General features: G+C 40.9%; 48 protein-coding genes (1 of these 48 running past the window's edge). 34 read left to right on the top strand and 14 right to left on the bottom strand.

What is annotated here, in order from left to right; all coding sequences use genetic code 11:
* The 3 genes from DXD68_RS19435 to DXD68_RS19425 form a co-directional block, all read right to left on the bottom strand.
* Nucleotides 1-364, bottom strand: partial view of a SusC/RagA family TonB-linked outer membrane protein gene (locus DXD68_RS19435; protein ID WP_233577251.1) — the 5' end (the start) only. 2618 nt of this gene lie to the left of the window's left edge; only the first 364 of its 2982 coding nucleotides appear in the window; its start codon is at nucleotides 362-364; its stop codon lies off the left edge, out of view.
* A gap of 323 nt (nucleotides 365-687) precedes the next feature.
* The gene (locus DXD68_RS19430) at nucleotides 688-1692 is read right to left on the bottom strand and encodes a FecR family protein (RefSeq protein ID WP_122363154.1); all 1005 of its coding nucleotides are present in this window, start codon (nucleotides 1690-1692) and stop codon (nucleotides 688-690) included.
* 136 nt (nucleotides 1693-1828) lie between these two features.
* Nucleotides 1829-2440 (bottom strand): RNA polymerase sigma-70 factor, encoded by a 612-nt coding sequence (locus DXD68_RS19425; protein ID WP_122363153.1) that lies wholly within the window; start codon nucleotides 2438-2440, stop codon nucleotides 1829-1831.
* A 249-nt stretch (nucleotides 2441-2689) separates the two neighbouring features.
* Between DXD68_RS19425 and DXD68_RS19415 the strand changes: the two genes are divergently transcribed.
* On the top strand, nucleotides 2690-3715 hold the full coding sequence (locus DXD68_RS19415) for a 6-bladed beta-propeller (protein ID WP_122363151.1): 1026 nt from the start codon (nucleotides 2690-2692) through the stop codon (nucleotides 3713-3715).
* Nucleotides 3716-3815: 100 nt separating this feature from the next.
* Here the strand turns inward: DXD68_RS19415 and DXD68_RS24035 are convergent, their stop codons facing one another.
* The 10 genes from DXD68_RS24035 to DXD68_RS19365 form a co-directional block, all read right to left on the bottom strand.
* The gene (locus DXD68_RS24035; RefSeq protein ID WP_147383014.1) at nucleotides 3816-4349 is read right to left on the bottom strand and encodes a hypothetical protein; all 534 of its coding nucleotides are present in this window, start codon (nucleotides 4347-4349) and stop codon (nucleotides 3816-3818) included.
* Nucleotides 4333-4566 (bottom strand): hypothetical protein, encoded by a 234-nt coding sequence (locus tag DXD68_RS19405; RefSeq protein WP_233577242.1) that lies wholly within the window; start codon nucleotides 4564-4566, stop codon nucleotides 4333-4335. The genes DXD68_RS24035 and DXD68_RS19405 overlap by 17 nt, the downstream gene beginning before the upstream one ends.
* Nucleotides 4553-5002 carry an N-acetylmuramoyl-L-alanine amidase gene (locus DXD68_RS19400; RefSeq protein WP_122363148.1) on the bottom strand — a complete coding sequence of 150 codons (450 nt, stop codon included), beginning with the start codon at nucleotides 5000-5002 and terminating at the stop codon, nucleotides 4553-4555. Before DXD68_RS19400 ends, DXD68_RS19405 begins: the two co-directional genes overlap by 14 nt.
* Before the next feature lie 224 nt (nucleotides 5003-5226).
* Nucleotides 5227-5526 (bottom strand): type II toxin-antitoxin system RelE family toxin, encoded by a 300-nt coding sequence (locus DXD68_RS19395; protein WP_122363147.1) that lies wholly within the window; start codon nucleotides 5524-5526, stop codon nucleotides 5227-5229.
* Complete coding sequence (locus DXD68_RS19390) at nucleotides 5523-5789, bottom strand: hypothetical protein (protein ID WP_122363146.1); 267 nt, start codon at nucleotides 5787-5789, stop codon at nucleotides 5523-5525. Before DXD68_RS19390 ends, DXD68_RS19395 begins: the two co-directional genes overlap by 4 nt.
* A 208-nt stretch (nucleotides 5790-5997) precedes the next feature.
* A complete protein-coding gene (locus DXD68_RS19385) occupies nucleotides 5998-6228 on the bottom strand; it encodes a DUF4248 domain-containing protein (protein WP_122363145.1) in 231 nt (76 codons plus the stop codon).
* Nucleotides 6221-6847: a DUF6633 family protein gene (locus DXD68_RS19380; RefSeq protein WP_233577240.1), complete on the bottom strand. Its 627-nt coding sequence runs from the start codon at nucleotides 6845-6847 to the stop codon at nucleotides 6221-6223. The genes DXD68_RS19385 and DXD68_RS19380 overlap by 8 nt, the downstream gene beginning before the upstream one ends.
* A complete protein-coding gene (locus DXD68_RS19375) occupies nucleotides 6747-7370 on the bottom strand; it encodes a DUF4373 domain-containing protein (RefSeq protein ID WP_122363268.1) in 624 nt (207 codons plus the stop codon). The genes DXD68_RS19380 and DXD68_RS19375 overlap by 101 nt, the downstream gene beginning before the upstream one ends.
* A gap of 431 nt (nucleotides 7371-7801) precedes the next feature.
* Nucleotides 7802-8353: an NERD domain-containing protein gene (locus tag DXD68_RS19370; RefSeq protein ID WP_122363143.1), complete on the bottom strand. Its 552-nt coding sequence runs from the start codon at nucleotides 8351-8353 to the stop codon at nucleotides 7802-7804.
* On the bottom strand, nucleotides 8346-9383 hold the full coding sequence (locus tag DXD68_RS19365) for an AAA family ATPase (RefSeq protein WP_122363142.1): 1038 nt from the start codon (nucleotides 9381-9383) through the stop codon (nucleotides 8346-8348). Before DXD68_RS19365 ends, DXD68_RS19370 begins: the two co-directional genes overlap by 8 nt.
* A 147-nt stretch (nucleotides 9384-9530) precedes the next feature.
* On the opposite strand from DXD68_RS19365, the gene DXD68_RS19360 reads away from it, so the two are divergent.
* From DXD68_RS19360 to DXD68_RS19290, 14 genes are all read left to right on the top strand, one after another.
* Nucleotides 9531-11333: a hypothetical protein gene (locus DXD68_RS19360; RefSeq protein WP_147383013.1), complete on the top strand. Its 1803-nt coding sequence runs from the start codon at nucleotides 9531-9533 to the stop codon at nucleotides 11331-11333.
* Between the two features lie 117 nt (nucleotides 11334-11450).
* The gene (locus DXD68_RS19355) at nucleotides 11451-11795 is read left to right on the top strand and encodes a DUF3244 domain-containing protein (protein ID WP_122363140.1); all 345 of its coding nucleotides are present in this window, start codon (nucleotides 11451-11453) and stop codon (nucleotides 11793-11795) included.
* Nucleotides 11796-11836: 41 nt separating this feature from the next.
* Nucleotides 11837-13789, top strand: a complete 1953-nt coding sequence (locus DXD68_RS19350; RefSeq protein WP_122363139.1) for a transglutaminase domain-containing protein — start codon at nucleotides 11837-11839, stop codon at nucleotides 13787-13789.
* On the top strand, nucleotides 13780-15183 hold the full coding sequence (locus DXD68_RS19345) for a radical SAM/SPASM domain-containing protein (protein WP_147383012.1): 1404 nt from the start codon (nucleotides 13780-13782) through the stop codon (nucleotides 15181-15183). The genes DXD68_RS19350 and DXD68_RS19345 overlap by 10 nt, the downstream gene beginning before the upstream one ends.
* Before the next feature lie 31 nt (nucleotides 15184-15214).
* The gene (locus DXD68_RS19340; RefSeq protein WP_122363137.1) at nucleotides 15215-15415 is read left to right on the top strand and encodes a hypothetical protein; all 201 of its coding nucleotides are present in this window, start codon (nucleotides 15215-15217) and stop codon (nucleotides 15413-15415) included.
* A gap of 239 nt (nucleotides 15416-15654) precedes the next feature.
* Complete coding sequence (locus DXD68_RS19335; RefSeq protein WP_122363136.1) at nucleotides 15655-17973, top strand: outer membrane beta-barrel protein; 2319 nt, start codon at nucleotides 15655-15657, stop codon at nucleotides 17971-17973.
* Between the two features lie 7 nt (nucleotides 17974-17980).
* Nucleotides 17981-19177 (top strand): hypothetical protein, encoded by a 1197-nt coding sequence (locus DXD68_RS19330; protein WP_122363135.1) that lies wholly within the window; start codon nucleotides 17981-17983, stop codon nucleotides 19175-19177.
* Nucleotides 19164-21248, top strand: a complete 2085-nt coding sequence (locus DXD68_RS19325) for an O-antigen ligase family protein (protein WP_122363134.1) — start codon at nucleotides 19164-19166, stop codon at nucleotides 21246-21248. The genes DXD68_RS19330 and DXD68_RS19325 overlap by 14 nt, the downstream gene beginning before the upstream one ends.
* 109 nt (nucleotides 21249-21357) lie before the next feature.
* Nucleotides 21358-21618 (top strand): hypothetical protein, encoded by a 261-nt coding sequence (locus DXD68_RS19320; RefSeq protein WP_122363133.1) that lies wholly within the window; start codon nucleotides 21358-21360, stop codon nucleotides 21616-21618.
* Nucleotides 21615-21893, top strand: a complete 279-nt coding sequence (locus tag DXD68_RS19315; protein ID WP_122363132.1) for a Txe/YoeB family addiction module toxin — start codon at nucleotides 21615-21617, stop codon at nucleotides 21891-21893. Before DXD68_RS19320 ends, DXD68_RS19315 begins: the two co-directional genes overlap by 4 nt.
* Nucleotides 21894-22166: 273 nt before the next feature.
* On the top strand, nucleotides 22167-22607 hold the full coding sequence (locus DXD68_RS19310; RefSeq protein ID WP_122363131.1) for an HU family DNA-binding protein: 441 nt from the start codon (nucleotides 22167-22169) through the stop codon (nucleotides 22605-22607).
* 352 nt (nucleotides 22608-22959) lie between these two features.
* Nucleotides 22960-23178, top strand: coding sequence for a DUF234 domain-containing protein (locus DXD68_RS19305; RefSeq protein WP_122363130.1), 219 nt, complete (start codon nucleotides 22960-22962; stop codon nucleotides 23176-23178).
* A 357-nt stretch (nucleotides 23179-23535) separates the two neighbouring features.
* The gene (locus DXD68_RS19295) at nucleotides 23536-24705 is read left to right on the top strand and encodes an ATP-binding protein (RefSeq protein WP_122363129.1); all 1170 of its coding nucleotides are present in this window, start codon (nucleotides 23536-23538) and stop codon (nucleotides 24703-24705) included.
* 533 nt (nucleotides 24706-25238) lie between these two features.
* The gene (locus tag DXD68_RS19290; protein WP_122363128.1) at nucleotides 25239-27176 is read left to right on the top strand and encodes a discoidin domain-containing protein; all 1938 of its coding nucleotides are present in this window, start codon (nucleotides 25239-25241) and stop codon (nucleotides 27174-27176) included.
* A 4-nt stretch (nucleotides 27177-27180) separates the two neighbouring features.
* Here the strand turns inward: DXD68_RS19290 and DXD68_RS19285 are convergent, their stop codons facing one another.
* On the bottom strand, nucleotides 27181-28155 hold the full coding sequence (locus DXD68_RS19285; protein WP_158585911.1) for a transcriptional regulator: 975 nt from the start codon (nucleotides 28153-28155) through the stop codon (nucleotides 27181-27183).
* Between the two features lie 188 nt (nucleotides 28156-28343).
* Here DXD68_RS19285 and DXD68_RS19280 point away from each other — a divergent pair, with 188 nt between their 5' ends.
* The 19 genes from DXD68_RS19280 to DXD68_RS19195 all read left to right on the top strand — a co-directional run bounded on the left by DXD68_RS19280 (nucleotide 28344) and on the right by DXD68_RS19195 (nucleotide 57383).
* Entirely contained in the window at nucleotides 28344-28574 is a 231-nt protein-coding gene (locus DXD68_RS19280) for an NVEALA domain-containing protein (protein WP_122363126.1), read from the top strand.
* 5 nt (nucleotides 28575-28579) lie between these two features.
* Entirely contained in the window at nucleotides 28580-29644 is a 1065-nt protein-coding gene (locus DXD68_RS19275) for a BF3164 family lipoprotein (RefSeq protein ID WP_122363125.1), read from the top strand.
* Between the two features lie 8 nt (nucleotides 29645-29652).
* The gene (locus DXD68_RS19270; protein WP_122363124.1) at nucleotides 29653-30534 is read left to right on the top strand and encodes a DUF1573 domain-containing protein; all 882 of its coding nucleotides are present in this window, start codon (nucleotides 29653-29655) and stop codon (nucleotides 30532-30534) included.
* A 208-nt stretch (nucleotides 30535-30742) separates the two neighbouring features.
* Nucleotides 30743-30988, top strand: coding sequence for an NVEALA domain-containing protein (locus tag DXD68_RS19265; RefSeq protein ID WP_122363123.1), 246 nt, complete (start codon nucleotides 30743-30745; stop codon nucleotides 30986-30988).
* An 82-nt stretch (nucleotides 30989-31070) separates the two neighbouring features.
* Nucleotides 31071-31712 (top strand): hypothetical protein, encoded by a 642-nt coding sequence (locus DXD68_RS24030; protein ID WP_147383011.1) that lies wholly within the window; start codon nucleotides 31071-31073, stop codon nucleotides 31710-31712.
* 6 nt (nucleotides 31713-31718) lie between these two features.
* Nucleotides 31719-32780: a BF3164 family lipoprotein gene (locus DXD68_RS19255; protein ID WP_122363121.1), complete on the top strand. Its 1062-nt coding sequence runs from the start codon at nucleotides 31719-31721 to the stop codon at nucleotides 32778-32780.
* Nucleotides 32781-32812: 32 nt separating this feature from the next.
* Complete coding sequence (locus tag DXD68_RS19250) at nucleotides 32813-34312, top strand: transglutaminase domain-containing protein (protein ID WP_122363120.1); 1500 nt, start codon at nucleotides 32813-32815, stop codon at nucleotides 34310-34312.
* Nucleotides 34313-34316: 4 nt separating this feature from the next.
* Nucleotides 34317-35192 carry a signal peptidase I gene (lepB, locus tag DXD68_RS19245; protein WP_122363119.1) on the top strand — a complete coding sequence of 292 codons (876 nt, stop codon included), beginning with the start codon at nucleotides 34317-34319 and terminating at the stop codon, nucleotides 35190-35192.
* Between the two features lie 10 nt (nucleotides 35193-35202).
* The gene (locus tag DXD68_RS19240) at nucleotides 35203-37125 is read left to right on the top strand and encodes a discoidin domain-containing protein (RefSeq protein ID WP_122363118.1); all 1923 of its coding nucleotides are present in this window, start codon (nucleotides 35203-35205) and stop codon (nucleotides 37123-37125) included.
* Nucleotides 37122-38942 (top strand): O-antigen ligase family protein, encoded by a 1821-nt coding sequence (locus DXD68_RS19235; protein WP_122363117.1) that lies wholly within the window; start codon nucleotides 37122-37124, stop codon nucleotides 38940-38942. Before DXD68_RS19240 ends, DXD68_RS19235 begins: the two co-directional genes overlap by 4 nt.
* An 85-nt stretch (nucleotides 38943-39027) precedes the next feature.
* Nucleotides 39028-40116, top strand: a complete 1089-nt coding sequence (locus DXD68_RS19230) for an efflux RND transporter periplasmic adaptor subunit (RefSeq protein ID WP_122363267.1) — start codon at nucleotides 39028-39030, stop codon at nucleotides 40114-40116.
* 129 nt (nucleotides 40117-40245) lie between these two features.
* Complete coding sequence (locus DXD68_RS19225; RefSeq protein WP_122363116.1) at nucleotides 40246-43401, top strand: efflux RND transporter permease subunit; 3156 nt, start codon at nucleotides 40246-40248, stop codon at nucleotides 43399-43401.
* A gap of 21 nt (nucleotides 43402-43422) precedes the next feature.
* The gene (locus DXD68_RS19220; RefSeq protein ID WP_122363115.1) at nucleotides 43423-44901 is read left to right on the top strand and encodes a TolC family protein; all 1479 of its coding nucleotides are present in this window, start codon (nucleotides 43423-43425) and stop codon (nucleotides 44899-44901) included.
* Nucleotides 44902-44913: 12 nt separating this feature from the next.
* Nucleotides 44914-48147 (top strand): efflux RND transporter permease subunit, encoded by a 3234-nt coding sequence (locus tag DXD68_RS19215; protein ID WP_122363114.1) that lies wholly within the window; start codon nucleotides 44914-44916, stop codon nucleotides 48145-48147.
* 167 nt (nucleotides 48148-48314) lie between these two features.
* The gene (locus DXD68_RS24580; protein WP_233577238.1) at nucleotides 48315-48728 is read left to right on the top strand and encodes a hypothetical protein; all 414 of its coding nucleotides are present in this window, start codon (nucleotides 48315-48317) and stop codon (nucleotides 48726-48728) included.
* Nucleotides 48729-48731: 3 nt separating this feature from the next.
* Entirely contained in the window at nucleotides 48732-50135 is a 1404-nt protein-coding gene (locus tag DXD68_RS19210) for an O-antigen ligase family protein (protein WP_233577237.1), read from the top strand.
* A gap of 292 nt (nucleotides 50136-50427) precedes the next feature.
* Nucleotides 50428-53646 (top strand): carbamoyl-phosphate synthase (glutamine-hydrolyzing) large subunit, encoded by a 3219-nt coding sequence (gene carB, locus DXD68_RS19205; RefSeq protein ID WP_122363113.1) that lies wholly within the window; start codon nucleotides 50428-50430, stop codon nucleotides 53644-53646.
* A gap of 87 nt (nucleotides 53647-53733) precedes the next feature.
* Nucleotides 53734-55803: a transcriptional regulator gene (locus DXD68_RS19200; RefSeq protein ID WP_122363112.1), complete on the top strand. Its 2070-nt coding sequence runs from the start codon at nucleotides 53734-53736 to the stop codon at nucleotides 55801-55803.
* Nucleotides 55804-56006: 203 nt separating this feature from the next.
* Nucleotides 56007-57383: an NAD(P)/FAD-dependent oxidoreductase gene (locus DXD68_RS19195; RefSeq protein WP_122363111.1), complete on the top strand. Its 1377-nt coding sequence runs from the start codon at nucleotides 56007-56009 to the stop codon at nucleotides 57381-57383.
* The last annotated feature ends 288 nt before the right edge of the window (nucleotides 57384-57671 follow it).

Here is a 57671-nt window from a genome sequence, read left to right as displayed (position 1 = left end):
TTACAGTGCTGACAGCCCCCGTCAGGTTGACTTTTTTTTGTGTTCCGTAACCTACGACTACGACCTCACTCAGGTTTTGTGAATCATCGACCATGATCACATTAAAAGAGCTCTTGCCGCTCACGGAAAGTTCTTGTGTCAGATAACCGATATAAGACACCTGCAAAACGCCTTTATCCTGTACGTCCAGAGTGAATTTTCCATCCATATCGGTTACAGTTCCGTTTGTCGTCCCCTTTTCGACCACATTGGCACCGATGATCGGTTCACCTGCCGCATCTTTGATAACGCCTGATATCCTTTTCTGTTTCTGCTGTTGTACCTTCGTATTCTGACCGGTTTCTTTTTTAGAGATAACGATCATTTTCCCCTGAATAGACCAGGTCAGATCTTCCCCTAGAATAGAAGCCAACACTTCCTCGACAGGAGCATCCTCAAAATTCTTCGTGATCAACTTATCTTCATTAACCACATCTTTCTTATAAATAATAGAATACTGCAGTTGTTTTTCCACTTCCTTTAAAGCTGCCTTTAAAGAAGTCTCCTTAAATTGATAAGTTACTTTTTGTGCATCCATGGTCAATGAACCGGACAGTAATAACGCCATGATCAATGACCTTCCAACATGTTTCTTGTAAGTCATACAAATTCAATTTACGATTAGATTTAATAATATTAACAATTGCGCTATTGTTTTCGAATGTAAATATCCCTTCCTGAGCGTTCATACCGTATCGGTATGATCCTGGAGAGGGCTTGCAGGATATCGCCTATCGTCTCTTCATTCCTCAGGGAGACACGGAAAGCGACATCCTTATTCAGACTGTCATCCAGCGTAATGGAAACATCATATTTCCTCGACAAGCGGACAGCCAGTTCACTCAATGTGATTTTATCATATTCTACACGTCCTTCAATCCATGAAGTGTATTGAGCCGTCTGCCCTTTTTCCCTGGATAGTTCCCCGTTCTGCTTATTCAGCCTCACTAATTCCCCCGGGACAACCGGGAAGTGTTTGCCCTTGTACAATATATCGATGGAACCTTCTAAAAGAGCGGTTGTAGATAATTCATCCTCATTATAAGAGGAAACATTGAATTTGGTCCCTTTTACGACAATATTATACTGATCGGTCTTTACAGTGAAAGGGATATTACCCGGCTGCTGCGTCACTTCAAAATAGGCTTCTCCAAATAAGGTTACCTCCCTGTTTTTTGTATTAAAATTTCCGGAATATTGCAAAGACGAACCGGCATTCAGATAAACGGTTGTCCCGTCGGCAAGCACCAGGCGGCTTTTCTCTCCCATTCCGGTCTTCAATGCAAAAAGATTTTCAGACATTCTTGTATAGACATATTGTTGTACGCCATATATTCCGCTGCCCAACAATAATACGGCAATAACAGCTGCTGCAACATACCAGGATAAATGTCTGCGTCCGGAAACAGAGACCTGCCGGTCATCCGAAGTATAGCGGACAGACATTCTGCCCTGCAGCTTTCTCCATTCATTATCGACTTCGGGTATCAACCTGGTTGAAACAGTCCACTCCTGCTCCCACCAACGGAACAGTTTCTCATTTTCAGATGCAGCTTTGACAAACTGAAAAAGGAGTTCTTCCTCTGCCAATGAAATACAACCGTTGAAATAACGGATTGCCAATTCCCGATAATAAATGTCTGACTTGTCCATAAAATAGTTTCTAAAGGATATAACAACTCATTTTATTTTTACCCAACCCCGAGGAGTAAACTTTCTACAAAAAAAATCTTGTCCCCGTAAGTACTGTATAATACTTTGGGAGCAAGATTTATACCGAATATCATTTTTATTTTAAAATCCAGGCGAGGATCGCAATATATATGTCGAGCGAATATCTATCTTTGAAATAATCGGCAAATTGTTTCAAAGCCTTCGAAATATGTTTTTCCACTGCAGTTGTGGATATTTGTAAAGCTTCGGCTATTTCACGGTTTTTCATCCTTTTGAAACGACTCATGACAAACACTTCACGACAGCGTTCCGGTAAGTTGTTAATAACAGTGTCGACTTCCTGCTGGAGTTCTTTATAGAGCAGGGCATGTTCCGGGTCCAGTCCAAAGTCCCAGCAATAAAGTTCTTCTCTGCCCGGCATCTCCTGCAAATAATCCAAAGGCTGCTGTTCGACCAGTTGTATATGTTTCAGGTAATTCATGCACGCATTGCGCACCATAGCAAACAAGAGGGACGATAAAGAAATAGCTTCGATCAAATGCCGTCTCTCCCAGAATTTCAGAAAACTCTCCTGTATAATATCACGTACGGCTTCCTCATCATGCAAAAATCGTGAGGCATATCCTCTCAACCGGGGATAATAGCTTTTGAACAGGAACTCGAAAGCTTGATTGTCCCCGTTCTTAATAGCCTGCAACAATAATTTTTCGTCTGTAAATATCCCCATTATACCAAACTCTCCTCGCAACAAAGAAAAGTAAATTTAAATGACTTTACAAATAAATCCCGTTTTTTGTGATGAAGGAACCTTCAGCTACCAAAAAGACTGTTTTCAGATTGGTTATTATAAAACACATAAAATTGAACATTTACTCCAAATCATTTGGAAATATAAAATCATTTACGATACATTTGTCTACGACAAAATCGTAGACAAGAATAACCTTATATTTTTCAACATAAAACAAACTACAAGATGAAACACGGAAATATTCTACTTTGCGTTGTATGCCTATTCTCACTTTTGAGCTGCAAACAACATTCCGAATCAGTCAAGCATTACGATGCTTTGTCTAACATCAAAAATGTGAAAGAACATATCCACGAAATATCCACTGGAGATATTGCCATATCTGACTTTGGGAAACCTTTTATTTTAAATGATTATTTGATTATCAGCGACTATAAGTCTTTCGACAAACTCATCTATGTTTTCGATAAAAATACTTTTACCTACCTGGCCAATGTAGGCGATCGCGGACAAGGGCCGTCCGAAATTGCCAATATGGGCAGCATTATCCCGGATGAGAAAAATAATGCTTTCTATGTTTTCGACCATGGCCATCAACTGTTATACGACTGCCCCATGGACAGCGTGCTTTCCAATCCGAATTATCTTCCCAAGAAAAAAGCAGATATAGACCCTTCAGAATTTCCATTCAAAATGCAGTATGTCAACGATACACTCGCATACGCCCTTTATATGCACGTCTTAAACCCGGGCGACTATACCCCCATGGTCGGCAAATGGAACATGCAAACAGGAAAAACGGATTTCATGGAATATACAGGCCATCCGGAAATCGAAAGGAAACGTGTCAGTTTCGCAGCTTCCACAGAGCATAATTTGTATGCGGAAGTATATTGGTACCATGATTTAATAACCTTGTGCACTTTAGACGGGAAACTGAAATATACACTATACGGAACGAAATGGGATAACCGAAAATCAAGCGACAATGGCTATTCTACGGAAGTAGCCTTTTGCAAGGATAAACTGATTGCCGACTATTTAGGAGGTCCCAGATTCGTAAAAAGCAATCAAATAACCGAAGATCCGACCCGACTAATCGTCTTCGACCTGGAAGGAAATTATTTAACAACATTAGAAATCGGATATGCCATCCTCTCTTTCTGTTACGACAAAGACAATAACCGCCTTATTTTCGTCTTTAACGATGAAATCCAATTCGGTTATTTAGATCTTGATGGTATTGTATAGATTTTCCATTCTAAAGATAGTAAAACTCAAATTCATCAATCATAATGGATAAAAATACTACAATTGCAAAAAGTATCCATTATGATTGACAAAAATAGCTTTATCCGAAATATGTAGTCAGCATGGACAATTTCAATATTGGAACCAATGAAAAAGGGATCAAACAGCTACATATACGTGATTTTTTACAAATGAATATATAAAAAATAGCAACAAATCCCCCGATCACCCACCACCAACGCTTCTTGTTAACAGGAACAGGAAGCGTTGTCTCCCGCTCCGTGGTATGAAACCGACGGGAACGGGTACCGATCTCCTTACTCTGCATACTACAGGTATCTTTTTGTGTCAGGGCATAGCGGTTTCCGACAACAGCCGTCCGGACACTGGAAATATGCTGCCGACCGTTACTGTCAGGAACGGACAAGGTTATTTCCTTCCAGGATATCTGCGTTTCGCCATCCCACTTCCACTGCCGCCCCATCTGTAAACTGTCGATCCGTTCGACCGACAAAGAATCTCTCCCCGTCAACCTTCGCTCAGACTCTGTTTTTTTCCGTACCCCACAACCGTAAAAAAACAGACAAATGCTCAATAAACCAACCGGTAACGCGATATTATTCCTGCTTCCCATCTTTCCCGTATTTATATTTATAACTATAATCCACCCCGAACAACGCCCCGGAAAAAGTAGAAACCTCCCCGAAACCCACCAGCACCGAATTATGGATCTCCCCGGTCGGACTGCACCAGAACCCCATAAACAATAAAACAACTCCCGCCAACGACAACAATACGGCGACCAACAACTGACAGTTGACCATCGCCCCGAACCTCCTACAGCCTCCCATACTCTTCCTCCGCATTAAAACAGGGACACTCCTTCAGCCACTCGTCCGGCGTGATCTTTCCGTCACCGTTCCTGTCAGGCGACAGGTCACGATGTCCGCAAATCCTACAACCCGGATGTCTGACAAGCAACAACAGCAATAGAACCCGTATCGACTCTTTCTGCTCTTTCGTACGCGTATCTTTCGGCCGTCCTCCGGCATCCAATCCCCCTTCATAGCAAATCCCCAGGCTGAAACGATTGAAGCCCTTCACATGTGCCGGGATCTGCTCCGGCGGACGCATCGAAACGATCTCTCCCGAACGACGGATATAATAATTATAACCGGCAGAAAGGAATCCGCGTGCCTGATGGTCACGCTCCAATTGTTCGGGAGTATACGCCATATTTTCGCGGGTAGCCGAACAATGCAAAACAATCAGATTAATTTTTCTCATGATACCTGTTTTTTAGTTTATATTTTATGTAAAGCCAAAAGTATCAAGAGTAATAAAAACAAATAGGAGATCAATCGGGATAGCTAGGAATAAGGGGGACTACAAAGAGCTAAAGCCTATATTTTGTCAATTATGATTGACAAAATCGTTCCTTCCAAGGAACGATTTAACAACAAAAGTGTTCCGTATGTGGAACACTTCTCAACCAATGTTCAGCCAATCATTTATTTTTTTTTAGATAATTCAGATTTCATCTTTTTGTCGTATGCTTCCCCTCTCGATACCAAATACTCAAATTTAACGACATTATCGGTAATCCTTATATGAAAAATAAAAAAAGCTCTATAATCACCGATGCGAATCCGATATATAGATTTATAGCCAACAAGTTTTTTACAATCTGTAATTTCATCTATGCTTTTAGCATTCTTTACCTCCCGAATCATATCAAGAACAGAAGATAAAACTTTCCCTGACAGTTTATCTACAGCTTTTAGAAAAGGTTTTGAGTATTCCACATTCATAGTAAACCATATTTTTGTTCAAAGGCTTTTTTTTCAGCTTCACCGACCATTTCATGACCTTCCGGCTGACTTTTAGAAAGAAATGCGTAAGTTGCAACATCTTCCAAATTTTGAGCAGCAGATATTAATAGATTTTCCATATAAGCCTTTGCAGATTTCCCTTCGCGTGCAGCTTGTACTGATAAAACAGTAATAACATCTTCCGGAAGATCCAATAACTTCTTTCTCTTTTCGATTTTATTAGTTGAAATTGTCGTTGACATACTAGTTATGTTTCAAATTAATAATTCCTATTTTTACGCGAACTAACACACCACAAAGATATATAAGTTATATAACATATATAAGACATATCGATTATATATTGCTTTTATAACATTCATTAACCAACAATCCGGAATGAAAAAACTCGAAAGAAAAGAGCCGAAGGCTGTACCCGGACAGTTTTGCCGCAGGGACTTCGTTACTTATTTATCGGATTTTCCAGGTTTCCGGTTCACCCAGATGATCGATCAGGATAGCCACCTGACGAGGTGTATATATGCGCTGTCCCTTCTTGTAACCGGCCTTCGTCAAGTCGGCCAGCAAATCTTCATCCCGTCGGATCCATTGCGACAACTGCGAAGATGCCGACTTGGGTAAGATACCCGGAAAATATAACATAGCCAGTTCTGTATGGCCATACACTCTGTTCTTATCCATGGTTGTCTTGTTTTTGTTTTTTTTCCTTGAGTAATAAATATTCCTGATACGTGATACCACCGGATGTCTTTTCTTCCGGCTTTTCCTCTTTCTTTCGCGCTGCCAAGAAACGCCTGGTTTCCCTGCAGCGTTCTTCTATAAACTGCACCAGGGCACTGGCAATAAACAACGCATCCACCATCCCGTAAAAACGACCGTAACGGCCGCATTTCAGACGATGGAAGAATAACAGCAGCTCCGATACCTTCAGATAGGGGTATTCGGCCAGCATCAATCTCGACAACTCTTTCTGGCGGTCGACAGACATCTTCTCTTTTACGCCGGCAAACAAATTAATATTCTCCAGCTGGATACAATTCCATACAATAAATATCTGCTCGCCATAACCGTCGCGAACCGTTTCGAGCGAAGGAGCCGTCCCGAAATAGGCACGTTCGGTATAGCGGGCGGCCATCACCTGCATATCCGGGTTAAACGTATTCAGGAATTTCTCCGCATTCCCGTATCGCGCCTGCATATCAGCAACCTCTTGTTGCTTCTTTTGCCATACGGAGAAGTTCTTCCCGTCGGGCAGCTTCTCCGTTATCGTTTGAAAATTGAGCTTCATTTGATTTTCCATGTTGTGTTGTTGTTTTCTTTTTATTTCCATTTCCATTTGTGGGGGTTATTGCAGCAGAAACCGGGGTTTCTGTAACAATAACCGGAGTTTCTGTTCCATTATCCGCCGTTTTTGCAGCATGAATACCACCATACACCGAATCGTCCGGAATTTCCAGATCCGGATCGATCACTGCCACGCTTCTTTTACAGATCTCCCGAAAACGGCGTTGGATACCAGCCGACGAGAGCACCTGGCGACATTCCAGCAATTCGCTGTCGAACAAGCGGACCGCCACACAGTAGAGTACAATCTCTTTCACCTCCGCCTCTTCCAGCCCGAGCGTAAAAGCGATGTCGAAACAAAAATCATTGCTGTAAGGAATATAATATCCTCTCTCTCCATAAATCTCACAGAGAATAGTCAGATACGTACAGATGCCCTTACACCCGTACCGATGGGACAAACGTTGTATTTTCCGGTCGGACAGCATAGCCGTATCCAGCGGAAAATACTCCAGTCCCTTTTTTAATGGTCTGGCCATAATCATTTTTTTTAGTGTTAATAACTCGAAGCACCGACGGTTAACAAGACCGGTGCGAAAGAGAGGAGAAAAAACTTCACAGGATTACCACTTGCGTTATAAGACAGCAAAGGTTGAACTCCAAACTTTCGTTTAAAATTCAACCTTCAGACTCTTTCCCACAAAGATAGCCTTTTTGACGAAATGACAACTTTAACGGGCAGTTGTAAACACTATGATATGTTAAAAAATATTACCCGGTCAGGTAATTTCATTTTCCCGGTATAGAAACTCGATTTGGGTGGTATAGTAGTTACATTTTGATAGTTCCAAGTTTTACTTTAAAGATTGTCCGGATTTTACTTTAAGAAATGTCCGACTTTTACTTTAAAGATTGTCCGTTTTTTTGTTGTAACGCTGTGCCGGATTCAAAAGCTGGGACTTCATATCTTTTATACAAATGAAATTCTTGTGTCCGGTAAAACAACAGAAATATTTTCTACCGGATTGATAGAAATCTTAGTCGCATGCAGCCATGCTAACTTTTGTTTTAACTTTTGCATCCAAATACTCATTCGGGTTTTATATTCCTTGTCATTCGCTACGTCCAGCTCGATACACACTATGATGACTATCTTCTTCCGGTCATCAAGCAACAAATGATTGATTTGAGTGAAAAAAGCTTCATCATTGGTAGAAAACCTAGCCGAATTGGTAACTGTAGCGATTGTGTCTCTTACTTTGACAGCAATCCTACGCATCAGTTCTTCACCACCACCTTGAAGCACTTCCCGAGTACTTTCATCGTCTGTATGCCCCTTATAATTTTTGATTTCTATAAGAAATAACTTATTGCTGTCATAAACTCCCAAAAAATCTACCGCTTTAGTAGGATGTAACACCTTACTTACTTTTCTATGTGCCAGATGCTCATCGTATTTGACTACATTCCATAAAGGAGTCTGGAACTCAAAATTTATACCACTTTCCTGAAAATCAATCATATTTACTAATGAATTGCTGTTCCAAATCATAAAAGGCTGCATATTCTTCCAAAATAGGGTTCTCTTGTATGCCTGCTAAAATTTCACTTTCCTCCACCATGATTCCCTTGCCTTCTTTTTTCAATCCAAAGAACTTGACATACGTACCGGTGTGCTCCTTGTACTCGGAATACAGGGACAATGTATGCGTAAGCAGATAGTCATGAGTAGCAATAAAAATTTGCAAACCACATTCCTGGAGTACGCGAATAAACTTTGCTACGACCTTGATGAGTGCCGGGTTCAAGTTAGCTTCGGGTTCATCCCAAAACAAGATCGTATCCGAATTAATTTCTCCATTTAGAATGAGATATAAGATAGATGCCAACTTACGAAGTCCCTCAGCAACCAGGTGGGCCTCCATGTTCCCATTTTCCGTTTGTATATAGAAACGTCCGTTCATCTGCAACACCTTGAACTGTAATTCCCGTTCAAGTAGTTCAATAGCAAGTTTCAGAGGATTGTCTTCCGACTCACGTAATACAGGGAGTGCCAGTGAATGTGCCAGATTAATATAAGTCTGATCGAACGAGATTTCCCGTTTGCTACTCAAGCCGATAAAACCTTCAAATAAAGAGAACATTTCGCGCGGAGGAATGTAGATAAAATGACGCTCGTTCCATTTTTCGTCTGCTTCCAATTTCACAGTAGTTTTGGATGTTGTTGAAAAACTGAACTTCAGCAACTTATCATCTATTGTAACCGCAATATTAGCCCTTCCTGAAGAGATTTCCTTGTTGACCAGATTTCCTATAGTATCCGGTTTGAAATAGTATATCATGTCTTCCGCCAAAATAAGCTCAAACTGTTCTTTGGAAGCAGAGTTTTTACCCTGAAAATCATGGCGTGCTTGCAAGGTCGCAGCCAAACACTTGAGAACGTGTGTTTTGCCTGTTCCATTTTTACCAATAAGGACATTTATTCCTTTTGTAAAATCGAATCGATTATTTACAAAACCTGTAAAATCAGTTAATAAAATACTATTAATCATCGCATTCCTCTCATTCGTGACTATGTAGCTACAAAGATAATTCAAAATATCGGAAGCAGCAAAGTTGAATACTACGAAGTGTAAAGCTCAGGGGAGAATGACTTAAAATCTTGAATATAAAAAGGGAATCCTTATCTTTGTACCCTGATGAAAGCACTTAAAGCCATACTAGTATTAACAGGACTTTACTTTTTATTTTCCTGTACGTCGAGCATATCCTATCCGGAAGCCATGCGAAAAGCAATGAGTTGCATGGAAGATCGGCCTGACAGTGCTTTGATTTACCTTTCTTCACTCGACTCCGTTATTCAGTACGAACCGAAAGAGACACGGATGTATTACGGATTGCTGACGACCAAAGCTCAGTATAAAGAATATATCCCACTTACCTCCGATTCATTGATGCAAGAAGTAGTTCACTTCTATCAATCGTATGGAAACGCAGATAAATTGATGGAAGCCTACTATTATTTAAGTGCGGTGTATCAAGATTTAAAAGATGCTCCCCAAGCATTACATTTCTGCCAACAGGCAGCCGAAATAGGTAAGCACAGCCAACGATATGAAATATTAGGACGCATTTATCAGGATATAGGTACTTTATTGGCGTATCAATCGTTGTATGAAGATGCGTTGGATGCATATAAAATATCTTATATTTATAATTTAAAATGGAGAAAAGGGGTAGGGCTTGTCTATGCCTTACGTAATCAGGGACGGATGTATAAATCATTAAACCAGCCTGATAGCGCAGAATATTACTATCAGGCAGCTTATAAGAAAGCTTTTGAGATAAACGATCTGCGAGTTATCAATGCAATATCATCAGAATTTGGGAACGTTTATCTTAATTTAGGAAAATTAGACTCAGCTAAAAGTATCTTTTCCAAAATTCCAGAGTTTAAAGATGATGCCATCTACCTACAAGGGATAGCTCAGAGCTATCAATTAACAGCACAAGCGGATTCAGCAGAGTTCTATTATCTGCAAACTTTAGAAGAAGGTAAAGAAAATCAGAATATTTATCTGAAAAGCAAGAGTTATGAAGCATTAGCAAAACTAGAGGCCCACAAAGGCAATTATCATTCAGCCTTCGATTATGCTCAAAAAAGTCTAGAACTTGAAGATTCAATAAAAAAGATTACTCGGACAGAAGCCATCGGAAAAATACATGCGCTTTATAACTACCGGCATACGGAACAAGAGAACCAACTGTTATTACTGAAAAACAAACAGAGACAGATCTACATCTATTTACTTATCATCATTTTGTTGATAATGGGTGGCTTCGTCGCTTTTTATTTTTACTATACCAAAAAACAAAAACGTTTGGCCCTGGAACAGATAAATCGACTCTCTTGGCAAAAAGAAGAGCAAGAAAAATATAGCGTGGCTCGTCAACAAGAGAATGAGAAAAAAATACAAGAAATAAAAAAGCAGTTACAGCAAACGAATGAGGAAAATGAAAAGATAAGTAATTCTCAGATCCAAGATTTAAAAAAGCAGCTAAGCCGGTCTGAAAAGAAGCAACTGGAAGCTCAGCAAAAAATACTGGAATTATCAAACCAATTAATCGATGCAAAAAAATATGAAACACTGATATTGAAAGACACCTTTGAAAATTCACCTATATACGAACTGTTTCATAAAGCGGCCAGCGAAAACAGTAAGACAAAAATTAAAGATGAAGACTGGATACTATTAAGACAAGAAATAGATAAAGCATATAACGACTTTACAAATCGGCTCAAGGCTTTGTTCCCTCCAATAACCGAACATGAGCTACGTTTATGTTATCTGATCAAAACCAATATTTCCCCTTCCGGTATGGCTCAAATCCTGAACATTTCCACATCTGCTATCAGTAACGGACGCTCCCGCCTGTATAAAAAGATATACAACGAAGATGGGAAAGGGGAATTACTAGACAAGCTAATCATTGATTTTTAGTGACTTGCCATCCCCTCCAAAATTGTAAACTCAGTTTACATCAATTGTAAATTCTGTTTTACCAGCTTTCTCAACCTTAGAGTATACTTTTGCAATCGTAAACAAAAACAAACACAAATGATGAAAAGGTCTATAGCTATTTTATTTATTACAATTTCTTTTCTGCTCGCTCCTTTTGTAAAAGCGAATGCAGATAAAGAGAATTGGTATCCTGAGAATGATCGATCCATTTCCTTTTTTCTATCCATAGAAGAAAACAACCTCCATATTTATTCCGACAAACAATGGGATAATATCGGTGTTCAAATGATTGATCCGAATGGTAGAACAATTTATGTAAACATTATTACAATTCCTGCAGAAGAAGAATTGACTATTTCTTTATCCTATCTGCCGGAAGGGAATTATCAAGTAACATTAACGAAGGACAATCAACCGATCACTTGGTATTTGACAAAATAATATTCAGATAAAATTCAACTTTTACAACTCTATTTTAAGAAATGAACACTCACCCTATTATTGGTTATTTAGGAATCAGTCTTTTATTGCTGGGTAGTTGCCGGATGCCGACACCAACTCCGGGTATAGAGGAAGCGCTGTCGAAAGCCGGTAGCAATCGGGAAGAGTTGTTTCAAGTAATCAAACATTACCAAAAAGGGACAGACTCATTAAAACTGAAAGCAGCTCTTTTCCTGACTGAGAATATGACAGATAAGTACTATCTTACCGGAGAAGCTATTGATGAATATTATACATTTATCGACTCCGTTTACCAAATCCGGCAGGAAGAATATGATATTCCCGCGATCTATGATGAATTTAAGAACAAAGCAAAATATCTAAAGGAAAAGCCGACAATCAATCAGGATGTACAAACCTTGTCAGCTGACTACCTGATCGAAAATATCGAAGATGCTTTCGCCGTATGGAATCGCCCGTGGAATCAGCATTTGAATTTTGAAGAGTTCTGCGAGTTTATCCTACCTTACCGCGTAGGATCAGAGATACCCGAAAGCTGGCGACAACTTTATCGGGAACGCTTTGAACCATTATTGCAGTCGGATACCATCCAGACAGCAAAACAGGCATGTACAGCAATCAATAATGAATTGATAAAATTACCGATTCATATTGCTAAATCTTCGGTTATGCCAATAGGATTGCGCCCAAGCACATTAGTCAATATCAAATTCGGCTTATGTGGGGATTATGCGAATCTGGCATTATTTGCTATGAGGGCATCAGGGATACCGGTTGCAATAGAAATCGTTCCACATTGGGGACGTGGAAATAATTCACATGTATTTAACGTAGTCTATGACAACGATCGTACATCGCACGATTTTTCGGGTGCGGAACAGAATCCGGATGAACATTTGATCCGCTTTAAAAACGAAATCCCCAAAGTATACCGGAAAACATTTGGCAAACAAGGTAATTCATTAGCCATACTCCATGGAAATGAAGATATACCTCCATTCTTCAAAAACGCCTATATGACTGACGTAACAGGAAATTATTCTTTCATCGGAGCAAAAGACATTACCATTCCGTTACCGGATAAAACAAATAGAAAATTTGCCTACCTCTGCGTTTTCGACCCGCACGGATGGACTCCGATTGGATGGGGCAATATAACCGAAAACAAAGTAAAATTCCAGGCTGTCGGTCCTAATATCGTTTATCACGTAGCACTATATACAAATAAAAAGTTAGAATTAGTAGGCGATCCGTTTTTATTGGATACGTTAGGACAAATTTCTTACTACACACCACAGGCAGAAACGATGGATTACGTACTAGAACGAAAATATAAAGATGCGACATATTTAGATTATCTGCCACCATTGATGGTCGGTAGCCAATTTCAAGGAGCAGATAATCGGGAATTTAAAAATGCGATTACATTTTATACAATTACGGAAGAGCCAGATTTTAAATACACCACGGTTGTAACAGAAAACAATACACCGGTAAAATATATCCGATACCTGGCATCCGACAAAACCTGTGGGAATATGGCAGAAGTAGAATTTTATTCTACGAATTTCGACAATCCTTTACAAGGGAAAGTGATTGGTGATTATGAACCAAGCATCTATTATCCACGCAACGGAGCAGCAATGATGTTCGATGGCGATCCGTTGACGTTCTTCCATACAAATGATACGTTTAGCTGGGGAGGATTGGAACTAGATAAGCTGACAGCGATATCAAAAATACGTTACATCATTCGTAACGATGATAATGGTATACGTAAAGGGCATGAATATGAACTCTTTTATATGAATCAGGGAAGTTGGGAGTCATTAGAAAAACAAATAGCAATAGAAGATGACAAGCTACTATATAAACAACTACCAAAAGGTGCTTTATATTGGCTTCGAGACTATACAAAAGGGAAAGAAGAAAGAATATTTGAAATAAAAAAAAATACAATAATTTGGCATTAACAATGGAAAATCTGCAAGAATATAGGAAATCATCTTATGCAATTCCTGTTTGTGTTGATAACACACAAAAAAGATATATATTGATCCATGGATATACAGGGGCATTGGATTTAGTATCTGAATCAATTGCTTTACTTTTCAACGAAAAAAACATGGATGAACCTTTACCAACAAACTTATCAGAAAACATTCTACTCTTTTTAAAAAAACGAGGATATATTACACATAAAACGAAAGAGGAAGAACATTTGTTGATGAATAAAATATCACACTCTCTTCAAGCATATTATCTGCAAGAGAAAAAAAAGTTTTATTTACTCGTAAATTATAATTGTAATTTCCGATGCCCTTATTGCTTCGAAAATTACATTTCCAATAAAGGTAAGGAATGGAGTTGTCAAATTATGACAAAGGAAATTGTCGACAACGCTTTTAAAAATATGTTGTTTATTGAACAGGATAGAGAAAAACATTTAAACGAAATCATATTATACGGCGGTGAACCTTTAATGGAACAAAATATTAACATTGTCAATTACATTGTAAATAAAGGAATTAGTCTAGGCTACAAATTTGCAGCCATATCAAACGGATATGATTTAGACTTATTTGAGAATTTATTGGGTGAATCGATGATAAAAAAGATTCAAATCACCTTGGATGGGGATAAAAAATATCACGATAGCCGTCGTTTCCATTACCGAAAGGGAGCTTCTTATGATAAAATAGTAAGCAACATCCTATTGGCTCTTGAAAAAGGGACACACGTCAGAGTTCGTTCTAACATGGACAGCAATAACTCGGAAAGTATTCTTAGAATGGTAGAACACTTTCATGATTTACATCTTTTTGATAATAAACTATTTTCATTTTATCCAGGATTATTAGAAAATAATGCAAATAATCTACTAGAGATACCAGATAAAAAACATATTGAGTATTTATCTTCCGACATTTTTGAAAATCAGCTTTCAAAAATGGAAGAAACAAAAGGCAGTCTATCTGTATTGTTTTACAATGCGTTCAAAAACAAAGCCCCTATCATGCTACATGCATCTTATTGTGGTGCTAATGCAGGTATATATATTTTTGACCCCAAAGGTGACATCTACAGTTGTCTTGAAACCGTAGGGATTCCTAAAAATATCATTGGGCATTACAATGCTGAGAAAATTGAATGGACAACACAACACAAATCGTGGAAAGAACGTTCTGTAGATAAAATAGCCCAATGTAGCCAATGTCCTTATGCTTTGCTATGCGGAGGCGGTTGTGCAGCTAAAATCATTGATAAAGATATAAGAACTCCTTACTGCAATAATTTTCCTACAATTTTAGAGCTCAATATACGAAAAGCATATAAAGATTTTTATAAGGTACAAAATGCCTTATAAATTTATTATTTACTAATTAATCTATAAAAAAATGAAGTCAAAAAAAACGAAAGAAGAAGTTTCTTCGCTAAACAAATCTTTTTTGGAGGAAATGTCCATTGAAGAATTGGAGAGTAGATTGGAAACAGATCCTTTAGCTGTCGGACAGTTATTGCAACTATCTACCGATTCCGACCAAGAACCTGCAGTTGCTAGTTGTTGTTTGATTATTAGCTGTAAAGGTAATGAGTAAAGGTAACGAGTTTTGAATCTAAAATGATTAGTTATCGGTATTTGAAATACCGATAACTAATTTTTTCGCACCTATAAGTCTCCATACATAAAGAATAACAATATAAACATTATACATCAATAGTTGACATATATTCTTCAAATGAAATCATAATAAAAAGAGTTGAGAACCGTTCAAAAATGAAATACAACCATTGATATAAAATCAAGATACAAATCATTATAAAATAAGACCCTATCATGAAACGATATATATTTACAGTATTAGGAACTTTAATTTCCGTTTTTGCATTTTCCCAAAAGATTGAAATTAAAGGAAAAATCCTAGATACGGAAAAACAAATTTTGGAAGGGGCTTCCATTGCTCTATACAAACAAGATACTATTTTAGTTACGGGAGGTATTTCTGATGTCAAAGGTGTATTTCGGTTAAAAAACATCACGCCAGATACCTATAAAGTTGTCATTTCATTTGTCGGCTTCATACCGGAAAACATAAAACTCTATAATTTAAAACAAAATATCGATTTAGAAAATATACTCTTGCAATCAGATACGGAATTAAAAGAAGTTGTTGTAACAGCTTCAAATAGGCGTTATGAAGTTAATCGTCAGATTATAATTCCTACAAAATCTATAATGGATATATCTAATAATGGATGGAATTTAATGAGAAATATGCAACTTTCCCGTATCCAAATTAACCCTATAAACAATGAAATAACTACAGACAATGGTGAAAATGTCATCTTACAGATCAATGGCATACAAGTAGAAAAAGAAGAAATTATGACTTTAGATAGTAAAAATATCATCCGAATTGAATATTTAGACCAGCCAGGTGTTCGCTATCAAGCTGGAGCCGTTATCAATTACATAGTTAAACAAAGAGAACAGGGTGGTTATTTTATGGCTAATGGAAATCAAACTCTATCAAAAAACGGTATAAACCAATATACATTAGCAGGAAATTACAATTGGAATAAATCTCAATTAGGGATTATTTTCGATTATAATCAATCTCATGTAAAATGGACACGTGAAAACGAATACAATTACATATTTCCGAACGAAGAAATAACTCGTATCGAATCCGGAGTACCGACATTATATAATGACAAAACACTGAAGGCTTCTATTAAATATTCACTATCTGATGCAGATAAATATTTTTTCAGTGCAACACTACGTAACAACTTCAATGATGTACCCAATCAATTTTCTGATAGACAAGGACATGCAATTAGTTCTAATACTAATAAAAAAACCTTTTTCCAAGACTTTTCTACATGGAAAGAGAATGCGCCATCTTTAGATTTGTATTATCAGCACAATTTAAAGAACAAACAATTATTGATATTCAATGTAGTAGGCACATATATAGATTCTAAAAGCAAACATAATTATTTTGAAAGTATTGATAATATTTCCATATCGGATATAAACTCAATCATAGACGGAGAAAAGTATTCTATCATTGCTGAAGGTATATATGAAAAAGATTTTCAACAAAAAGGAAAATTGAGCGTAGGAATACGACATAACCAAAGTCGTACAGAAAATGAATATAGTGGAGATATTCTATCCAAGATCAATTTGAATTATTCAGAATCTTATTTATTTGCAGAATACAACTACTCAAAGAATCAGTTCAGTCTGAATACAGGCTTAAGTGGTAAATATACCTATTATAAGCAAGGAGATGAGGATTATAAAAAATTAAACCCTCAACCTCGTTTACTATTACAATATTCACTCAACAAAAATATGGTACTTCGTTATCGTCTGAATATAGCTTCATCTTCTCCTTCTTTGTCTGATTTGAATGACGTAGAACAAGAAATAGATACATGGCAGATAAGACAGGGTAATCCTTCTCTGAAAAATAGTACTAATTACAGCCAGAGTTTGATGTATTCTTATAATAACAAATATATAGGTATCGAATTTAGGGGTACTTATACATATTTAGACAATCCTATTTCCGAAACAATATTCACAGAGAACAATCGAATTATCAACACAATCGAAAACCATAAGAACTGGCAACATATTCAAATACAATCGACATTCAACATCCGTCCATTTGGTCAATATATATCATTACAAATCCGCCCCAGATTCTCACGTTATATTATGAACGGAAATAATTATACTCACACTTATAACAATTTATCGCTATACGCAACTTTAGTTGCCAGTTATGAGCGTTGGTTCCTCAATGCACAAATGGAGACAAGATATAATACGCTAATGGGAGAAACTATTGCTTATGGCCAGAATTTTCACATGGTTGGCGCCGGATACAATGCTGAAAAATGGAATATATCAGCAGGTTTATACCTTCCATTCTCTAAAAACTATTCACAAGCTATTCGAAATTTATCAAATGTAGCATCCAGCTATTCAAATGTTCATACAAAAGATTTTCGAGCATTAGTCTATATAGCAGCTTCTATCAATTTAGACTTTGGAAAGGTAAAACAAAATAATCATCAACGGATTAATAATCAAGATTCCGGATCTAGTATTTTGCAGTCAGGAAAAATTAGCATGTAAAAATGATATGGAAATAAATAAGTATAATGAAATTTCAATTCATTCCTTGTCTTCTTCTGCACAGAAAGAAAGATATTTATTGTCATATGGTCCCAAATATTATGAAGCTAGTAAGCCTATTGTAGACTTAGTAGAAGAATTACAAAAATATTCCAATGAAAAAGAAGCTATTAGTGCTTACATTTGTCGAACAAAAAAGAAATACACATTCGAACAAGTACAAATAATTATAGATAAGTTCATTACACCTATTTTTACCCTTAATGCAAATAAAAACAGCTCTTTCATTTATGAAAAGGAATTATTTAATGTAAGTACTGTTGATAAGTTTTCGGATAAATTTAGTTTTTTGTTTAAATCTCTATGCATGACTGTTATATTGACAGTTAGCATATTACTTGATATATGTTTTTTCATAACAACAGATGATCTATTAGCTTTTAATACTAAAGCCAATATTTATATCGTCTTCGGGCTATTTACATTCACGCTTATTTCTTCCTTTTTGCATGAATTAGGTCATGCCTCCGCCTGTAAATATTTTGGTGTACGACATGGTGGGATAGGATTTGGTTTATACTTAAATTTCCCTGTCCTTTATACCGACGTGACCGAAGTTTGGAAACTAAAAAGGGCACAACGCTGTATTGTCAATATTGCAGGCGTTTATTTTCAATCTTATTGGTTGATCGGGTTATTGATTGGATTCTTTTTTACCGGAAACGATATCTTGCGTTACCTCATCCTGATTATGAATTTTGGATTCCTGATGACCCTAAACCCGTTCTTCAAATTTGACGGTTATTGGATCGCCTCCGACCTGTTAGGCATACCTAACCTGCGTACCCGTTCAAAAGAACTGTTAGGCTATTGGTACAAACGCATGCGCAAACTGCCGATAACAACGGTTCCTTACCTGTTGCAAATACGCCCGGCAGCAAAATACGGATTATTAGCCTATTCCATTGTAGTTAACTTGTTTATGGGTTTCTACTTTTTCTATCTTATCCCCAATTTCCTATACCGGTTTATCTGCACATTCCCTGACGCAGTGAACGAACTGATCCTCTATTTGTCCAATGGCATGGCACCACCGTTTGCCCTGCTGCGCAATATCGGATCACAATTGCTCTTCTTGGCATTGGTCGGGTACCTGTTCTGGAAATTAGTTCAACCTTTAGTAAAAAGATATGTCAAACAATAATCCTACCGATACCCATTGGAAATATACCAGCATAGCCATTCTACTTATAGCAGTAATGGCTATGCTTTTGTTTCAAACAGAAGACAAATGGCAAATCTGCCTGTTGCTGCTCATCACCGGCCTGACGCTCATACGTCCTCTCCCCCTCCGGCAATGGACAGTAATCGATATCGGTCTCAGCTTGATTACGTTTTACGACATAGTATCTTGCCTGTATGCCAGTTGTCCCGTCTCGGCAATTCCAAAAGCGCTTTTTTCCCTCTGCTGCCTGATAGCCTATTTCGTGTTACGAAAACTCTTCCGCACGGAACGTATTACAGACATTATCGGACAAGGTAGTTTGTTGCCTGTTGGTGCGGCTTTATTATTGGCAATCTGTTCTTTCTTTATCTTCCGCCAATCTGTGCTGAGTGTCTATTTTGAGGATACATACCATTTCCGGTTCCTATTCCAGCCGCTGGGTTATATCACCAATGTATGGGCAGAAGTACTACTTATTCTGCTGGGATGGGTATGCCTGGTGCGTCGTTATTCCACGCTGTTCATCTTCTTGACTATACTAGCGATACTCTTTTCTTTCTCCCGGGGCGCCTATATCGCACTGGGTGTGTATGTCGTTACATGGTTGTTGTTTATGGCGCCGAAACGGGAGCAGTTACGTTTGCCGGCCATCTGTGTCATTGCCTTCGTCCTGACCAGCGTGTTTTTACCTTCTGAAACAGGAACAACTTTGCAAATGAACCGTACTGCGTCGCAGCAGCAAAGCACTGAAGGGCGCATCAACGCCACACAAGCCGCTTGGAACACTTTCCGGGAACATCCCCTATTGGGATATGGCAACGGTAATTATACCTTTGCCGTCGACCGAACGTTGAACCAGGATAGTACGCTTCCATATACTTCATACGCTCCTAACATCATCGTGCAGCTATTGATAGAAAAAGGCATCATCGGCACCCTGCTTTATCTACTATTGTTTTTAGCCGTTTGCCGGACGATCCTGAAACGTAGAAAGCAATCGGAAAGCTATATGATCGGCTGCCTTTTCCTGGCATTAGGTGTTAAAGAAATGGCACAGGCTACATTACTCTACACTCCTTTTGCCTTGTTTATGGTATATGTGATGTTAGCCTTTTTACAAAAAGAAAAGGTTTCCGTTGAAGAGGAAGACAGGCAAACTGTTTCTGCATATACAATCCCGGGAATAGTCGCATGCTGTTATCTGGGTTGGCTCTCCTTTGTCTTCCTCCAGGATCAGGATAAATCATACCAGCAACAAAGCATAATAGCCTGGAAAAAAGGTCAATATGCAGAAGCCATCCGCCTGATGGAACAGACAGGGGAACAAACGCCCAACCTGATCAACCGTGGACTACTGTATATGCAATATTATCAAAAAACAGCAAATCCCCAATATCAACAAGTGGCAGAAGAAGTCTTGCAGAAAGCCCGGCTGCAACAACCGGAAGATATACAAATCCGTTATCTGCAAGCACGTCTCTACATAGATAATAAAGTATTTGGGAAAGCCCGGCAGATAATAGAAGAACTGGCTACTAATTATCCTAAAAACTCACTCTATCTCTCTGCCTTGTCGGATATCTTGTACCAACAAGGAGAGAAAGAGGCCGCTTTACAGCCATTGGTAAATGCCATCCGTTATACCCCCCGCCTATTAACCGGCAAACGAATTCGTCTTTTGAGACAAAATGATCCGGCATTTTATAACACTTTATTAGAACGCCTATCCGCATTAACCCCAACTCCGGAAGATAGCCCTGCCGACTATGCCCGATACGGTTATATCGCCCGGTGGTGCGGTAATAAGTCCGTATCCGACAAATATCTTCGGATAGCAGTAGATGCCCTCCCCAACCTTGCCACTCCCTGGCATCTGCTGGGTGACGACAATAAATACCGTCTGCTACTATACGGAGCCTTTCAAAAAGACCTGTCATCCGCCGAATTGCCGGAAGAAAAAGAGATGAGCGACGAGTTCTTATTCAAAATGAACTATCAGGCTAAATTCAGCAATTGGTATGGAGGTGATTTATATATTTTCGATCCTTGAAAGGATATCCGCACTTGCAAGGCTGTTTTTCTGCAAAAGTTTGGTGGTTTCGGAGAAAGGTATTATCTTTATGTACCGATTTTGGTACACAATATAAACTGTAAAAATTATGGCAGTCATTCAGATTACGTCAAGAGAATTTAGGGAGAAGCAGGCATCCATGTTTGCACTCGCCGATAATGGGGATCAGGTGGTAATCAGGCGCAAGGGAAAAGTCTCCTATATGCTGACCCCCGTTTACGAAGAGGATTTTGTCCTTTCTACGAAACTTGAAGAGAGGCTCGAAGAAGGTCGCAGGCAATACAGGGAGGGCAATGTCACGACCTGCACTACAAAGGAAGAACTTAATAAATTCTTGGAAGCACTATGAGCTTGTATAAGATTGAATTTACCCAAATAGCGATAAAAACTGTATCGAAATACAAGAAATCCAATCCTGTGCAATACAAAAAACTCGTTAAGCTGCTTAATGAGCTGATGGAGCATCCGAGGACAGGGACGGGACACCCCGAACCACTCAAATCAGGCGATTCGATAACATATTCCAGAAGAATATCAAAAAACGATCGCCTGATTTATGATATATATGAGGAGAAAGTTACCGTATTGGTCTTGACCGTAGAGGGACATTACGACGACAAATAATCTCCGGCATTCCTATCCCCTGCTCGGTCACAACAACCGATTTCTTTGTCATGTTTTCGATGTTTACAACAAGATTAATTTCAATTGTCAAACCCTAAGTTTAGGAAATGGATGAGATGTAAATCGCCCGTTTCCCATTCACCCCTGCCTATCTCCACCTATCCCCGCCCAAACCGACCTAAGTCGATTTTTCGTGGTGAAACAGATATACCTTTGTCATGTTTTCGAAAACAAGCTAAGTATTATTTATTCACATTTTAAAATTGAAAAATCATGTCATTAAAGTATCGTTTGGTAGAGAGAAACAACATGGGTAAGGACAAAGACGAAACCCCGAAAAAATTGTATGCACAACCGGTCTATTCAGACTTGGTCAGTTTCGATGAGTTGCTGGGAGAGATCAGTGAGGCGGGTATTCCCTCCAACCAGGTGAAAGGTGTGGCCGACCGTATGAACCATCTGTTCAAAAAACATCTGGCAGCCGGACGACGGGTACAGTTCGGCGAATTCGGTAACTTCCGATACGGGTTAGGTTCCAGCGGAGCCGAAACGGAAGAAGAATTCGATCCTTCCATGATCAAAACACCCCGAATCATTTTCAGTCCCGGTTCCGCCTTGCGCCAGGCACGCAAAGAAGCCAAATTCGAAAAACAAACACTCATCCCCTCCGGCGGCAATTCCGACGACGAAGATGACAGACCGGTTATCGAATAAACGGATCAGTCCCAGGTTTTAGCCTGGGACTTTTTTATAAAAACCACCTGTTTGCTTTATATATGATACAATTAATGCCAGCCAAATTATACGGCGGTAAAACTTACCGCCGTATAATTTCAGAAAAAATAAACTTAACTTGCTGGATATGAAGTTTTATAATCGCGAGACAGAATTAAAATTATTAATTGATACACAGAAGGTTGCCTTTAGCAACCACTCACAAATGACCGTATTGACAGGGCGCAGACGTATCGGAAAAACCAAACTTGTATTAAAAAGTTGTGAGATTACATCGTACAACCCGACTCACCATTCCTAAACGAAGGTAAAGCGCTACTAATACAGGAATATCGGTTCATGGTGGCAAGTGAAAAAAGGGCAAGAGCCATGCGAGATTGACATAGTAGGAATTTATATCGATGACAAATCCGCATTAGTTGCCGAAGTAAAACGGCAGCGTAAGAACTTTAATCCGGATGAATTCAACAAGAAGATAGAAATAATCAGAAACAAAGTGCTCTCTAAATACAAAATTGAAACAAAAATTTTCAGCATGGATGACATGTAATCCTCTCTAACCTGCCATTCTTCCATCCAATCCGAGTTATCCCCTACTAAACGGACCTAAGTCAATTTGCTATTTTGAGAGGGATATATCTTTGTCATGTTTTCGAGAACAAACAAAGTATTATCTATTCACATTCAAAATTTAAAGATTATGTCAGTAAAGTATCGGCTATAAAAGAAGCACGCACGGCAAAGAATAAAGAAACGTTTGACAGCGTGGAAAGCTTGATGGAGGAGTTGAATAAGTGAAAAGATTAGCCGGAAGTATTTCTTTTGCACTGCAAAGAGTGCAAATATTGCAGAAAATTGCACTTTTTGTAGTGCAATTGACTATATTTGCAGAAATACATAAAGAATCATGGACAAGTTACAAACAAGTTTCGATGCAATGTTACGTTCCATACCTACTACATTCCATCGATATATGTTCGACCGCATCAATTGGAACAACCGTCTGTTAGGACTAGTCGGTCCACGTGGTGTGGGGAAAACGACACTGATGTTGCAATATGCCAAGGAAAAGCTGAATAGGAATACGACGTTGTTTGTCAATGCCGACGACTTATACTTTTCTGCCCACCATCTGGTGGATTTAGCTGATGAATTTGTAAAACGAGGAGGGACTCATCTGATCATCGACGAAATTCATAAATACAAAGATTGGGCACGGGAGTTAAAACTGATGTATGACTATCATGCAGATCTGAAAATATTCTTTACCGGCTCTTCCATTCTTGATATTAACAAAGGATCAGCAGACCTAAGTAGACGGGCTATAGTCTATTCCATGCAAGGTCTTTCGTTTCGCGAATATCTGAACTTGTTTCATCACATAGAAATACCTGTTTATCCATTGACTGATATTATACAACATCGCATCGAAGTTCCTGATAAATTTCGTCCTTATGCCTATTTCCAATCCTATCTGAAAGAGGGATATTATCCATTTTCCCAAGAAGACCAGTTTTATATACGTTTACAACAGGTTATAAATAAAACGTTGGAAGTTGATATTCCACAATATTCCGAAATGAGTGTGTCGACAGCACGAAAATTAAAGCAATTGCTCACCATCATAGCCCGTAGTGTGCCGTTCAAGCCTAATATGAGCAGCATTGCAACTATGCTGGGAGTGAGTCGAAACAGTCTGTCCGATTACTTTCTTTATTTAGAAGAGGCCGGATTAATCGCACAATTACGTGATGACACCGGTGGCATCAGGGGACTTGGAAAAGTCGACAAAGTCTATTTGGACAATTCTACTCTCATGTACTGCCTGGGGCAGGAAACAGCAGACATCGGAAACATCCGGGAAACATTTTTCCTCAATCAAATGCGTGTGGAACAAGATGTTATTACCTCCACTATTTCCGACTTTCAAATAGCGGACTACACCTTCGAAGTAGGTGGAAAAAACAAAAAGCAAAAACAGCTGCAAAGTATAAAAAATGGTTTTGTCGTAAAAGATGATATAGAACAAGGCTATATGAATATAATCCCCTTATGGCAATTCGGACTTAATTATTAATAGAACAAAGACTCTGAAGTGTTTAAGCCACCCTGGACTAATAATCTCTATACGATCATCAAAAATAAGTAGCCGCACCGGAGCATTTTTACTTTCACCTTTGCGTTTGACAAATATCAAACGAATAAAACACATATATGCTTTATTCATTTGATATATGTGTTCTTTTCGTTCGATGGCGTCAAATGAAAGACTCTACGTATTAAAAGTTATACAATTCCCTATTCTTCTAGAGAGGTATATGAGGAGAAATAGACAAAAAGAAAGAATAACAAGCTATTCCCATAAAAGATATAAATATTTATACTATTGATAGAAAAGGATATTGTAGATTGCTTTGTTCATAAAAGGCATAACGCAAAATCGTTCGTAACGAAACAGATCAAAAGACGTTTTTATACTACACAATCGCATCAAAAAATAAAACAAATCAGTCAAAACCTATTCTAATCAATACAGTCAGTAAAATGTCATTGCTAAGAAGCCATGAAAATGAAACCAAATAAGTTCATTTGTACACAAATAACATATACATGAAAAATTTCATTTTCATACTATTGCCAATTATTATAGTTTCTTGCCAACCATCAGGCAAGAAAAGATTAAATGACGCGTTAAAATTTGCCGGAGAAAACAGAATTGAATTGGAGAAGGTATTAAAGCATTATGAAAACGATTCGCTCAAGCTCAAAGCCGCGATGTTCCTGATTGAGAATATGCCTTTCTATTATGCATACGAAAGTAAACAACTCGATCAGTATAAAAATAATCTATATAAAATCGCGATAGAAAATGAATGTTCTGATGACGAAGCAATTCAAATAGCTCAAAAACGATTTGGAATACTTTCTAATAATACTTTCAGAAAAGTGTATGATGCTCATGTCATAACAGCAGACTATCTTATAAAGAACATAGACCAGTCTTTCAAAATTTGGAGAGAGAAACCATGGGGTAAACATATCTCTTTTAGTGACTTTTGTGAGACCATACTTCCTTACAGAATTGGAAACGAGCCTCTGGAGGATTGGAGAGAAGTTTATTTCAAACGATATCAACCGCTATTAGATTCGCTGGGTATAGACAATGATCCGATTAAAGCATGTCAAATCATATTCGATCATATAAAAGAACAGACATGGGTGTTCAACTACAAATATCAATTTCCACATCTGGGTGCATTAAATTTATTAGACAACAGGTTCGGCACATGTGATGACCGTTGCGACCTCAGCGTTTATATCATGCGTGCATTAGGCATATCTGGTGGTATAGACTTCATCCTACAACATCCCGACAGAATGCACAAAGGCCATTCATGGAATTATGTCACAGACAATAACGGCAAATACACTGAATTTGAATTATACGATTTACGTCCCGGTTCAAAACACGATCCGGGAACAGAAATAAAGAAGGGAATAATTTACCGGAAATATTTTTCTGTGCAAAAAAACAGTTTACCGATGGTCTATAGGAATAAGCCGATCCCTCCCATTCTCAGCAATGCATTCATGCGGGATGTGTCCGATCTATATTTCAAAGAAGAGCTAAACATAGCAATACCTTGCAGTGAGAAAAAAGAAAACATCTTGTATTTAAGCGTATTCGATAATAAAAACTGGATACCTGTAGCTTGGACTGAAATCAAAAACAAACGCGGAATATTCAGGCACTTAGAATCAGAGATTGCTTATATTGCTGGTTATTACCAAAAGGATCAATTCAAAGCATCATCCTGTCCGTTCATCGTTAAAAAAAATGGCAAAACAGACTATTTAAAGCCAGACTATGAGCAGAGGCAAAAGATGATTTTAACACGCAAACATTCTACACCCAAATGGTGGTTTTGGTACAAAAAGAGAACATTGAACGGGAAATTCCAAGGAGCTAACCGTATTGATTTTAAAGACTCAGTCACATTGCATACTATTACGCATGAAGCGACAATGAACTCTTACACCGTTGATATCCAGGAATCCAAACGATTCAAATATCTTCGGTATTTATCCGGTATAGATGGCTGTTGCAATATGGCAGAAGTCAGGTTTTATACAGATAATAGTAATAAACCTGTAGAGGGAATAGTTATTGGAACAGAAGGTTCTTTCCAAAACGATCCAAATCGAACTAAAAAAGCGGTATTCGATAACAACCCACTGACATTTTATGATGCAAATGAACCTAACGGTGCTTGGGCTGGTCTTAGTTTAGATAAACCTCAAAGGGTAACAAAGATTTATTATCAATTCAGAAATGACGATAATAATATACGCGTTGGAGATACGTATGAACTAATGTTTTGGTCTGAATCAGGAAAATGGGAGTCAGCAGGCAAACAGATTGCAGACAAGGAACAAGTGACCTACGACAACGTTCCCTCTCGAACTCTTTATCTACTACATAATCATTCCCGAGGAAATGAAGAACGAATATTCACCTATGAAAACGGAGAACAGATTTGGTGGTAAATAACTAAAGAATATTCAACCGATAACCTCCGTTTTCAAAAACAATCTTTAGATCAGGTATATTCTCCAAATCTTTGCGAAGCCTTCTGATCGTTGTATTTAATACATCATTTGTAGCCCCAGTTTTTTCCCATACAATCATCTTTATCTCTTCTGAAGTTTGAAAATGTCCAGGGCTATCTAATAATAAAACAAATAATTTCAATTTATAATTTACCAAATGTACCTGAATATCAGTATTAAAATAAAGAATTCCTTTTTCATCATCAAAAAGTATATTCTCCTTGATTTTTATTAACGTTCTAGACTCTTCACAAACTGGCGTCACAAATTTCTTATTATACTTGATAGCTATTAAAAGTCCCAAAAGAAGACAAAATACAATTCCAATAATAATAAAATGTCCTTTGCTCCTATTAATCACACAATAAAAAGGTATCTCTACATAGGCTTGTAAGACAATTTCATCTTTTACACCTGTAGTAATAGGTGGCAAAGCACAAGCAGACTTATAAAAAGTCAAATCCGGATTACTATATACTGTTTTATCATCATTTGCAGTATAAGCCAATGCTGCATGTACATTTATCATGCCACCCTGCTGTAAAGCCAAGTTAAACAGGCTGTCCAAAACTACTACATCAATAGGATTCTCCATTAAAAGGAAAGATTGATCAACTCTATACAGCTTTTCTTCTGTTATTAAATCAGAAGAGTCGGTATTTTTAGCGACTTTCTCCACCTGACCACTAGAATATAAGACTGTGGAACTATCACTCTCCGATGATTTATATCCAGAAGAAGATAATATACCAGTTTCTTTCAATCTATATTCTTTATCCTGATGTATGATCTCATCACATAAGTTACAAATATCCGACAAAGTAGCTTGTCGCTCTCTGTGAAAAATGTACATAGAATAAACTAAAAGTGTCATCATGCACAATAATAAGCATCCAACGAACACCTTTTTCTTCATCAACAAAACCATTGTTATTTTCTATTTTGATTCGTACAAAAGTAGATAATCTTACACAATCTATAATACAAATTGGTATAATCTAGTCAAAAATAGCCTTATTTTAAGCTGTCAGTGAAATGTCAGTGCAAATATTTGGTCCTTTATGGCCCCACCTATACATTTGCACACAAAAATTTTAAAGAACAATGAAACGAACTCTTATTAAAGTAACAGTAATGGGAATACTCCTAGCAGGAGGTATTTATCTTATGGAAGAAAAAAGCACCCCTTTATCAGATGTGGCTTTGGAAAACATAGAAGCCTTAGCCGCTGGTGAAGGAGGAAGTAGTATGTGGTTTTGTCGAGGAAGTGGTCCTTTAGACTGCCCTAATGGAACTAAAGTAAAATATATTGTCGATGATTACAGCTTAGACTAGCATTCATGAAACATCTCCTATACATATTAGTAGGTATAGTTATTACAAAAAGCTTGATCTGTTGTACCGGTTCCCCCGGTACGCACTACCCCCGTTATACAACTTTTCCCGAGGAGAAAGCAATACGTGCCCAGATAATTCCTCTGGATACTATCCTGCTCCGCTACCCGTTTAGGGTGGCGGTCAAGGATAGTATAGCGGTAGTAATGGATTTACATAATATGGACCATTACCTGCATGCCTTTACCTATCCGGGATGGAAACATGTTGTTTCATTTGGAAAACGCGGGGAAGCTCCAGAAGAGATGTTATCAGCAGAAAACATTCAATTTAACTCTCTGGACTCTTTATGGACACTCGATGCCAACAAGATGGAGATTACACGTTGGAAAATCTCTCCTTCAACCGGTTCTGCGGAACGGGTTGAAGAGATTAAATTAAATAAGAAATTAGTCCGTTCACTAGATTTTTATGCGATGGAATCGGGCTTTTTGATTCCGGACTATCTGGGAGAGCATCGTTTTTGGGAAGTAGACAACAATGGTCAACCAGTCCAAAGCATAGGTAAAATACCCAGCGAAACAGCCGATAAAGAAATATCCCGTCCGGCATTAGCACAGGCATGGCGTAGTTTTATGGATTACAATCCGGATAATGGCATACTGGTTATGGCTACGCAACTAGGGGAAACATTAGAAATTTACAATTTAAAAGACAGCACTCATAAAGTTTTGTATGGTCCGGAAGGAGAACCTGAATTCAAAATAGGCAATAATGGCTCAAGTATTCCGATAGGCATTATGGGATTTTGTGACATAAAAGTAACAGACAAACATATTTATGCAGTATTTCAAGGGATTAAATTTAAAGAAATGCTAGCTGCCTATCAACGAGGAAAAGAACCGGAAGACGGAAGTCGGTTCATCTATGTTTTCGACTTACAGGGTAATCCTGTTCAAAAATACACTCTTGACAGAGCCATATATGGCATTGATATAAACGAAAAAACAAATACGATCGTCGCTACCGAGGTTGAAAGTGATGATCCAATTATAGAATTTAAAATTTAAAGGACAAGATGAAAACTTTAAATCTAATCATACTAGTATTATTACCTATCTTCTTCTCCTGCAAAAACGAGCACAAAGAGAAAGAAAAGCACATCTCACAATTGGTAAACGAATGGCAAGGGAAACAAATTCTGTTTCCAGAAAATGCAATCTTCACCCGTTATCTGACAGATACGACTGACTATCAGATACCGCAATCTGACTACAAAATATTAGTCTATGTCGATTCCATCGGTTGCACCAGCTGCAAACTACAACTACCTAAATGGAAAGAGTTGATTGAGTATACCGATTCCATGACACAGAGAGAAGTGCCGTTCCTCTTCTTCTTTCATCCGAAAGACAACAAAGAGATACGTTACCTGTTGAAACGAGAAAGTTTTAATCTACCAGTTTGCATTGATAGAGAAGACCTATTGAATAAGTTAAACAAATTTCCGGCAGATATGACTTTTCAGACATTTTTGCTCGACAAAAATAACAAAGTTGCAGTTTTGGGTAACCCTGTACACAATACAGCAATCAAAGACCTTTATCTGAAACAAATCACCGGAAAAGAAAGTTCAACCAAAAATATGTTGAAAACAACAGCCGAAGCGACACAAACAGAGATAGACTTCGGCACATTCAACAAATCGGAAATAAAAGAAACAACCATAGAGGTTAAAAACACAGGGGACAATCCCCTCGTGATAGTGGACGTAAGTACCACCTGCGGCTGTACGGCAGCCACGTATGACAAACGACCTGCGAAACCCGGAGAAAGTCTCCAGGTGGGAATCAAGATGACACCGAAGGATACTGGTTTCTTCGATGAAGTCGTAACAATTAAGTATAATAGTATGAACAACCAACCTATCAAGGGGAGGATAAAGGGGAATGTTCGGTGATCGAACGAAAGGGAGTTTGCTGCACGACGGCAAAATTGTACAAGCAAACTCCCGGAGACCCCGAAAAGGAGGTGTATGATGGTAATATAACCGACAAAACAGAATGATACAGGTGCCATTCGACTATCTAAATCTGAATAATAGTAAGCAAAGATAGAAAATTACCTGATTTAATAATAATCATACAAACAATTAAAATAATACAAGTATGAAAAAGTTTTTGGGTATTATAGCTATCGCAGCCGTAGTAACTACAGCTGGCTGGAATTTTAGCAAAAGTCAAAATGAAGTGGATTTGTCAGATCTAGCATTAGCTAATGTAGAAGCTTTAGCACTAGGTGAAGGTGCATTTGATTGTATTCCGCATTGTACCGCTAGTTCTATTTCTGACTGCCTTGTATACTCCGATGGACATCTTAATCAAATATGTTTCTATTTTAGAGCTCGTATATAAACATTAACATTGTAGGGCAAAATATGTATCTTGGTAATATTATTTTTTGATACATTTTTGTCCTACATTATAATTTATAAAAATGAAAGATACATTAATTATTATAACCATATTGATTACTTCATTTTCACAATCAATCTCGTCACAGAATTATGTAGACTCGATAAGTTTTTTCAAAAAAAATGGAAATAATGTATTTACATCTAAAACTGTTTCGAAAAGCGAGACAGCCTCCTATTTACCTTCACCTCAACTCAAAATAAATAAAATAAAAAGTAACAAATTTACTTCTGAAACAACAGTTTCAATATATATGGAAGAATACATAGACAATGAAAAAATTGAAAATGACGACAATTTACTAGAAAGATCTACTTATTCAAGTAACGACTATTTTTCTGCAGAAATAATAGCAGACACAGCTAATTGTGAGATATTAACAATCTATACAATGCTACCAAGTTTAGTTCGTTTCAGGTATAGAAATGTGAATAAAGATCACAAATTTAAAAGTATACCATTCAATCATAAAATACTCAACAATAGCAAAAACACTCCAATAATATTTTTATACGAGGATGATATTAATAACAATATGGAAAAGATAATACGTAAATACACAAAAAATGATTCGTTATTTATTCAATTCGATCATTCAAAAAAACCTTTTTCTGAAATAAAAAGATACATCACTATTATTTATACTACAACATCAAAAAAATAGAAAAAGATGAACAAATATATATTTATACAATACATCATTATTATAACAAGTGTATTTTCTGCATGCAATTCAAATAAAGAATATGAACACACACAATTTTTTACTCTCCAAAGTTTTAAACAAACAAAGACATTGGAAGGGAAATCAGTTTCCTTTGAGGAGCCTGTAAAAAGACCTGTACATATATATACGATAGATTCATTTTTAGTATTAATCAACATGAGAACTGATTTATTTATAGACAGATATAATCTAAATACTCTTGAAAAAACCGGAGAATATATTTCTTTTGGAAATGGTCCAGATGAAATGATTGCTCCTAAACATGTAATTGTCCAAGATTCTGATGTCTGTATTTTAGATAGAGGAAAACAAAAGCTTGCTATATATAACAAATTTGATTTTTGCCACAATCAATCACCTGTATTAAAAAAAACAATTAATTTCAAGGATTTCGTTAGTAACATACAACTCTTAAAAAACGGTACAATAGTTACAACTATACATTCCCCAGAACACCAAAGATTGTCATTCTTTAATCTAAATGGAGAATTCATTGAGACTAAAGGGGAATACCCCATTATTAAAAATAACGAGTTAAATACCATTCAAAAAATGGCAGGATATGAATGTAGTATAGTAGCAAATGAAGAGAAGGATAAAATATTCGTTGCATATAATTATACCGATTTAATAGAAATTTATGATATGAAAGGAAATCTTATTACCCGCAAACAAGGCCCTGAAGGATTCTTTCCTTCAATCATAATTCACAACAATGGCAATGAACAAACTATAGGCTTTGAGAAGGGGAAGTCTAAAGATGGTTATTTTTCTCCAATTGCATATAAAAATGAAATCTATGTTTTATACTCTGGAAAAATATACGACCCTGACAATTACGACTTTAACAATGATTTTCTATTTGTTTTTGATTGGGATGGAAATCCAATCCGCATTTACAATTTAGATACTCCCATTTTTTCATTTACGATTGATCCTAAAACTGATAGATTATATGGTATAACTAATGAGCCTGAATATCATATTGTAATGATGCAACTATAATAAAAAAAATCCAGTGTTTTTATAATATTTATATGAAATATTTTAGTTACATATCTTATATCATTTTAATTACATCTTGTACTTTTCAAAAGGACAAGCAACTAAAATATGGTTCAAGAGAACATAATAAATATTCTCTTATACAAGAGAAAGTTATAAATCATTATAAAAATGACGAATTAAAATTGCAAGCAGCACATTACCTAATCAAGAACATGCCTTACCACTTCTCTCAAGAAGAATATTTCCTATCTTCTCAAGGAGAAAAATATCGACCTGACATAAGTTTATTCAATGGAAAAAAAGCAGTTAAGACACATTGTGATTCTTTACTTAGACAAGGTTATAGAATCAAAAAACAAAAAGTATATGACATTTCATCACTCGACAGTAGGTTCCTTATCAATAATATAGAACTAGCATTCGAAGTTTGGCAGAAACCTTGGGCACGAAATATTTCTTTTAATGACTTCTGTAGATACATTCTCCCATACCGAGCACAAACAGAAGAAATATCAAATCTAAGAAAAGAAATAAAGGAACGTTTCCTTCCTATATTAGATTCAGCCAAAGTTAATACACCATTAGAAGCATGCATAACTCTACAAAAATACCTAAAAGACTTTATTAAATATAAAGATACAGGACTTTCTCTATACCCAACTATAGATGAGACATATCGTTCCAGTATTGGCCTATGTGATGGTTTATGCAATTTGGGAATTTTTATTATGAGAGCTGTTGGTATCCCAGTTACTATAGATCAAACTATTTGGACAAAAATGGATTTGGGTCATGTATGGTGTGTTGTTTTGGATAATGGCAAGTTTTATAGCTTTGATCCTGAAGGGCAACTACCGATTTTACATGCACAAGATTTTTCTGAAAAACGTAATCTGCGACCGAGTAAAGTTTATCGCAACTGTTTTGACTCTGATCTTTCTATAATTGATATGGATGATGATGGATATATTACTTATCTGAAAAATCCTTTAATACATGATGTTACCGATGAATATTTAGATAAAACAACACAAATACAGGTTTCTATCGATAAGAGAAACATAAAAAGGGGTAAATCAAACCAAGTGTACTTGTGCATTTATAACTATTACGAATGGCATCCAATAGCAATCGGACAGAGAAAAGATACTGTTTGCTATTTCGACAATGTTGTCGGAGATAATATTTTTATGATTGCTGACTCTCCTGATGGAATCGGATTGCGTTATATCACTGCTCCTTTTTATAGTGACAAAAAGGGATATACACGTAAGTTCATTCCACAAAAAGAACATAAACAAATCTTTATATTCAATAAACGCAAAAACAAATCTGATCAAACACATACACTACATTATTGGGACACAGACAAAACAAGGTTCATCCCATTAAAATATATTAGTGAGACAGATACCACACAGACATATGATCAAATACCAAAAAATGCTTTACTATGGTATACAGTTCCGGAAAAAATAATTAATCAACGTATATTATTTATTGAAAACGACAGTTTGAAAAGATATTGATATCATGGAGCAACAAACACTTATACAAAATCTAATAAATAAAGCAATCAATATAGTTTTCTGGCTATGTATGATAGTTGCTTTGTGGTTTGTTGTGCAGGTATTCGTGTTTGCTTCTTTCAAAATACCCAGTGATTCGATGGAGCCAGAATTGACTACCGGAGATAATGTATTGGTTTGGAAGCCGACAATCGGTCCTCGTATTTTCAATCTGTTCGCCTCTATGAGAAATGAGCAAACAGAGATTTACCGGATTCCAGGATTTAAGAAAATAAAACGGAATGATATTCTGGTTTTCAATTTTCCCCATCCGAACAGCTGGGATAAAATAGAAATGCACATTTTGAAATATTACATCAAACGTTGTATAGGATTACCGGGAGATACCCTGTCCATTCAAAATGGGTACTTTCATGTTCAAGGAATACAAGCACCTCTCGGCAATACAAACTCACAAAAACAAATAGCCACAACAAATAAATTTGGAGACGGAATCTATAACAGCTTTCCGTTCGATAGCGTGATTGGCTGGAATATTAAAAATTTCGGACCTCTCTATATACCAGCTAAAGGAGATTCCATAGCAATGAATCAGCGAAATTTCCAATTATATAAAAAACTGATTGAGTGGGAACAAAAAGAAAGTCTCCAATACAAAGACTCTATAGCTTTTCTCAACGGGAAACCGATCAGTGGGTATCGTTTCCTGAAAAACTACTACTTCATGGCAGGCGACAACGGCATGAATTCACAGGATTCACGTTATTGGGGCTTATTGCCTGAAGAATATATTGTTGGGAAAGCCTGGATTATATGGAAATCAGTAGATCCGTATACGGATAAGTTCAGATGGGGTCGTTTTTTAAAAGTAATTCATTAAACCGAAAGCCATGAAAAGTCTATTTATTATTGGATTAAACATATTTACCGTTATCTTTCTAATGGCTTGCAATTCATCGGATAGCAAACGTTTGGAACAAGCTCTCCTGTTTGCCGGAGAAAACCGGGGCGAACTGGAGAAAGTGTTAACACATTATGAAAACAATCCGGAGAAATTGGAAGCGGCCCGTTTCCTGATCCGCAATATGCCACGATGGTATGGATATGAGGGGTGGCAACTGGATTCCATCAAACCGGTATTGATACAAAAAGATAAAGGAGAAGTTGTTTCGAAAGATGTGATTGAAAAATGGCAACGGGTTTCTTTTTATTCGCTTCCGAAAGTATATGATGCAAAAGTAATCACTGCAGACTATCTGATTGAAAATATCGACCTGGCCTTCGATGTATGGAAAAAATATCCATGGAACCGGAGTCTGGGATTCGATGATTTCTGCGAACTGATACTTCCTTATCGTATCGGAGATGAACCACTCTCGTCATGGCGAAAATTATATCATGACTATTATACAGCCATACTCGATTCCGCCTACCAGGGAGATGATGTGATAGAAGCCTGTAAAGCTGTCGATAAAGATTTGAAAAAAGTTTATTATCGTTGGGATACGGATTTTAGTATACCTCACCAAAGTGCTGATTTTTTGTTCTACCATCGTGTAGGCTTCTGCAGGGAAGCCTGCGATGTCACACTTTATGCCATGCGCGCCTGCGGTATTCCCGTAGCCTGTGAATATTTTGTTTATTCACCCGAATATCAACACCCGCATTACTGGACAACTCTACGCGATACGACTGGAAAGTTTATCCAGTTCGGTTTTAATGAATTCGAAGCTTCCCGCACGAACCCGGGAACTGACGGTAGGAAAAAAGGGAAAGTCTACCGATACTGTTTTGGCCTGCAGGAAGAGTCTATCTCCGGAATAACAGCTGATGAAAAAGTGCCGGCATTATTCAGAGATCGTTTTATAAAAGATGTAACAGCCAATTATTACGGAGAAAATGAAGTTTCTCTCTCTGTACAGTCCGCTTTTGAAGATTTCATTTATCTGGGAGTTTTCAGTCCAAGCGGATGGATCCCTGTCGATATAGCAATTAATAATAAAGGGAATGTAACTTTTAAGAATTTAGAACCAAATATAATTTACCAGCCGTTGGTTTCAGACGGACAAAATCATCAGGCAGTAGGATATCCGTTTATTTATACCAAAAAGAAAAACTATATATTGAAACCGGATGTCAATAAATTGAAAAAGGCTGTTCTTCAGCGGAAAATGTCAGTATGTGGTGGTTACAAGGATTTTCCACATCGGGGAATCATCGGTTCTCAGATAGAAGCCAGTCTGTATAAAGACTTTTCACAGGCAGATCTATTATTCCGATTCAATGATACTCTCCGATCAAACTATTACGAACTTATTCCGCCGGATATAAATAAACAATACAGATATATACGTTATGTCGGTCCGCCGGATAATATTATGGAACTTGCCGAATTGGCTGTTTTTGCCGATTCTACCGGAAAAGAGTCGTTACATCTAAATAGAATGAATGACCCATTACCGACCGCTTCACTGGATAATATTACAGATGGGGACATATTAAGTTATTTTTCTTCAAAAGATAGTGCCTGTTTTATCACATATGATTTAGGGAAAATTACTCCTATTCAAAAAATTGTGTTTTCTCCACGGAATGATGACAATTATGTTTGGCCGGGGGATAAATATGAACTCTTCTATCAGGACGGTACAAACGGTTGGAAATCACTTGGAGTTCAGACGGCAACCAGACACGAGCTGGAGTATCTGGTGCCGGATAAAAGTTTGCTATGGCTGCGCAATCGAACCAAAGGACGGGAGGAACAGGTATTTATATATAAAGGTGGGAAACAACTATTTAACGTTGATCTATGAAATACAGACAATATATAAGTTACTCATTGTTAGTCACCAGCGGCATTTTTCTGCTGTGCACCGTGTTTGCCACAGACAACAGCCTGGCAAACGGATTGGTCACAGGGAAAGTCCATTGGTTCCATCTTGCCATGTTGTTCCTGGCGGTATGCAGCCTGTTGGCAGCCGTGCTGACAAAACCGGCAAAGCGGTTTGCTTTTTCAGTGGCAGACGGAATGGTTTTGGCTTTGGCTGCTATCGTTGCACTTACTTATAACCGGGACCTCGATCCGGAACCGGAGAAAATGCTGTTCGGCGGACAACTGGTCCTATTGTGGTTCCTGCTGCGGTTCCTGTTTGCCGGATGGTCGCAACTGCGATTGGCTTTCCTGACAGGGATCGTTGTGACCGGACTGGTAGAAGCGGTTTCGGGCATGCGACAGTTACACGGTCTGGAAGGATCTAACCATTCCCTGTTCAGGCTGACCGGAGATTTCTATAATCCGGGACCCTATTCGGGGTATCTGGCTATGGTTTTACCTGTATGCCTGTGGATGATCCTGCAGTTTGCCGACTGTAAAAAAGAAGGATGGAGGCAAGCTAAGATTTATCTGTACTATCTGGCATGGATCACCTTATTGGCAATCGTCGTTGTGCTGCCTGCCGGGATGAGCCGGACAGCATGGATCGCGGCGACTGTTTCGTGTGCCTGGATTTACTGGACAGAACGGATAGGATGGGAAAAAGCAAAACAATACATACACAAAAACCGGACCTTATCTATACTATCTTCCATCTTGATACTGATCTCCATAGCCGGTGCACTGGCGGGCGTTTACCTGCTGAAAAAGGATTCCGCCGATGGCCGGTTACTTTTATGGAAAGTGACGGGACAGGCTATCATGGAACAGCCCTGGACCGGCACCGGACTGGGGGGATTTCCGACGGCTTATGCAGAAGCACAAGCTGCGTATTTTAGCTCGGGGAACGCTTCGGAAACAGAGAAGATGGTGGCGGGATGCCCGGAATATGGGTTTAATGAGTTTCTACAGATTGGACTGGAACAAGGGATTGTGGGTTTAACGGTTTTTATATTGTTGTTAGGTTATTCCTTGTTCCAGGGGGTGAAAAACAAGCAGGTCGGGGCAGCTGGGGGGATATTGGCGCTGATGGTGTTCAGCCTGGCGTCTTATCCGTTGCAGTTGCCGGAGTTTTGGGTGGTGTTGGTGATCTTGATGGGGGTTATCCCTACCCCCTCTCCGGCAGGGAAGAAGATACTCTCTGTTGCTATAATCGGAGGGATAACCATTTGCTGCGGATGGATTTTCGGACTGCAGAAAGGGTATTATCAGGGGTACAAGAAATGGAATACGTTGAAGATGCTATATACCAGTAAGGCGTATGAAGCGGCTGGCGACGGATATACGGAGTTGATGCCGCTACTGGGACATAAGCCGGAATTATTGTTCGAGGCGGCACAATGTCTGAGTAAGACGGGACAGTTTGCTGATGCGAACCGGTTGCTGGAACGGGCAATGCTATTGAGCGGTGATCCGATGATACATTATATGGCTGCGAAAAATGAGCAATCGCAGGGAAATTATCAGAAAGCGGAGAATTTATTGCTACATGCGATAGAAATTCTGCCGGAACGGATCTATCCGTATTATCTGTTGACAAAACTTTATGCGGAAAAAGCTTTCTTTCAGGAAGATAAGTTTATCAAAGCGGCTGATGCCGTACTGAAAAAAGAGCCGAAAGTGGAAAGCACTGCCATCCGCGAAATGAGAACGGAAGTTAAAAACATGCTCAAAAACATACGGAATAATCGTAATTAGTTTATTTATATACACATTACGATTATTCCGTAACAAATAATTTGTATATTTGGAAATTGAAAATCGAATCATAGCTTATATGAATATGAAATACTACAATATGTTGGCAATACTTTTCCTTTTCGGAATGATTGCCTGTTCCGGTGAAAAAAAAGACGGAAGCGCAGGAGAAGAATCCGTCGAAACGGTTTTACCGGACGAAACCAACGAGGTTACGGTGATGGCACTGAAGGCTAGTGACTTCAACCACGAGCTGATCAGCAACGGCAAATTGTCGGCACGCCGTCATGTAGACCTGCGATTCGAATCGGCTGAACCGATCGCTGCGATCCATGTAAAGAACGGCGACCGGGTCACCAAAGGACAGAAGCTTGCGGAATTATCTACTTTCCGACTGAAGAACAAAACAGCTACGGCTAAAGATGCTTTGGAACGTGCCAAACTGGAACTGCAGGATGTGTTGATCGGACAGGGATATGCACTGGCTGATTCAGCCAAGGTTCCCCCTGCTACCATGCAGCTCGTCCGGGTAAAGAGCGGTTACGATCAGGCACTGATCCAATACCGGCTAGCCGAATATGAAGAGCGGAACGCCGTGCTGACGGCTCCTTTCGACGGTATCGTAGCCAACCTGTTTGCCAAACAATATAATACGGCTTCCACTTCCGATATTTTCTGCACGATCATCGATCCGGGCAGTCTGGAAGCGGCATTCACCGTTTTGGAAAATGAACTGCCTCTGATAAAGAACGGCGACCGGGTGGAGGTAACTCCTTTTGCCCTGAACGATACCAAAGCGGAAGGACGTATCACCGAAATTAATCCGCTGGTGGATGAAAACGGCATGGTGCAGGTGAAAGCAGCCGTGACAGACAGAGGCAAGCTGTTTGAAGGCATGAACGTACGTGTCAGCATTCACCGTTCGCTGGGTAAACAGCTGGTCGTTCCGAAAGAAGCAGTGGTATTGCGTTCAGGAAAGCAGGTGGTTTTCGTGCTGGACAGTACAAAGACAAAGGCATACTGGACTTATGTGCATACCAGCCTGGAAAACGCAGACAGCTATACGATTGCAGATGGTTTGAAAGAGGATGATATCGTTATTACCAGCGGTAATATCAATCTGGCACATGAGGCACCGGTAACGATTATCGAGAAGTTGACAGTTGACAAGTGACAGTTGACAGTTAGCTCAACACAATAAATAGCCCCGATGAATAAACAAATATAAAACATAGAACACAAGCGACATCCACCGGTGTCTCCACCTGTCAACTGTCACTTGTCAACTGTCAACTATAAAGTTATGGTTAAATTCTTATTACAACGTCCTATCGCGGTATTGATGGCTTTCACGGTCTGTTTTATCGTGGGGTTGGTGACTTACTTTACCATCCCGGTATCGTTGTTGCCGGATATTGCGATACCGGAAATCACCATACAGGTATCGGGACAAAATACATCGGCCCGCGAACTGGAGAACACGGTTGTCAAACCGATCCGGCAGCAGCTGATGCAGGTAGCTGCCTTGCGCGATATACACAGCGAAACACGCGACGGAGCGGGTATCATCCGCCTGAGCTTCGACTTCGGGACGAATACAGACCTGGCATTCATTGAAGTGAACGAGAAGATCGACGCTGCTATGAACTATCTGCCACGCGAAATAGAGCGCCCGCGGGTGATCAAGGCAAGTGCCACCGATATTCCTGTCTTCTGCCTGAACCTAACTTTAAAAACAGTTGACAGTGGACAGAGGACAGTGGACAGTTCGAAAACAGATCCTCACCTGTCAACCGTCAACCGTCAACTGCCAACTGAAAGCGAAGCTGCTTTCCTCGATCTTTGCCAGTTTGCCGAAACGGTGATTAAACGGCGTATCGAACAGCTGCCGGAAGTGGCGATGGTGGATATTACGGGTATGCTGAAACGACAGTTGCAGATCGTACCGGATATCAAGATGCTCGAAATGGCGAGAATCACGCTGAACGACCTGGAGACGGCACTGAACTCGAACAATATCGAACCCGGAAGCATGACCGTGCGGGACGGGTATTATGAATACAACATCAAATTCTCGACTTTGCTGCGTACCCCCGAAGATGTAGAGAACATCTACATCCGCAAAAACGACCGTATCTTCCAGTTGAAGGAACTGGCTAAAGTGGCGGTAGTGCCGGAAAAGGAAACGGGTGCCTCCCTCTCAAACGGGAAACGGGCGGTTACACTGGCCGTTATCAAACAGGCGGACGAGAATATGGATAATATGAAAGAAGCGCTGCAGGAAGTAACGGACTATTTCGCAACGGTTTATCCGGATATCGATTTCAGTATCAGCCGCAACCAGACGGAGCTGCTGGATTATACCATTTCCAACCTGAAACAGAACCTGTCGCTCGGTTTCCTTTTTATCTGTATCGTGGCGATCCTCTTCCTGGGAGATATCAAAAGCCCGGCGGTGATCGGCCTGAGTATGGTAGTCAGCCTGGTGGTCAGTTTCCTCTTTTTCTATACATTTAAAATGTCACTGAATATCATTTCGCTTTCCGGGTTGATTCTGGCACTGGGCATGATGATAGATAGTTCGATTATTGTGACGGAAAATATTTCACAATACCGGGCGAAGGGCTATACACTGGAAGAAGCCTGTAATAAAGGGACTTCCGAAGTAATTACACCTATGTTAAGTTCTACCCTGACAACCATAGCCGTATTTGTACCCTTGATATTTATGAGCGGTATCGCCGGAGCGATCTTCTACGACCAGGCGTTTGCCGTTACAGTAGGGTTAATGGTGTCTTATTTCACGGGTATTATGTTGCTTCCGGTGCTTTACAAACTGGTGTACAGCATTCCGGATGTCAAGCATACAGGATTTAATCTGCGAATCAACAATCTGATTAAGGAACATACGCTGGACCGTTTTTATGATGGAGGAGTTGATTTTGTGTTCCGCCATAAGAAGGGGTGCGTGGTGTTTATTATGGTAACCATTCCGCTATGTGTCTTACTCTTTTACGAAGTACCCAAAAGCAGGATGCCGGAGATCGACCAGAATGAGTTGATCGCCCATATCGAATGGAACGAAAATATACATATCGACGAGAACCGGGAACGGGTGGACAAACTGTTCGGACAGGTTGCCGGCGATGTGCAGGAATATACTTCATATGTCGGACAGCAACAGTTCCTGCTGAACCGTGACAGGGAACTGTCGGCATCGGAAGCCGAATTGTATTTCAAGACGGAAAATACGTCCGCCATAGCTCCTTTGCAGGAAAAGATCACTCAATGGCTGGATAAGAACTATCCGGAAGCGGTATTTTCTTTTTCACCGCCGATAACGGTGTTCGAGAAGTTGTTTGTGACAGGCGAAGCCGATATCGTTGCCGAATTTTATGCGCGCAACAAGGCGGAGGCTCCGGAAGCCCAGTCCCTGCACAAACTGGAGTCGCAGATGAAGGCTTCTACCGGTATTGCTCCGGTCGGGGTGGCTTTCGACAATCAGTTGAACCTGTCCATCGACAGGCAAAAACTATTACTTTATAATGTGGACTACAACGAGGTCTACCGTTTATTGAAAACGGCTTTCAAAGAGAACGAGGTAGCGACTCTCCGCTCCTATCAGCAATACCTGCCGATCGCTCTTGCCGGTGATGGGAAGACGGTGAACGACGTTCTGCAACAGACACTGGTACGGACGCTGGAGGATAAAAACGGAAAGAGCCAGTATATCCCGCTGCAATCGCTGGTACGGGTAACACAGGGGGAAGACCTGAAGACAATCACTGCCGGAAAGAACGGTGAATATATCCCGTTCAGTTTCTATGAAGTGAAAAAAGCAGAGCCGTTGATGGAGGAAGTGAAAAAGATGGGCGGACAGAAATGGGAGATAGACTTCTCCGGCAGTTTCTTCTCCAACAAACAGATGTTGAGCGAGTTGGTGGTGATCCTGCTGATCTCTATCCTGTTGATGTATTTTATCCTGGCTGCACAGTTCGAGAGTTTCCTGCAACCGTTGATCGTGCTGATCGAAATTCCGATCGACGTAGCGGCTTCTTTGCTGGTACTCTGGATTTGTGGACATACGATGAACCTGATGAGTGCCATCGGTATCGTTGTGACCTGCGGTATCATTATCAACGACTCCATCCTGAAGCTGGATGCGATCAATGAGTTACGCAAGGAGGGCGTACCGCTGATGGAAGCGATCCATGAAGCCGGCCGCCGCCGTCTGCGCCCCATCATCATGACCTCGCTGACGACCATATTCGGTATGGTGCCGTTGTTGTTCTCGTTCGACATGGGTAGCGAACTGCAAAAACCGCTTTCCATCGCCATGATCTCCGCCATGCTGATCGGTACAGCCGTCAGCTTGTTCATCATCCCGTTGGTTTACTGGTTCATTTACCGCAAGCACGACCTGAACGCAGTGCTCCCCGAAAAACAAACAGAAGTTTAACGAATTATATATAATGCCGTTATGAAGATATATAAGTTATTATTGTTGTTTCTATTACTCAACTCCGGAAGCTTGTTCGCCCAGCCTCTCACGCTGTCGCTGGAACGGACGATTTCGTTGGCGGCGGACAGTTCGCTGGAGGCATTCAGGACAAAGAATATGTTTCTGGCAGGATATTGGCAATACAGGACATTCAAAGCCGGGAGATTGCCTAGCCTGACACTGAACCTGACACCTGCACAGTATTATCGGGATATTACACGACGATATGATTCCGAGAATGATATCGATGTTTACAGAAAACAACAGTCTTATTATGCGGATGGCGGTCTCTCCATCAAACAAAATTTTGACTTGTTGGGAGGTACGTTCTATCTGGACTCGGATTTGGGATATATGCGTAATTTCGGAGATAATGCCTATAACCAATTCACGACTGTACCGATCCGGATTGGTTACAACCAAAGCCTGTTGGGATATAATCCCTTCCGATGGGAGCGAAAAATCGAGCCGCTAAAATATGAGAAGGCGAAAAAAGAATTACTGTACAATATTGAAAATATCAGCGAGCAAGCTACCAGCTACTTTTTTGCCTTGGCCATGGCACAGGCGGAATATGATCTGGCCAAAGAAAATGTAGCGTCAACCGATACCTTATACCGGACAGGACAGGAGCGTCATAAGATTGCGTCGATCAACAAAGCAGAACTGCTGACATTGAAACTGGATGCCGTCAACGCACGTAACACATTACAAAACGCGGAGATATCTCTGAAAAGAGCAATGTTCAGCCTCGCTTCTTTCCTCAACTTCGACAAAAACACGGAAATACGGCTGAATCTGCCGGGACGCCCGAAAGATATGCAGATTTCTGTTGACGAAGCTTTGACACTTGCCCGGGAAAACAACCCGAAATTTCTCGACACCAAACAGCAGGTGCTTGAAGCCGAACAACAAGTAGACAAGACAAAAAAAGAGGCCATGTTCAATGCCTCTATCAATGCCAGCATAGGATTCAACCAGGTTGCGACTAAACTGAGTAACGCATACCGCGACCCGCTGCAACAAGACATGGTCTCCGTCTCTGTATCTATCCCTCTCGTCGACTGGGGTGTACGAAAAGGGAAACATAATATCGCCAGGAACAACCTCAACGTAACACAGATATCCGCCCGCCAGGAAGAACTGACGGTAGAGGAAGATGTGATCATGACAGTCGGCGATTTCAATATCCAGCAAAACCTGATCACCAGTGCGGAAGAAGCGCTGGATCTGGCCCTCATGGCTTATGCCGAGACCAAGCAGCGGTTTATGATCGGAAAGGCGGATATCAGCAGCCTGACCTTATCGCTGAACCGCCAGCAGGAAGCGCAGCGCAACTATATCTCCGCCCTGCAGAATTACTGGCTGAGTTATTTCAAAATACGGAAACTGACGTTACATGATTTCGAAACAGGCATATCGCTTGCCCGGGAATTTGATTTCACACACGGACTATAAGCAACAGATTCAATGAGTGCATCTCCTAAGATATCATCCTTTACGATCATCGTCACCTTTCTTTGCGTGGCGCTGACAGGGCTGGCTTTCATTCCCCTCCTGCCGATCAAGCTGTCTCCCTCACGCACATTGCCCCGGCTGACTATCAGCTACAGCATGCCCGGTAACTCGGCACGCGTGATCGAGATGGAAGTGACCTCGCGGCTGGAATCGATGCTGGCACGCATCAAAGGGATCAAGGAGATCAACTCCACCTCTGCCAACGGCTCGGGATATATAACACTGGAGCTGGACAAACATACGAATATCGATGCAGCCCGTTTCGAAGCATCCACGATCGTCCGCCAGACCTGGCCCAGCCTGCCCGACGGATTAAGCTATCCGATACTGGAGATGAGCCGTCCGGATGATAAAGAATCGGGGCCATTCATGACCTATACATTGAATGCGGCGGCAACTCCGATCTTTATCCAGCGGTTTGCCGAGGATCAGATCAAGCCGCGGCTTGCCGGTATCCCGGGTATCTACCGGATCGACGTACGTGGAGCGACACCTATGGAGTGGCGGCTGGAATACGATAGCCGGCAACTCGTCTCGCTCGGTATCACCACCAGGGACATTCAGACGGCCATCAACCAATACTATCAGAAGGAGTTCCTGGGGACAGGAAACATGAATACGAACGAGCAGGAAGAATGGATACGCCTTGCCCTGATACCGGAGGGTGTGCAGAATGGCTTCGACGCTTCCCGTATCACCGTGACCGGAAAAGAAGGAAAACTGATCCGCCTGGACCAGTTGCTGAAAGTGACCCGACAGGAAGAAGCTCCTCAAAGTTATTACCGCATCAACGGGCTGAACTCCATCTATCTGTCTATCCGGGCGGAAGAGACCGCGAACCAGCTGGAACTTGCCAAGCAGGTGAAACAGGAGATAGAGCATATCCGCCAGTTATTACCGCAAGGATATGAGATACACACCAGTTATGATGCAACGGAGTTTATCCGGGAGGAGCTGAACAAGATATATATACGTACCGGACTTACCATCCTGATCCTGTTGCTGTTTGTTTTACTGATCACCCGGAATGTACGTTATCTGTTTCTGATCGTTGTCAGCCTGAGTGTGAATCTGTGTATCGCCGTTATCTTCTTCTATCTCGCCGGACTGGAGATGCAGCTTTATTCGCTGGCGGGTGTCACGATCTCGCTGAGCCTGGTGATAGACAATACGATCGTGATGACCGACCATATACGTAACCGCCACAACCGGAAAGCGTTCCTTTCCATCCTGACCGCCACATTAACGACTATCGGGGCACTGGTCATCATCTTCTTCCTCGATGAAAAGATACGTTTGAACCTGCAGGATTTCGCCGCCGTAGTGATCATCAATCTAGCGGTATCATTGGCCATCGCCTTGTTCTTTGTGCCGGCCCTGATCGAGAAACTAGGGTTGGGAAAGAAGAAAAGTGCAAAGCCAAAAGCCGCTTTGCCGGCTGAAGCCCGGACAATTCGCTTTGCTCGGTTCCGGAAATGGGGCAACAGAGCGATCAGACGGTTCCCGGTTTATTTCAACCGGTACTATAAGGCACAGATCAGTTTCCTCTGCCGATGGAAAAAGACGGCATGCGTCGTGTTGGTGCTGGCTTTCGGACTGCCGGTCTTCCTGTTGCCGGAAAAGATCGAGATGGACGATAAAGAGAAAGTATATACAGCCACAGACTCTTTACTCATAGAAAAATATAACAAGTTCGTTTCCGATGATACTTATAAAGAAAAAGTAAAACCGGTCATCGACAAGGCATTAGGAGGAACATTGCGCCTGTTCGTACAAAAAGTGTACAATGGCAGTTATTTTACCCGGAACGACGAGACGGTCCTTTCAGTCACCGCCTCCATGCCGAACGGGACAACATTGGAGCAGATGAATCAACTGATGGGACGCATGGAAGCCTATCTGAGCACTTTTAAGGATATCCGTCAGTTCCAGACAAGTATATACAGTGCGCGCCAGGCCGGCATACGCATCTATTTCACCAAAGCGGCGGAACGAAGCGGCTTCCCCTATACGCTGAAAAGCAAGATCATCAGTAAAGCGTTGGAACTGGGAGGCGGCAGCTGGGGAGTATACGGTCTTCAGGACCAGGGATTCAGTAATGACGTAAGGGAAGGTGCCGGTTCATTCCGTATTGAAATGTACGGATACAACTATGACGAATTGTACGAATGGGCGGAACGTCTGAAAGGACGGCTCCTCACCTACCGGCGTATCAAGGAAGTACTTATCAATTCCGAATTTTCGTGGTGGAAAGACGATTATCAGGAGTTTTACTTCAATCTGAACAAAGCACGGATGGCACAGGAAAACATCCTGCCGATCGAATTGTTCGCTTCTATCAATCCTGTATTCGGAAAAGATATCTACAGTGGTACGATCGTTGTCGACAATGAAACGGAGAAATTGAAACTCAGTTCGCGGCAAGCCACAGACTATGATGTCTGGAGCATGCAGTATGTACCCCAGACCGTTAAAGGCAAACCTTATAAACTGTCAGAACTGGCTACCGTCGAGAAAGGCCAGATGCCTCAGAAAGTAGCCAAAGTGAACCAACAATACCGCCTGTGTCTCCAATATGAATATATCGGAGCGTCCAACCAGGGGAACAAAATCCGGGACCGTGAACTGAAAGAGTTCAATGCCCAGCTCCCCATGGGATATACAGCCAAAGCGGACAGTTACTACTGGAACTGGAACACGAAAGACAATAAACAATACCTGTTGTTGCTACTAATTATCGTGATCATTTTCTTTACCACCAGTATCCTGTTCAACTCGTTGAAACAGCCATTGGCGGTTATCTTCGTGATCCCGATCTCCTATATCGGCGTGTTTCTGACATTCTACTGGTTCAAACTCAATTTCGACCAGGGAGGCTTTGCCTCGTTCGTCCTGTTATGCGGTATCACGGTCAATGCCAGTATCTACATCTTAAACGAATTCAACCAGTTGCGCGAAGCCAAACCTAAAATGCCGGCATGGAGAATTTACCTGAAAGCATGGAATGCAAAAATAACACCCATTTTCCTTACTGTAATTTCCACTATACTGGGATTCATCCCGTTTATGCTAGGCCCCGATAAAGAAGCGTTCTGGTTTCCACTGGCAGCCGGCACTATCGGAGGGCTGACTATGTCCATCCTGGGTATCTTCATATACCTGCCAATCTTCACCTTAAAGAAATGACCATCTTGTAAAGAATTAACCGTCAATAACTGTTTTTCTTTCCTAATTTTGTGATAATCCTGGACGATTTGTTAATTATCCAAACCCTTCTTATCTCTTAAATGTTTTATGCAGGAGCTGAAAAGTCCACGATGAAGAGTCCGATATCACCCTAAAATAAATTAAAGATGAAAGTTTTATTTAAGTATCTACGACTATTATCCCTCTCTACGAGTGGGGCGTTACTATTATGCATCGTGTTTGCTGCCAATCCGGAAATTGCAGAAGGAACCATTACCGGAAAGATTTTTTGGTTTCATTTCTCTATTTTATTACTAGCATTCAGTGTCCTGTTTATGGAAACCACCGTAAAAAAAAGTAATTTTACTTTTTCATTACCCGACGGCCTTTTATTGCTTTTTATCGGACTGACTTTGTTCAATTATGACCGCGAACTGAATCCTCAACCGGAAAGACTCCTCTTTGTCGGACAATTGGGCACTTTATGGTTCATGCTGCGTGCCATTCTGCAGAACCATTCCGAACTCAGGCTTTTTTTTATGTCTATACTTATATGTACGGGCATATTTGAAGCCATGTGAGGAATGGGGCATTTATACGGGTCGGACTCCACAGCCCACCCGCTTCTCAAGGCGGACGGACTTATTTTCAATCCGACACCTTTCTCCGGATATCTGGCGATCATCCTTCCTGTCTGCCTCAACCTAGCGTTGCGATTCCGTGACTGCGACAAGATGGCCTGGTGGGAATTTAGAACCATGGTGTTCTATCTGGCAGTCTTTGCCATAGGAGTTATTCTGATCGCACTCCCCGGAGGTGCCAGCCGACCGGCATGGCTGGCTGCCGGAGCTTCCTGTTGCTGGGTTTTCTTCCTTCGGAAATCCGGATGGGCGTTACTGAAAAAGAGAGTGATCAGACACAACAAGACCGTAATTCTCGGGGGTATCATCCTGTTTTTGGTTATTTCTTTCCTCCCTACACTGGGCGGTATCTTCCATCCGGACCAATCCGCCAACCGGATGCTGATGTGGAACGTAACGACCAAGGCCATTCTGAACCAACCTCTTACAGGTACGGGGCTGGGAGGCTTTCCTGCATTATTCGCTCAGACACAAGCCGAATATTTCACATCGGGAAAAGCATCCGAAACAGAACTGATGGCTGCCGGTTGCCCTAAATTCGCCTATAATGACTATTTACAACTGGGACTTGAACTGGGAGTGATCGGGTTACTCCTTTTCGCTCTTTGGATAGGCTTCTGCCTGTATTACGGATTAAAGAACAAACAGGTAGGCTCTACCGGAGGAATGCTGGCGCTGCTGCTCTTCTCCATGTATTCGTATCCGCTGCAACTACCGTCATTCTGGGTATTGCTCATTTTCTTTTCAGCCATGTGTGTCACGCGCCCTGAACAGGCAGAAAAGTCTTCACCCAAAAACTGCCCGCATATCGGGACATTTGCTGCATTAGTCGCTTGTACCTTGTTCTTCGGACAGCGGGGCTATTACGAACCATACAAAGAATGGAAAATAGTACGGGCACTGGGACAAAAAGATGAGCAAAAGATAGCGGCACAAGGATACCTATGCCTGTACCCCCGTCTCTCCCATCAGGTTGCCTTCCTGCAGGAAGGATCCAGGTGCTTTATGCGATGCGGACAATATTCCGACGCTATCGTCTGGAGCCGCCGGGCGATCCGCCTAAGTGCCGATCCTGAATTTTATTATATCCTGGCAGAAAGCCATCAGCAACTCGGACTTTACAAACAGGCGGAGAAATATCTATTGAAATGCCTGCATATCTTACCGGAACAGATCGAAACATATTATCGGCTGACCAAACTGTATGCAGAAACAGACTACTACCATCCGGAGAAATTACGGCTGGCAGCTCATTCCGTACTGACAAAGAAACCGGCAGTGAACAGTGATACAATCAAGCGAATGAAAGAAGAGGCCTATCAGCTTCTTCAAATGCAGTCATTTTAAAGCCATGATTCCTTCATTTTTATTGCACAATTAAATTATATCCCCTATCTTTGCCGAAATTTTGCAAGGAAGAGTTTCATGACGAATAAGATACATAAGTGTAATCCGATGTTTATTTCCGGTTTAACGCCGGACATTGAAGCTCATTTCTTTACTTTACGGGATTATCATTTGGTAATATAAGATGCGTTGGTTATTTTTACTAACGCATTTTTTTTGTGTCCCGCAGCGGCGATCAGTTAAGGTATAACATTCTATAAAATCAATTAATAAACAAAACAACCCAATTACTATGTCGAAAATTGGAATCAAAAAGGTGATTGTTCTGGGCTCGGGTGCCCTGAAGATCGGACAGGCCGGAGAGTTTGACTACTCTGGTTCACAAGCATTAAAGGCACTGAAAGAAGAAGGTATCAGTACCGTATTGCTGAATCCGAACATTGCAACTATTCAAACATCCGAAGGGGTAGCAGACAAGGTGTACTTCCTGCCTATCACTCCGTATTTTGTTGAAGAAGTAATCAAAAAAGAACAACCGGACGGAATCCTGCTGGCTTTTGGTGGCCAGACTGCCCTGAACTGCGGAACTCAGTTATACACCAGCGGCACACTCGCCAAATATGGTGTAAAGGTACTGGGTACTTCTGTTGAAGCTATCATGTATACAGAAGACCGCGACCTGTTTGTAAAGAAACTGAATGAAATCGACGTAAAAACTCCGATAAGCCAGGCTGTTGAAACGATGGAAGATGCAGTGAAAGCTGCCTACAAGATCGGTTTCCCGGTAATGATCCGTTCTGCTTATGCCCTGGGAGGTATGGGTAGCGGTATCTGCAAAGACGAAGCAGAGCTGCGCACGCTGGCTGAAAGCGCTTTCGCTTATTCTTCACAGATCCTGGTAGAAGAATCATTGAAAGGCTGGAAAGAAATTGAATTCGAAGTAATCCGCGATAAGAACGACCATTGCTTCACGGTGGTAAGCATGGAAAATGTAGACCCGCTGGGCGTACATACCGGTGAAAGTATCGTAGTGGCTCCTACCTGCTCTCTGACAGACAAGGAACTGGATCTGCTGAAAGAACTGTCGACCAAAACAATCCGCCACCTGGGTATCGTGGGCGAATGTAACATCCAATATGCATTCAATTCCGACACTTGCGACTACCGTGTGATCGAAGTAAACGCCCGCCTGAGCCGTTCTTCTGCACTGGCTTCCAAAGCAAGCGGTTATCCCCTGGCATTCGTTGCTGCCAAGCTGGCATTAGGCTATAGCCTCGATGAAATCGGCGAAATGGGTACTCCGAACTCTGCTTATAAAGCTCCGGAAGTAGACTATATGATCGTGAAGATCCCGCGTTGGGACTTGACCAAGTTCGTTGGTGTAAGCCGCCTGATCGGTTCAAGCATGAAGTCTGTCGGCGAGATCATGTCGATCGGTAAGAGCTTCGAAGAGATTATGCAGAAAGGTCTGCGTATGATCGGACAGGGTATGCACGGTTTCGTTGGAAACAACGACCTGGAATTCGACAACCTGGACGATGCACTGGCCAACCCGACCGACCTGCGTATCTTCGCCGTTGCAAAAGCATTGGAAGAAGGTTACACAGTAGAACGTATCCACGAACTGTCAAAGATCACTCCGTGGTTCCTGAACGGTTTGAAAAACATCGTAGATTATACGAAAGTATTATCTCAATACAACAAAATCGAAGATCTGCCCGAAGATGTTCTGAAAGAAGCTAAACGCCTGGGCTTCTCCGACTTCCAGATTGCACGTTATGTAGAAAATCCGGAAGGCAACATGGAAAAAGAAAACATCCGTGTACGTAACCTGCGTAAGAAACTGGGTGTCCTGCCGAGCGTAAAACGTATCAACACGATCGCTTCGGAACATCCGGAACTGACTAACTACCTGTATATGACATACGACGGTAGCGAACATGATATCCCTTACTATAAGAATGACAAGAGCGTGGTGATCCTGGGATCAGGTGCTTACCGCATCGGTTCTTCCGTAGAGTTCGACTGGTGTTCGGTGAACGCTGCACAGACTGCACGTAAGCTGGGTTACAAGTCGATCATGATCAACTACAACCCGGAAACGGTTTCTACCGACTACGATATGTGCGACCGTCTGTACTTCGACGAACTTTCTTTCGAACGTGTACTCGACGTAATGGACCTGGAAATGCCGAAGGGTGTGATCGTATCCGTAGGCGGACAGATCCCGAACAACCTGGCAATGAAGCTGTATCGTCAGAATGTGCCGGTACTGGGTACTTCTCCGCTGTCTATCGACCGCGCTGAAAACCGCCATAAATTCTCAGCCATGTTGGATACACTGGGTATCGACCAGCCGGCATGGGCAGAGTTGACCAGTATGGAAGAGATCGACGGCTTCATCGAAAAGGTAGGCTTCCCGATCCTGATCCGTCCTTCTTATGTACTTTCAGGTGCTGCCATGAACGTTTGCCACAACAAGGAACAGATGATCGAATTCCTGGATCTGGCTGCTAAGGTATCTAAAGAATATCCGGTGGTTGTATCCGAGTTCCTGCAGGGAGCCAAAGAAGTAGAGTTCGACGCAGTAGCGATGAACGGCGAAGTGGTTGAATACGCTATCTCCGAACATATCGAGTTTGCCGGTGTTCACTCCGGTGACGCTACACTGGTATTCCCGGCTCAGAAGATTTACTTCGAAACAGCACGCCGCATCAAGAAGGTTAGCAAGATGATCGCCAAGGAGTTGAACATCAGCGGACCGTTCAATATCCAGTTCCTGGCTAAGAACAACGACGTGAAGGTAATCGAATGTAACCTGCGTGCATCACGTAGTTTCCCGTTCGTTTCAAAAGTACTGAAACGCAACTTCATCGAAACTGCCACCCGCATCATGCTGGACGCTCCTTATACAAAACCGGACAAGAGCGCTTTCGATATCGATTGGATCGGTGTAAAGGCTTCTCAGTTCTCATTCGCCCGTCTGCACAAGGCAGACCCTGTACTGGGTGTGGATATGAGTTCTACCGGTGAAGTAGGTTGTATCGGCGACGACTTCAACGAAGCATTGCTGTCTGCCATGATCGCCGTAGGCAACAACATTCCTAAAAAGAATGTCCTGGTTTCTTCAGGTGCAGCAAAGAGTAAAGTAGACCTGCTGGAACCTTGCCGCATGCTGAGCTCTAAGGGATACAAGATTTTCGGTACTGCAGGTACTGCTAAATTCCTGAACGACAACGGTATCGAAGCGACAGCCGTATGCTGGCCGGATGAGCAGGGAGACTTGAATATCATGGATATGTTCAGCAACCACACATTCGAACTGGTTGTAAATATCCCGAAAGATCATAGCAAACGCGAGCTGACCAACGGTTACAAGATCCGCCGTGCTGCTATCGACCATAATATTCCATTGATTACCAACGCACGTTTGGCTAGCGCATTTATCGAAGCATTCTGTACGATGGATGTAAAAGATATCCAAATCAAAGATTGGCAGGATTACAAATAAGCAAATATTTTTAGTATATTTGTGGTCATAATACTGTAGAGACAGGGATTTACTCTGTCTCTACATGTTTAATTTTAATTCGTGCCTATGTACAGACTACCGATATTGTTCCTGACATTCATGCTGACATTCTTCGTTGTGCATGCCTCGGTAGCCGTCCCTAATTTATTCATTAAAAACTTTACGGTAGACGATTATAAAGCCAGTTGTCAGAACTGGGGATTATCCGTCGCATCCGACGGTGTACTCTACGTAGCCAACAATTCCGGGCTGCTTACATTCGACGGGAATACCTGGAAGCATTACGAAACTCCCGACAAATCCATTATAAACGGCGTTACATTCCTCAATGATACGATCTACACGATCAGCGAAAGCTCTTTCGGCGGATGGACCCGCGATCACCTCGGGGTGATGCGTTACCAGAAACTTTCCAAAATACCGGCAGAAGTCAAATTCAAAGAACCTCCTGTCTCTATCCCGTTCATTCTCCCTGACGAGATATTGCATGCCCAGCCTTCCGTCTTTACCACGATAAACGACCTGTACTTCATCGGTACGACCAATAACGGGTTATACATTACCAGTCCCGACGGAACCATTTTACGACATCTGTCAACCCACGACCAGTCATTGCCCGACAACATCGTGCGTGCCATCTGTATCCAGGATGCGCAACAGATATGGATCGCTTTCGATAACGGCATCTCGCAAATAACATTCGAACCTCCTGTCGTTATGCTGGGCAAACGCAGCCAGATAGGGAAACTGAAAAACGCCACATTATTCAATGACACATTATATATCCAGACCAATGTAGGATATTTCAAAAGGACATTAAGCGGCGGCGATAATTTTGAGCCGGTCGACATCAAGAAAGAAACGTTCCATCTCTTACCGCAGAACAGCGTATTCGACTCGCTCCGCGTAGGGAACGTGTTCAATGACCCTGAATCGTTAGGAGAGTTTGCCGATGCGGAACAAATCTATCCGATCGGAGAAAATATGTACTGGCTCTGTTTCAAAAACGAAGCCGGCCTTTTCCATAACGACTCGGGAAAAGGGACATTGAAATGCCGTCTGCTGCTCAACAATTACAACATGAACATGGTGAGCAGGGACCGGAAGATATATCCTTTGAATGATTCACTTCATCTGATATCAGCCATGCAGGGCATCCTGCTGGTCAATATACGTGAGCTGATAGAAGGCAGCCTGGGACCCGGTACGCCTCTGCAGATCTCTGAAATAAAATACATCGACAAACACGGCGTACACCACCTGCCAGTCAATACGGAGAAGATATCCCTTCCTTACAATTTCCAGGAATTTTCCATCTATGTCGGAAGCACGATCTTCACTCCGAACCATCAGATCAGTTACATGATAGAAGGTGTTTCATCCACCTGGTCACCCTGGCAAAAAGGCGGGGAGATATCTTTCCTGCAATTGCCGGAGGGAAAATACATTCTCAAAATCCGCAAATATGTGGTAAAAGGGCCGTATCTGGAGATATCCGTCCCGATCACTGTCCGTCCTCCCTGGTATAATACGATATGGGCATGGCTTCTTTATATCATATCCATCGCTTTGATCGGTAAATATACACTCAGTTATCATCTGAAAAACCTGCAACGGGAAGAGAAGAGCAAGCAGGAAGCCAAACGACAGGCGGAAGAACAGAAGATCCAGCAGATGAAAAGCAGGATGCTGGAAGCTGAACTGCAAAACAAGAATAACGAACTCACCTTACAGACCTCCGCGCTGGTAAAAAGAAACCAGGCCGTACAGAAACTGCTGGACGAACTGGAACAGCAGAAAGAAACACTCGGTGACCGTTATCCGAACAAACTCTACAACCGTATGAAAAACCTGATGGAAGAATCGCTGAACGACCAGGCAGACTGGGTACTGTTCGAAACACATTTCAACAGCGCACATCAGAATTTCATCGACCGGCTGCGCCAACAATATTCCGATATAACGAGCGGAGACTTACGTATCTGTTGCCTGCTCCGTATGAATCTCTCCACAAAAGAAATCGCATCCCTGTTAAACGTATCAGTACGTGCGATAGAATTACGACGGTACCGTTTAAGAAAGCGCCTGTCCCTTGACAGCGATACCAATCTGATCGATTTCCTCATGAATTACTAAAAAGTATTTTCTAGAATTGACGTTTTCACAAGAACGTATATATCAAACACTTAACCTCTATTGTAATAGCCATGAGAAAGCCCTGATGTACTCTTTTTCTCCACACACATCATTTGTGCAAGTAGTGTAGTAGTCTTTTTTAGCTGATGTATTTCCAAATGTACTTCCTTTGCCGGTGCAATTGAATCTTAATTTCTATAGGCATGATGAAACACGATCTGGAAGAACAACTGGAAGAATTGGAAAGGCAGGGAATCAGTCGCCGCCATTTCCTCAAAATATTAACAGCAGCGGGAATTACAACCGCTGTGGGTACACAAAAAGCTCACGCATTCTCAAGTAATGCAAAAGGAAAGATCGTAGTTATCGGTGGAGGGGCAGCCGGGCTCAGTATGGCTGCACGTTTGATGCACTGGCTGGATAAGCCGGATATCACACTGATAGATCCAAGCGATCGACAGTTCTACCAGCCTGGTTTTACTTTGATAGCTTCCGGTGTTTATCAACCGGACGACGTTTGGAAAAAACAAGAGAACTGTATTCCTGACGGAGTAAAATGGATTAAAGATTCGGTTGCAGCAGTCGACCCGGTGATGAACCTGGTAACAACTAACAACAACGGAAAGGTCGCTTACGACTTTCTGGTCCTGACTCCGGGAGTGCAGACAAACTGGGAAAAGGTAGAAGGGATTACACACGATACTTTGGGAGTGGGAAACGCTCACAGTATATATGATTTCGAAGGTGCACAAAAAACCTGGAAAGCGCTCCAGGAATTCTCTAAAACAGGTGGCCGTGGTATCTACACCGATACATACACGAAACACAAATGCGGAGGGGCACCGAAAAAGATTTGTTTGCTGACAGACGATTACAGCCGCAAACAGGGTACACGGGATAAGCTTAAACTGGATTACTTCACAGCATCCAAAGAGCTGTATGATATTCCTTTCTATACTCCCCGTCTACTGGAGATTTATAAGGAACGCAATATTCCGATCAATCTCAATGTGCGTGTAAAAGGTGTCGATACAGCAGCCAAACAAGTACATTTTGAAAAGGTAGAAACAGTCGGAGAAGAAAAAGTAATCACTCCTTTCATAGAAGATTACGATTTCTTCCACTTCGCACCTCCTATGTCGGCTCCTGATTTCGTTCGCGAAGCCGGACTGGGATGGACGGAAGGCAAGCTGGCTGCCGAAGCCTGGGTGATGGTCGATAAAACGACACTGGTACATAAAACGTATCCGAACATTGTCTCTTTGGGAGATGTAGCCGGCATACCGACCAGTAAGACATCTGCCGCCGTACGCATGCAAGTGCCGATCGCTGCCAAGAACCTGATCTCGCTGATGGAAGGCAAAGAACCTGTTGAGAAATACAACGGATATGCAGCCTGCCCGATCGTTACAGACTATGGACACGTGCTTTTGTGCGAGTTCGATTATGATAAAAAACCGGCAACTTCATTCCCGTTCACGATGTTGGACACATCAAAAGAACAATGGGCAGCCTGGTTACTGAAAGTTTACATATTAAAGCCGATGTATTTCTACGGAATGCTGAACGGCTACGCATAACGGACCAAAAATAACAACTCCCTATAATTCAAATGCCAAACTACAGAAAATCCCCGGCTCAGTTCCTTGAGACCGGGGATTTTGTTATTTTGATAGCTTATGTTCGGATAGGCTCAATTATTTCTATAACTTCTCGATTTCCTCTACCGACAACCCTGTGCAGGTTACAATGTCGGCTGTCGGCATTCCCATACGTTTCATATTAACTGCCGTCTGACGCAAAGCATCGGCTTTTCCTTCGGCAAGACCTTCAAGACGGCCTTCCCATTTGGCAGTATCGAGTACGTC

The sequence above is a fragment of the Parabacteroides sp. TM07-1AC genome (assembly GCF_003480915.1).
GTDB classification, from domain to species: Bacteria; Bacteroidota; Bacteroidia; order Bacteroidales; family Tannerellaceae; genus Parabacteroides; species Parabacteroides chongii.
The sequence above is the reverse complement of the archived record's forward strand: the minus strand, read 5'-3'. Positions and strand labels throughout refer to the sequence as shown.

What these genes read in the sequence shown, in the direction of transcription:
- DXD68_RS19390 (WP_122363146.1), bottom strand. Translation starts at nt 5,789, where the DNA reads ATGTCAACGACAATTTCAACTAATAAAATCGAAAAGAGAAAGAAGTTA.
- DXD68_RS19385 (WP_122363145.1), bottom strand. Translation starts at nt 6,228, where the DNA reads ATGGATAAGAACAGAGTGTATGGCCATACAGAACTGGCTATGTTATAT.
- DXD68_RS24030 (WP_147383011.1), top strand. Translation starts at nt 31,071, where the DNA reads ATGAAAGATACATTAATTATTATAACCATATTGATTACTTCATTTTCA.
- DXD68_RS19235 (WP_122363117.1), top strand. Translation starts at nt 37,122, where the DNA reads ATGAAATACAGACAATATATAAGTTACTCATTGTTAGTCACCAGCGGC.
- DXD68_RS19325 (WP_122363134.1), top strand. Translation starts at nt 19,164, where the DNA reads ATGTCAAACAATAATCCTACCGATACCCATTGGAAATATACCAGCATA.
- DXD68_RS19365 (WP_122363142.1), bottom strand. Translation starts at nt 9,383, where the DNA reads ATGATTAATAGTATTTTATTAACTGATTTTACAGGTTTTGTAAATAAT.
- DXD68_RS19395 (WP_122363147.1), bottom strand. Translation starts at nt 5,526, where the DNA reads ATGAATGTGGAATACTCAAAACCTTTTCTAAAAGCTGTAGATAAACTG.
- DXD68_RS24580 (WP_233577238.1), top strand. Translation starts at nt 48,315, where the DNA reads ATGAAAGTTTTATTTAAGTATCTACGACTATTATCCCTCTCTACGAGT.
- DXD68_RS19330 (WP_122363135.1), top strand. Translation starts at nt 17,981, where the DNA reads ATGGAAATAAATAAGTATAATGAAATTTCAATTCATTCCTTGTCTTCT.
- DXD68_RS24035 (WP_147383014.1), bottom strand. Translation starts at nt 4,349, where the DNA reads ATGGGAAGCAGGAATAATATCGCGTTACCGGTTGGTTTATTGAGCATT.
- DXD68_RS19225 (WP_122363116.1), top strand. Translation starts at nt 40,246, where the DNA reads ATGGTTAAATTCTTATTACAACGTCCTATCGCGGTATTGATGGCTTTC.
- DXD68_RS19270 (WP_122363124.1), top strand. Translation starts at nt 29,653, where the DNA reads ATGAAAACTTTAAATCTAATCATACTAGTATTATTACCTATCTTCTTC.
- DXD68_RS19310 (WP_122363131.1), top strand. Translation starts at nt 22,167, where the DNA reads ATGTCATTAAAGTATCGTTTGGTAGAGAGAAACAACATGGGTAAGGAC.
- carB (WP_122363113.1), top strand. Translation starts at nt 50,428, where the DNA reads ATGTCGAAAATTGGAATCAAAAAGGTGATTGTTCTGGGCTCGGGTGCC.
- DXD68_RS19340 (WP_122363137.1), top strand. Translation starts at nt 15,215, where the DNA reads ATGAAGTCAAAAAAAACGAAAGAAGAAGTTTCTTCGCTAAACAAATCT.
- DXD68_RS19315 (WP_122363132.1), top strand. Translation starts at nt 21,615, where the DNA reads ATGAGCTTGTATAAGATTGAATTTACCCAAATAGCGATAAAAACTGTA.
- DXD68_RS19285 (WP_158585911.1), bottom strand. Translation starts at nt 28,155, where the DNA reads ATGAAGAAAAAGGTGTTCGTTGGATGCTTATTATTGTGCATGATGACA.
- DXD68_RS19360 (WP_147383013.1), top strand. Translation starts at nt 9,531, where the DNA reads ATGAAAGCACTTAAAGCCATACTAGTATTAACAGGACTTTACTTTTTA.
- DXD68_RS19290 (WP_122363128.1), top strand. Translation starts at nt 25,239, where the DNA reads ATGAAAAATTTCATTTTCATACTATTGCCAATTATTATAGTTTCTTGC.
- DXD68_RS19320 (WP_122363133.1), top strand. Translation starts at nt 21,358, where the DNA reads ATGGCAGTCATTCAGATTACGTCAAGAGAATTTAGGGAGAAGCAGGCA.
- DXD68_RS19375 (WP_122363268.1), bottom strand. Translation starts at nt 7,370, where the DNA reads ATGGCCAGACCATTAAAAAAGGGACTGGAGTATTTTCCGCTGGATACG.
- DXD68_RS19400 (WP_122363148.1), bottom strand. Translation starts at nt 5,002, where the DNA reads ATGAGAAAAATTAATCTGATTGTTTTGCATTGTTCGGCTACCCGCGAA.
- DXD68_RS19220 (WP_122363115.1), top strand. Translation starts at nt 43,423, where the DNA reads ATGAAGATATATAAGTTATTATTGTTGTTTCTATTACTCAACTCCGGA.
- DXD68_RS19335 (WP_122363136.1), top strand. Translation starts at nt 15,655, where the DNA reads ATGAAACGATATATATTTACAGTATTAGGAACTTTAATTTCCGTTTTT.
- lepB (WP_122363119.1), top strand. Translation starts at nt 34,317, where the DNA reads ATGGAGCAACAAACACTTATACAAAATCTAATAAATAAAGCAATCAAT.
- DXD68_RS19295 (WP_122363129.1), top strand. Translation starts at nt 23,536, where the DNA reads ATGGACAAGTTACAAACAAGTTTCGATGCAATGTTACGTTCCATACCT.
- DXD68_RS19355 (WP_122363140.1), top strand. Translation starts at nt 11,451, where the DNA reads ATGATGAAAAGGTCTATAGCTATTTTATTTATTACAATTTCTTTTCTG.
- DXD68_RS19275 (WP_122363125.1), top strand. Translation starts at nt 28,580, where the DNA reads ATGAAACATCTCCTATACATATTAGTAGGTATAGTTATTACAAAAAGC.
- DXD68_RS19255 (WP_122363121.1), top strand. Translation starts at nt 31,719, where the DNA reads ATGAACAAATATATATTTATACAATACATCATTATTATAACAAGTGTA.
- DXD68_RS19230 (WP_122363267.1), top strand. Translation starts at nt 39,028, where the DNA reads ATGAAATACTACAATATGTTGGCAATACTTTTCCTTTTCGGAATGATT.
- DXD68_RS19195 (WP_122363111.1), top strand. Translation starts at nt 56,007, where the DNA reads ATGATGAAACACGATCTGGAAGAACAACTGGAAGAATTGGAAAGGCAG.
- DXD68_RS19350 (WP_122363139.1), top strand. Translation starts at nt 11,837, where the DNA reads ATGAACACTCACCCTATTATTGGTTATTTAGGAATCAGTCTTTTATTG.
- DXD68_RS19215 (WP_122363114.1), top strand. Translation starts at nt 44,914, where the DNA reads ATGAGTGCATCTCCTAAGATATCATCCTTTACGATCATCGTCACCTTT.
- DXD68_RS19210 (WP_233577237.1), top strand. Translation starts at nt 48,732, where the DNA reads ATGGGGCATTTATACGGGTCGGACTCCACAGCCCACCCGCTTCTCAAG.
- DXD68_RS19405 (WP_233577242.1), bottom strand. Translation starts at nt 4,566, where the DNA reads ATGGGAGGCTGTAGGAGGTTCGGGGCGATGGTCAACTGTCAGTTGTTG.
- DXD68_RS19280 (WP_122363126.1), top strand. Translation starts at nt 28,344, where the DNA reads ATGAAACGAACTCTTATTAAAGTAACAGTAATGGGAATACTCCTAGCA.
- DXD68_RS19265 (WP_122363123.1), top strand. Translation starts at nt 30,743, where the DNA reads ATGAAAAAGTTTTTGGGTATTATAGCTATCGCAGCCGTAGTAACTACA.
- DXD68_RS19250 (WP_122363120.1), top strand. Translation starts at nt 32,813, where the DNA reads ATGAAATATTTTAGTTACATATCTTATATCATTTTAATTACATCTTGT.
- DXD68_RS19240 (WP_122363118.1), top strand. Translation starts at nt 35,203, where the DNA reads ATGAAAAGTCTATTTATTATTGGATTAAACATATTTACCGTTATCTTT.
- DXD68_RS19200 (WP_122363112.1), top strand. Translation starts at nt 53,734, where the DNA reads ATGTACAGACTACCGATATTGTTCCTGACATTCATGCTGACATTCTTC.
- DXD68_RS19380 (WP_233577240.1), bottom strand. Translation starts at nt 6,847, where the DNA reads ATGGAAAATCAAATGAAGCTCAATTTTCAAACGATAACGGAGAAGCTG.
- DXD68_RS19430 (WP_122363154.1), bottom strand. Translation starts at nt 1,692, where the DNA reads ATGGACAAGTCAGACATTTATTATCGGGAATTGGCAATCCGTTATTTC.
- DXD68_RS19415 (WP_122363151.1), top strand. Translation starts at nt 2,690, where the DNA reads ATGAAACACGGAAATATTCTACTTTGCGTTGTATGCCTATTCTCACTT.
- DXD68_RS19425 (WP_122363153.1), bottom strand. Translation starts at nt 2,440, where the DNA reads ATGGGGATATTTACAGACGAAAAATTATTGTTGCAGGCTATTAAGAAC.
- DXD68_RS19370 (WP_122363143.1), bottom strand. Translation starts at nt 8,353, where the DNA reads ATGATTGATTTTCAGGAAAGTGGTATAAATTTTGAGTTCCAGACTCCT.